We start from the raw sequence: 56,995 nt of genomic DNA on the forward strand, positions 1-56,995 counted from the left end.
AGAGTGGGAAGCCGCGGTGCCGCTGCGTATGCATTCGGCCTGCTTAACGGGAGATCTCTTCGCCAGCCTGCGCTGTGACTGTGGAGAACAGCTGCGCAATGCCGTGAAGGATATCCAGGCCATGGGGGGCGGTGTGCTGCTCTATTTGGCCCAAGAGGGGCGAGGTATTGGCTTGGCTAACAAGCTGCGTGCCTATACGTTGCAAGACGGCGGCCTGGATACGGTGGATGCCGACCAAGTGTTGGGTTTCGGTGATGATGAGCGCCAGTATAGCGTCGCGGTGGATATGCTTAGTGCCCTTAAAATCGATCAGGTGCAGCTGCTGACCAATAATCCGCTGAAAATGGACGCCCTGCGCCAAGGCGGCATCGACGTGGTTTCGCGCCAAGCGCTCTACGGCAGCGTTACCGATCATAATCAGCGCTACCTAAACGCCAAGGCAACCCGTGGCGGGCATCTGCTAGAAGACGTATTAAGTAGCCAGCGCTAACCGCAACCGTCGCTAGCCGGAGCGTTAGTCTTGCTCTGCTAGCGGCGGCAGCCGGGCGGTTTCTGCTACTACCATGGCAAGTTGGCTTGCGTAGTGACGCACTAACCGCTCGCCTAATTCAGCGCTAGCGTGAGTGGCATCGCCTGCCACGCCCTGGGCGCTTAAGTCTTCCGCTAGCCATGCAAACGCCGCGGCGCCTTCTGCACTGACGAGTGCGTTGCCCTGTGGCGCCGCGGTGGGGGCGGCTTGGTAGTCATCAAGCTGTACAAGCGACGGGGCTAAGTGTCGCATCATGGCGGTCTCCAGCAGCCCGCCGTGTAATCCATAGCGTAGTTCTTCAGCAGCAACGGCACCTTCAAGAGGAGGTAGCCGCGTATAGGTCGCTTTTACCACACGCATCGCATATCGCCGCCGCAGCGTTAGCCCGGCGATGTCCATCACCGCTTTGTTACCGCCATGGCTGTTTAGCAGCACCAGGCGGCGAATGCCTGTCTGGGCTAGGCTATCGCCGTAGGCTTCCAAGGTGGCAATGGCAAGCGGCGCGGGCAAGCTCAGCGTGCCGGGAAAGCTTGCGTGCTCGTCACTGGCGCCTACGGAAATAGGCGGTAGGCAAATGACATTAAGCGAGTCATCCAGCTGCTCCAACATGGCCGCCTGAAGGCCTAGACCAATAGTGAGATCAGTGGCTAACGGCAGGTGAGTGCCGTGCTGTTCTATGGCACCGAGCACCAGTACCGCCACCGGGTCACGCTGGGCGATATCGGCGAGTTGTGAAGAGGTGAGCGCTTGCCAGTGGTAAATCATAACGTGAACGACCTGTAGCGGATGTTGAGGCAGATAATTGATAGCGTTGTGTTGCTTGGGTCAGACATCTGGATACCACACGTAATTCCAGGTTTCGCTAACCGGTTCGCCGTTGACAGTCAGCCTGAGGCTAACATCGCTAGGCTGATCGCTGGCGGGCAGTCGGAAGCTGGCGCGCCAGCCCTTATTAGGTAGCGCGGTGACTTGAGGCAACAGCACCTCACCGTTTTGGATACTGATATCAAGCTCAACCGGTTGGTCGGCTGCTAGCTTATCTAGCGCACCCCCCTGGAAATCGACAATAAATTGGCGCTGCTCTGATGAGTCGGAATCTTCCTGCGTGATAATGCCGACACGGCCATGGCGGGTGCGAATGACTTGCCCAAGCATATTGTTTTCTGGCTGAGCATTGAGCGTATAGGTAAGGTAGTGCAGGCGGCGAGACTCACCGGCCTTCAGCGCGTCATCGGCAACCCAGTAGGCAACGATATTGTCGTTAGTTTCATCGTCAGTGGGGATCTCAACCAGCTCAACGTGACCAGGGCCCCAGTCGTCTAAGGGCTCCACCCACTGGCTGGGGCGCCGATGATATTGGGCTTCCGTATCTAAGTAGCGGTTAAAATCGCGCTCGCGCTGCATGAGACCAAACCCCTGTGGCGAGGCATCAACAAACACTGACGTGTGAAGATCATCAGGATTGTTCAGCGGTCGCCAGATCCACTCATCGCTACCGGTATGCATTAGTAGCCCATCTGAATCGTGTACCTGCGGGCGAAAATCGTCCGGGCGCTCGCGGCTCGCTTCGCCGTACGTGAACATGCTGGTGAGTGGGGCAACGCCTAGCTTGGCGATGTCGTCTCGCGCAAACAGCTCGGCTTCTACTTCAACCTGCGTATCGTCACCGGGCCGGATAATAAAGCGATAGGCGCCGCTGACAGAAGGGCTATCCAGCAGTGCCAATAGCTCAAGGTGATCGGCATCGGCGGCGGGCTTATAAAACCAAAATTCGCGAAACGCTGGAAACTCTTCGCCTTCAGGGGAAGTCGTATCGATCGCCAGCCCTCGCGTCGAGAGCCCGTACACTTGATCACGTCCTACGATGCGAAAATAGCTCGCGCCAAGGAAAACCGCTACTTCGTCTGCGTACTCTTCGTTATTGAGTGGGTAGTGCAGGCGGAATCCCGCATGACCGCTACCCGATAAATCCTGTTCCTTCAGCGCTTCGGCATTGCCGTCGTAGTTGTAATCCTCGGGCGCAAACGGCAGGGAGGCGACGCTGCCGTTCTCAATAACATTGAGCGCAATGGGGGTTTGGAAAAGGAAGCCGCTGTGGAAAAGCTGTAAGTTAAACGGGCTTTCGTCTTTCCAATAAGCATTTTCTGGATCAAAGCGAATTTGCCGATAGGTATCGTAACTAAGGTCACGCAGCGCATCGGGCAGCGTCTCTTCGGGGGCTTGGTACGTATTTTTAGCAAGCTGCTGCGCGCAATCTATCACAGCGTTGAAGTGCCGATCATCGTCGGCAAACGCAGCCGATGCGATCGTACAGCCGAGTAGTACTATCAAATTGCCAGCACCCCATCTAATCGTCTGTCCTCTACCAACCGGCTCTCTACCAACACTGTGAACACACATGGGCGAAATCCTTTCGACATAACATGATGATGTTGTTTTTCAGTGGCCTTATGCCTGTATATTACCTTTCAATAAGGTAGGACACCGATAATTCTTATCTTAGGCATCTTAAGCTAAAGCAGGCACACACGAGAATTCGATGATCCGATTATTATCAACGATACTGCTGCTCAATCTACTGTTTATTGCGCCGCTGTGGTGGCGTTTTAGTGATATCAGCTCACATCTGCTTGCTTGGGAAGCGTTGATCATCGCGTCTTTAATGCTGTTGCTGCCACGCGGCAAGGCGCGCCTCATCGCGGCAGTGGGATTGGTGAGCTGGGTGGTATTGGCCACCGCTACTAGCCTGGGAACCGCCGCGACGCATATGGCCTTTGCCCGGCCACTTAATCTCTATCTTGATTTACCTTTACTCAGCGCTGTTTATAACTTGCTGGAAGGTAATCTCGGGCAATTTTTGGCCGTGTGCGCAATGCTGGCCGGCGCCGCCTTATTGCTTGCTATTACCGCGGGCTTGGCATGGTTGCTACTGCCACCGGCATCTTTTGCTATTAAGCGCTTGCCCCGAGCGGTTGCATTAGCGCTGCTGGTTATTGCGACCAGCGGTGCCGCGCTTGAGCTTAAAGGTATGCGGTTAGTGGATAGCGCCCGCCTGCCGTTGGTCAACATCACGCGTTTTCAATGGCAGCAAATAACCGCTACCCATGCTGCTCGCAGTGAATTTACCGCACAGCTGAAAGATGCACCTATGCAGGCCCAGGCCTTACCAGGGCTTGAAGGACATAATGTGCTGCTGACTTTCATTGAGTCTTACGGCATCTCGGCGCTGAATGACCCGCGCTATGCTGACGTGCTGCTGCCCACTCTCGCCGAGATGCAGCAGCGTTTAGAAGCGCGAAATCTTCACGTTGTGTCAGGTATGTTAGAAGCCCCGATTCGCGGCGGGCAGTCGTGGCTGGCGCACGCGACCACGCTCAGCGGCCGGTGGATCGATAACCAGCTGTGGTATCGGCTTATGTTAGACAGCGACCACTCCACGTTGATTGATGATTTTCGTGCCACCGGGCAGCGTACGCTGGCCGTTATGCCCGCTATTACCATGGCGTGGCCGGAAGGCAAGATTTACGGTTTCGATGAAATAGTCGCTGCTAAAGATATCGACTACGCCGGTCCCGCCCTTAACTGGGTGACGATGCCCGATCAGTTCACCCTCGATTACACTCAAAAACACCTGTTAGGCGACTCGCCGGTGTTTGCACAGCAGGCGTTAATTTCGAGCCATGCGCCCTGGACACCGATACTGCCGGTCATTGAAGACTGGTCGTTAATCGAGGATGGCCGCATTTTTACACCGTGGGAAAACGCCGGCGATCCACCAGAAGTGCTGTGGAAAGACATCGAACGCATTCGCGATCACTATGCCTGGTCGGTGGACTACGCTGTAAAAGTCACCGGGCGCTGGGCGGAGCGGGTGGTTGACGATAAGACGCTGATGATCGTTCTTGGTGATCATCAGCCCGCGCCGTTAATTACCGGTGGTAATGCTAGTGCGGCGGTGCCGGTGCATATCATCAGTGCAGACCCAGCGCTTCTGGCACCGTTTATTGCCCGCGGGTTTGTACCCGGCACGCTGCCTGCGCTCGAACAGGCTGCCAATGCGCCCAGAATGAGCGAACTGCGTCACTGGCTACAGGCTGATTTCGGTGAGCCTGTTCGCTAAAAATGCGCGCTCTGATGCAAGGACGACTACAAGGACGACTACAAGGACGGAATCATGATTCAGCCGGTAATTTTAAGCGGTGGTAGCGGCACTCGGCTTTGGCCGCTATCAAGAGAGCAAATGCCTAAACAGTTTTTGCGCTTAACGTCGCCGCAGAGTTTGTTGCAGCAAACGCTCAGCCGCTTGATCGGGCTGACCGATAAAGCCCCGATGCTGATGGGGCATCAGAGTCACCGGTTCTTAATGGCCGAACAGCTGCGCGAAATGAATCAAGCGGCCACGCTGGTGCTGGAGCCCGAAGGGCGTAATACCGCACCCGCAATTGCCTGTGCGGCATTGCTGGCGCGGCAAGCCGGCGATGATCCGCTACTCTTGGTGCTGCCGGCGGATCATGAGATAGGCGATGTTAGCGCGTTTCAGCACAGCGTTGCGCTTGCTACGCCGCTCGCCGAAGCAGGCTACCTGGTGACGTTTGGCGTCGTGCCGACCCAGCCTGAAACCGGCTATGGCTACATTGGCTGCGGTGCGCCTTTAGAGGGCGGGCATCATCTTGCCGCCTTTATCGAAAAGCCCGACGCCGAGCGCGCCGCTGAGCTGGTAGCCAGCGGCAACTACCTGTGGAACAGCGGCATGTTTTTGCTGCGTGCCTCCAGCTATTTAGAGCAGTTAGAGCGCCTGCAGCCGACGATGCTCGCGGCCTGCGAGGAGGCGGTTAGCTCGGCCCATCGCGACTTAGATTTTCTGCGCCTGGGCGAAGAAGCTTTTTGCCGCTGTCCGGCGGACTCTATCGACTATGCGGTCATGGAACACTGCGAGCGCGCCGCGGTGGTGCCACTGAGAGCGCAGTGGAGCGACATCGGTAGCTTCGATGCGCTGTGGGCAACAGTGGCGTGCGATGAGGCTGGCAACGCTGTCAAAGGCGATACCTGGTTAACCGATACCCAGGACTCGCTGGTGATTGCCGAGCACCGTTTGGTGGCAACGCTGGGTGTGCAGAATCTGATTGTTGTTGAGACATCTGACAGCGTATTAATCGCTCACCGTGAGCAGGCGCAGCAGGTCAAACAGCTGGTGGCGGCACTCTCTCAGGCGGGGCGTCGCGAGCCTGAATGCGCGCCTCAGGTTCAGCGTCCTTGGGGAAGCTTTCAAGCGATGGATAGCGGCGAGCGTTATCAGGTAAAGCACATTACCGTGAAACCCGGTGGGCGGCTTTCGCTGCAGCGCCACCACCATCGCGCTGAACATTGGGTGGTGGTGAGCGGCACGGCACGGGTAACGCTTGAAGAGCGGAGTTTCTTAGTCAGTGAAAATCAGTCGACCTATATTCCCATCGGGGCGCTTCACCGGCTGGAAAACACCGGCAAGATTCCTCTTGAACTGATCGAGGTGCAGTCGGGAAGCTATCTGGGTGAGGACGATATTGAGCGCTTAGACGATGTGTATGCTCGCAACAATAACGAGTGACCAGCCGTAAGAGTAAGGTGCTGATCAATACGGCCGAAAGTCGCGGAAGTTGGGCAATTGCTGCTGTTCTTGCACCACCTTACGGTAGCGTTTGTACTCCCACTGATACTGCGCGGGGTCCAAGGCAATGGCATTCTCCACGCTAGCGTTGACTCCCGTGGCAGACTCCACGTCATCGGCGCTATAGACGCGCTCGTCGGCATCTAGAAAGTGGATCTCAAAGCCTTTGCCAGGAACGCGTAGCGCCACGCCGGTCACTACTCTTGCCTGGGTACGAGCCACTAGTTTCGGCAGCAGCGTAGCGGTGTAGGCATCGCGACCAAAAAAAGGTGCGAAAACACCGCTGCCCCAGTCGGGTTCCTGATCGGGCAATATGCCAATAGCTTCGCTACGCTTAAGCGCTTTGAGCAATGCCGCGACGCCGCGAGGATTCGTCGGCACCAGGCTTGCACCCATACGCTCTCGGCCATGGCGAATAATAGGATCCAGAGCGGTAATTTTGGGTGGTTCGTACATCGCGGTAAAGGGGAAGTGGCTCGACAACCAGAAGTTGAGCACCTCCCAGTTACCAAAGTGCGGGGCTAGCACGATCACTCCACGGCCTTGCTCCCGGGCACTGTCGAGTTTTTCGCGCCCAAAGACCGCCAGAATACCGGCTTCTACGCTATCTGGCTCCGCCATCCAGGCATGCCCTAGCTCTAACATGGTTGCCGTTGAGTGGCGCAGGCTATGCCGGGCAAGCGTCTTGCGCTCGGCAACCGAAAGGTCGGGGTAAACAACGCCTAAGTTGCGCTCCGTGATAAAACGTTCGCGCTTACTAAAGCGGTAAACCTGCGGCCCTAGGGCCGAGGAAACCCGCCACAGGCGTGAAAGCGACCAGCCTGACAAATGACGCCAAAGCCCGCTAATGGCACTGGCTTTTGAGAAACGCCGATCGGATTCAGACCTGTGTTGAGTCATTGTTAGAGCAGCCAAGTGTCTACGTTGGAGGGTGCACGCTTCTCTTGCAGCCCTTTAAAGCCTTTAACGCAGCGGACAATCAGCCACACGCCGAGTGCCAACAGTAATGGGAAGCCGATCAGAATGAAGGTCAGTAGCGAAAAGACGATGCCGTACACTAGCCCTATCCAGAAGGTGCGAATCTGGTAGCGATAGTGTTCTTCTAGCCAGGCAGGGCCTTTGCCTTTATACACGTAGGCGATGACCAGCCCGACAATCGACGTAAAGCCGAGAAAAAAACTGGCCAGATAAAGCGCATAGATAACCATCGCCATCGTAGTGTCGGGTTTATGGCGCTGCTCTTCGCTGACGATTTCGCCTTCAAGCGGCGCATTGTCATTATCACGCATAGCGTTTCCTTTCGATCAATTTATATAAGTGCATAGAGCTCGCTGCGCATTAACTCGCGCATCTCAGCCGGTGCTGTTCAAGAGCATTATGATACCTTGCGATCTTCGGCTTAGCATTAACGCGAGCCAAGACTTAACGTGAAGAAGGCCGGCAAATCTCCAGCAGGTTGCCGTCCGGATCGCGTAGGTAAATGGACTCAATCGGCCCGTTGGCGCCTTGGCGAGCCACAGGGCCAAGCTCAACCTCAATCGCCAAGGCGTCCAGGTGCTGCTTAAATTCGTCCAGCGGCAGCTGGCAGCGCAGGCATAAATCCAGGCTGCCGGGGGTGGGCGTTGCTGAGACGGGGGCGATATCGGTGTCTGTTTGATGCAGGCGTAGCGCGGTATCCCCCAGCATTAGATCGACCCGCTGGGCATCGCGATAGCGTACGTCTAAGCCCAGCACGCGAGAGTAAAAATCTACTGCGCGGCCCATGTCCGTGACGGTAACAACAAGATGATCCAGACCTGTTAGCATGCCTCTTTCCTTAAAACATAACGATAAGCCAGAGAATACGATGATGCGCCGTTGCCCGCTATGCGCGGAATCTAACACTGTGCTTTACCACAGGGAGCTGCATTGTGACTATTACCAGTGTGCCACGTGCACGCTGGTATTTGTCCCCCCGGGGCAGCATTAGAGCGCTGCTGCTGAAAAAGCCGAATACGATAAATATTAAAACTCGCCGCATGATACGGGATGCCGGCGCTTTTTAGGGCGATTATTTACCCCGCTGGTGGGTACAAAAGGATAGTTTAGCAGTGGAATTTCCTGGCCCCGACACGGTTATTGCTCATAAACCGCCAGCGTGGGTGAGCGAAGCATTCGAAAAGCATTGACTTTGTACCATTGAGGGCAATAATTGCGCGCCGATATCCCAGCCTGACTAGGTGTGCCAGGTGAGATGACGGTGGTTTCGAGCACATTTGGCAACATGTTTCATGTGTGTTTTTCACTCCTGTAGGCAAGGTGAGGTTTTCATGTCGCCGCAACTATTAGCCATGGCGCTGGCGCCCCTGTTAGGGCTATTCATTCTCGGGATTGGCAACGGTTTTCTTGCCACCTTAATTACCGTGCGCCTGGACGCCGCCGGTGAGTCGGCCACAGTGATCGGTATTGTGTCGTCGGCTTACTTTATCGGCTTAGCGCTGGGTGCGCTGGTGAACGACCGTCTGTTGCTGCGCATTGGTCACATTCGGGCCTACGGCAGTTTTGCCTCACTCGTCGCGGTTACGGTACTGCTGCAGGGCTTGTTTTTCGATCCCTGGGCATGGTTTGGACTACGCCTAATCGGCGGCTGGGCGACGGTGGGCGTTTATTTGGTCATTGAGAGCTGGCTGCTGACCGCCGGGGATCAAAAGGTCCGAGGGCGCCTGCTAGCGCTGTATATGATTTCGCTGTACGGGGCCGGGGTGTTGGGCCAGCTGCTGCTAGGGGTGACTAACGCCATGGGCGTCACCGCGCCCTTTATGGTGATTGGCCTGCTGGCCTCGCTGTCCGTCCTGCCAATGGCAATGATTCCCCGCGTCTCGCCGATCATGGAGCACGCCGAGCCGCTGCCTCCCCACCGTTTGATTATGCTGACCCCCACCGGAGTGATGGGTAGTTTGGGCTCGGGGATGGTGGTTGCGGCGGCGTATACGCTGCTACCGCTCTATTTGCAGCGTAACGGTATGAGCGTTAGCCAGGTGGGGCAGATGATGGCGGTGGTGATTCTGGGGGCTATGCTGCTGCAGTATCCGATTGGCCGCTGGTCGGACCGCCACGACCGTCAGATGGTGTTGATTGGGATTAGCGGCTTCTGTGTATTGATCTCGGCGGCGATGCTCTGGCTGCCGCTCTCGACACCGCTGCTAGCGGTGTTGCTGTTCTTGCTGGGCGGTGGGGTGTTTGCGCTTTACCCCGTCGCGGTTAGCCACGCCGCTGACCGTGCACCTGCGGGTGCGTTAGTGCGTATGAGCCAGGGGTTGCTGTTGATCAATTCGATTGGCGCCACGCTCAGCCCGCTAATGATTTCACCGGTCATGACGGCAATAGGCGACGCAGGGCTATTCTGGGCTTTTGGTTCGCTCAGCCTGTTCCTGGTGATGTTCTTTTCCTGGCGTCGTCATGTGCGTCCAGCGCCGGTGCCCGTGGCTCCGTTTACGCCGACAACGCCAATGACCGCAGCGGGCGCCGAGCTAGTGGTGACCGAAGAGTTGATGCAAGGCGCGCTGGAGCACGAGTACCTGGAAGATTTGTCCGACGTGGTTTGGGATGTTGACGCCGTTGAGCCCGTGGTGGGACCGCCTGCCGAAGATGAAAGTCATATCACCTATTATGATGATGTGGAGCAGGTGGGTGTGCGTAAGTAGCGCAATATAGAGGCATTATCGGCGGCGGCTGATACCTTGGGCTAATGGTATCTGGGAGAGAGTATTACTACTATCGTAGCGCTACTTTCAAACAATTGTTTAAGAACGTCCAGATCCACTCTCCGCCGAGGTTCGCCATGAATGTTTACGCCGCGCCCGTACGCGACTTGCGCTTTGTACTCGAAGAGCTGCTCGCGCATCGCTCGCTAAACCTGCCAGGCTTTGAAGAAGCCACGCCCGATTTAGTTGAGGCAGTGCTCGAAGAAGCGGCAAAGCTTGCGGGTGATGTCTGGGGGCCGCTCAATGCTAGCGGTGATCGGCAGGGTGCCAAGCGTCATACCGATGGCAGCGTGACGTCACCGGATGGCTTTGCAGCGGCCTATCAGGCGTATGTAGAGGGTGGCTGGAACGGTATTGGCGTGTCTGCGGCGTTAGGTGGGCAGAACTTGCCTGAAGTGGTGGCCAGTGCCGTTCAGGAAATGCTTCACGGTGCCAATATGGCGCTGGGTCTTTGCCCCATGCTAACCGCTGGCGCTATTGAGGCTCTTGCGCACCACGGCAGCGATGCCCTCAAATCCATTTACTTGCCCAAATTAGTGGAAGGTAGCTGGACGGGCACGATGAACCTTACCGAATCCCAAGCGGGGTCGGATCTTTCCCAAGTGCGCACGCGCGCCGTGCCCGAAAACGACCACTACCGCATCAGCGGTCAGAAAATCTATATCACCTGGGGCGAGCACGAGGCCGCTGACAACATTATTCATCTGGTCCTGGCCCGAAAACCCGATGCGCCGCAAGGCAATAAAGGCATCTCACTGTTTTTAGTACCCAAGCTTTTGGTCAATGACGACGGCTCGCTGGGTGAGCGCAACGACGTTACCTGCGCATCCATTGAGCACAAGCTGGGTATTCACGGTTCCCCTACCTGCACGCTAAGCTTTGGCGAAAACGGCGGCGCGATTGGCTACTTGGTCGGCCAAGAAGGGCGTGGCCTGAATCATATGTTTACTATGATGAACGAGGCGCGCCACAAAGTAGGTATTCAAGGCATTGGGGTGGCTGAGCGTGCCTGCCAGCATGCCTTCGCTTACGCGCTTGAGCGACGTCAGGGACGGGCGCCGGCATCCCGTGGCGGCGCTGAATGCAGTATTAGCGATCATCTCGACGTGCGCCGTATGCTGCTTTCAATGCGCTCGCGTACCGATGCATTGCGGGCACTGGCGCTGTATTGCGCCGCCGAGCTGGACACAGCCCGTCATGCAGACGATCACGATACGCGCAGCGCTGCTCAGGCCCGCGCCGATATTCTTATTCCGGTGATTAAAAGTTTTTCCACTGACCAAGCGGTCGATATCGCGTCCATGGGCATTCAAGTGCACGGTGGGATGGGCTACGTGGAAGAGACCGGCGCTGCCCAGCTGCTGCGCGATGCGCGCATTGCCCCGATTTACGAAGGCACTAACGGTATTCAGGCGCTTGATTTGGCGGGGCGTAAGCTTCAACGCGACGGCGGCGAAGCGCTGACTGCACTGCTAGACGACGTTGCCATTACCGTCGAACAACTCAACGCTAACCCCGCACTTGCTGCGTTAGGCAGTGGCTTAGCCGCCGGCTTAGACGATCTAAAAACTGCCCAAGCGATAGTGCTCAAGCAGGGCGCCGACCCTGAAATAGGGGCGGACGCGGTACAGGCCTACGCCACGCCGTTTCTCAGCTTAACCGGGCACGTGCTGTGCGCCTGGCAGATGGGGCAAGCGGCGCTTAGCGCTCAGGCCGCGCTTGATAACGGCAGCGACGATCCTTTCTACACTGCCAAACTGCGCAGCGCAGAGTTTGCTATCACTCAGTGGCTGCCGGTTGGCCGCGCCCAGCGTGCGGTCATTGAGGCGGGCATGCAGTGTCTGAGTGACTTTGAGGTTCATTGACGCAATAACACCGCCACTCGCCGCCGCCTTTAAGGGCGGCGGCGCTGTTTGTACGCTATCAAAACAAGCATTTAAAACGATCGCTTTGAATAACAATACGTAGGAGCCGACCATGAGCGCTATCTTCGAACAAGGCTTGCCCAAAACCGTTGCCAATCACGTACCGCTTTCGCCGCTGACCTTTATTGAGCGCTCGGCGTCGATTTATCCCGATTATCCCGCCATCGTGCATGGCAACACTCGCCGCACCTGGGGCGAAACCTGGATGCGCTGTCGCAAGCTAGCCTCTGCGCTCAAACAGCGGGGTATTCAGCCGGGTCAAACGGTAGCCGCCATGCTGCCTAATATTCCAGCTATGTTTGAAGCGCATTTTGGCGTGCCGCTAGCGGGCTGTGTGCTCAATACCTTAAATATTCGCCTGGATGCTGAGGCGATCAGCTACATGCTTGCGCATGGCGAAGCCAAGGCGATTCTGGTGGACCCGGAGTTTGCTGACGTTATCCAGCAGGCCGTTGCCAAGCTTGAACATAAGCCGCTGATCATTGATGTGGCCGACGTGACGTTTCTCGGTGAAACAAACGCTATTGGGGAGATTGAGTACGAAGCGCTGCTCAATGAGGGTGACGCCGATTTCGCTTATCAACTGCCTGACGATGAATGGAATGCGATCTCGCTCAACTACACCTCGGGCACAACGGGAAAACCTAAGGGTGTGATTTATCACCACCGCGGCGCTTACCTGAACGCGGTGAGCAATATTATGGAGTGGGCGATGCCCCATCATCCGATCTATCTGTGGACGCTGCCTATGTTCCACTGTAACGGCTGGTGCTTTCCATGGACAATTGCCGCTAATGCAGGCGTCAACGTGTGTCTGCGCCGTTTCGAGCCTAAAAAGGTTATGCAGCTAATTGCCGATGAAAAGGTTAGCCACTTCAGCGGCGCACCGATTATTCTCAATGGCTTAGTTAATTTGCCCGCTGAAGATAAGCGCCAGTTCGATCATTCGGTAAAAGTCACCACCGCCGGTGCTGCGCCCCCCGCCGCGGTGATAGCTGGCGTTGAAACGCTGGGCATAGAGGTTACCCACGTTTACGGCTTAACCGAAGTGTACGGGCCGGTGACCGTTTGTGCCTGGCGTGAGGCGTGGGATGAGCTGCCGCTTGAGGCGCGGGCGAAAATAAAAGCGCGCCAGGGCGTGCGCTATCACATGCTTGAAGCGTTATGTGTGGCCGACCCGCTCACGCTGGAACCTGTCCCCAAAGACGGTCAAACCATGGGTGAGATACTGATGCGCGGTAATAACGTGATGAAGGGCTACTTAAAAAACCCTGAGGCAACCGAGCAGGCGTTAGCGGGTGGTTGGTATCACACCGGCGATTTGGCTGTGTGGCATCCAGATGGCTATATCGAGATCAAAGACCGCTCTAAAGACATCATTATTTCCGGTGGTGAAAACATCTCGACCATCGAAGTAGAAGACGCTATTTACGGCCATCCCGCCGTTGAAGAGGCGGCGGTAGTGGCTAAGCCTGACGAGAAGTGGGGCGAAACGCCCTGTGCATTTGTGAAGCTGAAAGTCGGCTATGGGGAAATCACTGAGGCCGATATTATCGCCCACTGTCGCGAGCGTTTGGCGAGCTACAAAGTGCCTAAGACGGTAATTTTCAGCGAACTGCCGAAAACCTCAACGGGTAAGATACAAAAATTCGTACTGCGTGAAGAAGCTAAAAATCATTGATAGTGGATTTAGGAGAGAGTGAATGAGTGACCAGCTAATTGGCATCGTCGGTGCGGGTACGATGGGGCAGGGGATTGCCCAGGTAGTGGCCGCCAGCGGATTTACGGTGCGTCTTTTTGATGTGGCCGAAGAGCAGCTGGGTCGCGCTGAGGCGAACGTCGACAAAGGCTTAGCCAAGCTGGTTGCTAAAGAAAAAATCACAGAGGCAGATAAAAAGGCCGCTTTGGCGCGCCTCTCGACCACGACCTCGCTACAGGCGCTTAGCGACTGTGCGGTGATTATTGAGGCAGCGCCTGAGCAGCCAGCCCTCAAAGAGGAGCTGTTTCGCGATCTAAGCCAATTGAACAGCACGGCTATTTTGGCCTCCAATACCTCATCACTGTCGCTCACCCGTTTGGCGGCGGTGTGCGAACATCCCGAACGCGTGGTAGGCATGCACTTCTTTAACCCCGTGCCGGTGCTCAAATTGGTAGAAGTGATTCGCGCCGAGCAGACCTCTGACGCTACCGTTGAGCGTATCGAGCAGCTTGCCAAGGCATTAGGCAAAACCGCCGTGCCGGTGGGCGATGCGCCGGGCTTTGCAGTGAATCGCTTATTAGTACCGATGATCAATGAGGCGGCGTTTATCGTTCAAGAGGGTACCGCCACTCCAGAAGCGATTGATGACGCCATGAAGCTAGGTGCCGCTCATCCGATGGGGCCGCTAGCGCTGGCAGACCTGATTGGCTTAGATGTCTGTTTAGCGATCATGAACGTGCTTCAGGAGGGCTTTGGCGACCCCAAATACCGCCCGTGCCCGCTGCTTAAACGCATGGTAGCCGCAGGCTATCTCGGCCGTAAAACTGGCCGTGGCTTTTATCACTACGATTAATTGAGAGCTGGGTGGTCTCGATGCTGGGGCATTAAAGTTTGCCCATCGTAAGAACCCAATAAATAAGTCATTGCCACTCAACCAAGCGTTCGCTAGGGTTGAGTGGTATTCCTCCAGCTACGATATAACCGCGTATGCCCATAACAATTAAGGAGCCCGCCATGAGTGAGTCAGTGATTGAGAAAGTTGATAACGATGGAGTGGTGCGTTTAACCATTAATCGCCCTAAGGCGCTCAATGCATTAAACAGCGAAGTGCTCGCCGCGTTAGAAGCCCATTTAGTGGCGCTGGAAGCTCACCCGAGTTTACGCGCGGTACTCATTACGGGGGCGGGCGAGAAATCCTTCGTGGCGGGAGCCGATATTACCGAAATGCGCGAAAAAACGCCTGAAGAGGCGCGGGCATTTGCCAGCCAAGCGCTGCGCACGATTAAACGCTTAGAGACATTGCCAGTGCCGGTGGTCGCGCTGGTGAACGGGTTTTGCCTTGGCGGCGGCTGCGAATTGGCACTGGCCTGCGACTGGGCCGTAGCCAGCGATAACGCCGTGTTTGGGCAGCCAGAAGTACTGCTGGGTGTTATCCCGGGCTTTGGTGGCACCCAGCGTCTGCCGCGTCGCGTTGGCCCCGCCATGGCGATTGACCTTGTTACCACGGGTCGTAAGATCGATGCCCAAGAGGCGCTGCGTATCGGGCTCGTTAACCGAGTAATGCCGCAGGCTGAGCTGGAGAGCTACGTCGAAGAACTCACCAAGCAGCTTAAAGGCAATGGCCCGCAGTCTGTACGCGGTGCCAAACAGGCGGTTCACGATGGATTAGACCAAGACCTTGATAGCGCGCTGGCGCTGGAAACGAGCCTATTTGCCCTATGCTTCGCCGGTGAAGAACAGAAAGAAGGCATGGCCGCTTTTGTAGATAAGCGCAAGGCTAACTTTTAGCATCTCGCTTTAAGGTCTGTTTTGTAAGACCAATTTATAAGCGTTCGTTTAATAAATTTTGACTGGTAATGGGGGTGGCGTCTGCGTCACCCCCGTTTTATTTCTACGATTTATTCCTGCGTTTGTTACTTCCAAAGCTCAATCAACACCTTGCCGGATACTTGCGCATCTTTAGCAATCGAAAAAGCGTGCTGGGCATCTTCGGCAGGCAGTACGTGAGTGATGACGCTATCGAAGCGGGCATCGGCAGCGAGCAGCCTGATGGCTTCATCAATTTCATCATTGAAACGGAAGCAGCCTCTCAGCTGGACCTCTTTTGCAATCAATGACGCTAGCGCAATCGGCTGTGGAGCTGCAGGCATCATGCCTATTTGAACGATAATGCCTGCACGACGTACGGCGAGAATAGCGCTGTTGATCGATGCTGGAACGCCGGTGCACTCAAGTACGACATCGAAAGCTTCTTGAGGCAGCTCATCCGTGCCTACCTGAATAGTGCTATGTACTCCCAGTGCGCGGGCGCGGGATAGTGGGCCATCTAGAACGTCGGTAATGCAGACTTCGCGGGCGCCTTTGGCAAGTGCTGCCGCAGCGGCGAGCAAGCCAATGGGGCCTGCGCCGCATACCAGCACGCGCTTCTGATCGACGCCGCCGGCTACCTGGATACCATGCAAACCCACGGATAAGGGCTCTGCTAGAGAGGCACGTGCCAGAGGCAAGGTATCCGGCAGGGCCCTCAGCATGCTGGTATCGACATCTAAAAACTGGCTCATGCCACCCTGCGTATGCGGCCAGGTAGAAGCAGAGCCTAGATAAGCACCGTTGGGCCACAGGTGCGGTTTGTCTTCGATGCCGGGCTGGCTGTTGCCAAATGTCGCAGGGTGCAGCGTGACCGCTGTTCCCTGCGGCCATTGCCCGCTGGGGTCTTCCTCGACGATGCCCGACATTTCGTGGCCGGGAATCAATGGCTCACGAATCACAAAGGCGCCATTGGCGCCCTCATGATAGTAGTGAAGGTCTGAGCCGCATATGCCGCCGAAAGACATACGTAAACGTACTTTTCCAGCGGCTAAAGCGGGCAGCGTAACGCTTTCTTCCCGCAGGTCTTGCTTACCGTGAATGACTAATGCTTGCATGGCGCTGCTCCTAAAGGGGAAATCTGGGCAGTTAAACGACCGAGGTCATCCCGCCATCGACGAAAATATTTTGCCCGGAAACGAAACTTGAGGCGCCCGAGCAGAGATAGACCAGCGTGCCCACCAGCTCGTCGAAATGCCCCCAGCGCTGGGCTGGCGTGCGCTTTTCGACCCATTGGTTAAAGGCAGGGTCTTGCCATAAGGCGGTGTTCATTTCGGTCTTGAAATAGCCGGGAGAAATACAGTTGACCTGGATATTAAAACGCGCCAAATCCGCGGCCATACCCTGTGTCAGTAGCGCAACACCGCCTTTTGTGGCGGAGTAAGGCGCGATTGTTTCTCGGGCAAGCTTAGACTGTACGGAGCCTATGTTAATGATTTTTCCGGAGCCGCGTTCGCTCATAGCCGGCGTTAAGGCGCGGGAAACATAAAATAAGCTCGACAGATTGGTGGCGATAAGAGCATCCCAATCAGCCGTGTCAAATTCATTGAACGATGCGCGGCGCTGAAGCCCGGCATTATTGATCAGAATATCCGGCGTTCCGTAGTCATCAATCAGTGTTTCAAGCGCCTGCTTGGTTGCGCTAGCATCGGTGACATCGAAACTGATTGCTTCAACGGTGGCCCCTGTGTCTTGCGCCACCTTGTCTGCTTCTGCCTTCACTTTGTCTAAATCACGCCCGTGTAGGATGACGCGCGCGCCCTGGTGTGCCAATCCTCTTGCGAGAGCATTGCCAAGGCCTCTAGAAGAGCCGGTGACCAGCGCTAGGCGGTCGCTAATATCGAAAAGTGGCTGTTTCATAGTGATCACCTAAAACATCATGAAAATGATATACGCGAAGATAAAGCCGACCACTGACTCAAGAGCCTGCTGGACGGTCCACGTTTTCAGCGTTGTTTTGACATCCATACCTAGCAGCCGGCCCACAAGCCAAAAGCCTGAGTCATTCACGTGGCCAGCAAACACGGAGCCTGCGGCCGTGGCTAACGTAATCGCCACTACCTGCATTGAGGTGAAATCACCGCCAATCACGGCGGGCGCCATTAGCCCCGCGGCCGTTACCAGCGCGACTGTCGCCGACCCCTGGGCGAGACGCATAATCACCGCAATCACATAGGCCGCAATGATGATAGGCAGGCCAAGATCGCTTAGCGAGCTGGATAGTGCATCGCCAATGCCCGATGCGCGCAGCACGCCGCCGAACATACCGCCAGCGCCGGTAATCAACACCACTGAGCAAATCGGCCCGAGGGAGGAGTCGAGCACTTTCTCTAATGCATTGCCTTCCATCCCTTGGCGGCGGCCCAGCACTAACATGGCCACTAGCGTTGAAATGAGTAGCGCGATAGGCGTATTACCGAGCGCCGAAAGCAGTTGAAACCATAGCTGGTCGCTGTCAACCGCGCCGATGGAACGCAGCGAGTTTAGGCCGGTGTTCATAAAGATCAGTACAAGCGGCAGCATTAACAGGCTGATCACCACACCAACGGAAGGCGGGTTGGTAACTTCGTCGTCGCTGATGTCGCCAAATAGGCCATTGCTAAGCGGGAACGGATGGCGCTTGGCGACCACTTTCCCCCACATGTAGCCTGAGATCCACCAGAGTGGGAAGGCAATCACCACGCCGGTTAGCAGCAGTAGACCTAGGTTGGCATTGTACAGTTCCGACGCCGTTACCGGGCCTGGGTGAGGGGGTAAGAAAACGTGCATGACCGAAAACGCCGCGGCCGCAGGCATGGCATAGAGCAGTATCGGGCCGCCTAAACGGCGCGATACCGCAAAGATAATGGGCAGCATGACGATCAAGCCGGCGTCAAAAAAGATGGGAAAACCCATCAGCAGCGAGGCGACACCCAGTGCAAGCGGTGCGCGCTTTTCGCCAAAGACTTCAATCATTTTGTCAGAAAGCGCCTTCGCGCCCCCTGAATGCTCGACAAGCTTGCCGAGCATCGCACCCAGACCGACAAGTAGCGCAACGGCCCCAAGCGTGCCACCAAAACTATTCACCAGCGTGGGCACAATAGCATCAACAGGTATTTGGGCGGCTAGCGCGGTTAGCAGGCTCACTAGCATCAACGCCAAGAAGGCGTGCATTTTAAACCTGATGATTAACACCAAGAGGGATAAGACAGCCACTGCGGCAATGCTTAACAGTGGTCCTGCGGACATCGTCTGAGTCCATCCGTTCATGCGAGCGCTCCGAGAAAGTAAGGCTAATGACTGGCGATGTTATCGGTAACATTTTACAGCTTGAACGCTGGCTGGATACTCGACCTTGGTTTAAACAAACGGGTAATGGCGTTGAGATAATCACTAGTCCGGCGGCAGCAATTCTGATAAATATATAAGCGTAATGTATTTGCCGATAAGGCTGTTTTTACTGCGTTTGTGCGTGCTTTTGGCATCCATTGTCGTCCAGTCTCGCTAAGCTGAGGTGTGCATGTTGGATCTTTATATCGCCAATAAGAATTACTCGTCCTGGTCGCTGCGTCCGTGGGTATTGATGAAGGTTCTAGACATTCCGTTTAATGAACACCTCATGCCGTTTGAAGGTGGTTTTGGTGAAAGTCATGACACCTTCCTGCGTTTTTCACCCTCAGGCTTAGTGCCTTGCTTAGTTGATGTGACGGCCGATGGCGAGCTGGCGGTATGGGATTCTCTCGCCATTATTGAGTACTTGGCGGAGCAGTACGCACCGGTTTGGCCAACTGATAAGCTCGCACGTGCCTGGGCGCGCTCTGCCGCGGCTGAAATGCACAGCGGTTTTGGTGCCCTGCGTGACGATTGTTCAATGAATTGCGGCGTGCGCGTTGAGCTAAAGGGATTGTCGGATAGCCTTAAAGCCGATATTGCTCGCTTGGATGCATTGTGGCAGCAGGGGCTGGAGCGCTTTGGCGGGCCTTATTTAGCGGGCGCACACTTTACCGCGGTGGATGCCTTTTATGCCCCGGTGGCGTTTCGCGTGCAGACGTTTAATCTGCCGGTTAGTGAAGACGCTAAGGCTTATGTAGATCGTTTACTTGCGCTGCCAGCCATGCGGGCATGGTATCAGTCTGCGCTTGAAGAGCAGTGGCGTGAGCCTATGCACGAAACTGAAACGCTGAAAAATGGCACGCTAACAGCAGATTATCGACAGCCTTAACTCGCTCAGTTCACTCGATGCACCATGCATCAGGTACACTGGCGAAAATTTTCGTTTGGAAACATCCATGGCCCTTAGTGCAACGCCCTATAAAGTTGATATTAACTTGACCGATCTGGATCGCAGCGTATACGAGACGCTGCGCTTTACCGTGGCGCGCCACCCTTCGGAAACAGAAGAGCGCATGACCGCGCGCCTGCTTGCCTATGTGTTGTGGTACAGCGAGACGCTGGCCTTTGGTCGCGGGCTTTCCGATGTGGACGAACCCGCGCTGTGGGAGAAAAGCTTAGATGGCCGCTTGCTGCACTGGATTGAAGTCGGGCTACCCGATGCTGAGCGCCTTACCTGGTGCTCGCGCCGGGCAGAGCGGGTTACGCTGCTTGCATACGGCCGGGTCGACTTATGGGAAAGCAAAGTGCTGCCTGGCGTATCCTCGTTGAAAAATCTGCATGTGGCGAGGCTGCCGCAAGAGGCGCTAGCGGTCATTGCTAAAGATCTGCCAAGGGCTATCAACTGGGCCATTATGATCAGCGAAGAGTCGCTGTTTATTACCGATGAGAACGGCCAGCATGAAATCACTCCTCAATGGCTGCTGCGCGAGCGTTAATCTGTATAGTTGGATTTATTCGGCTAAGCTATAAATATGAAAAGGGATGACTCATTGCTCATCCCTGCTGTTTCAGCTGCTTAGGCTTTTCCGCGCGAGGAAAAGAAAACTATAGCTTGCTATCTTTTTGCACAATTACATACAATCAACAATGTTTGTTGGCGATCTCAAAAAGCTGCCTCAAGAACTGTTTCAAGAACATCTCAAGGAACGAGCAATGCGCGGATATTCCTCTTTACGTTGGCAACTGCTCCCGCTAGTAGCAGCCATTAGCCTGCTGCCAACGCTAGCACACGCAGACAACAGTGTGTTCACGGTCAAGCATGAAAATGATGGCATCGCCAGCAGTGACGACGGTCACTTCACTAGCGGCTTTGAGCTTAATTGGATGTTTGAGCCTGAGGCACAAAGCTGGACCCAGCGTCTAGCCACCGCATTACCCGATAGCATTATCGGCAGTGCAGACATGGCTGCTTATCGTTTGGTGCATCAGATTTATACGCCCAACGATATTATGCAGCCGGGACTGATCGAAGATGATCGGCCGTATGCCGGGCTTGTTTATGGTGGCGTGTCGCTTTACGAAGATGTGCCCATGGGTAGCTGGGTTCAGTCGACTGACCTGCATCTAGATATTGGGTTGGCAGGGCCGTCGTCACTTGCCGATAGTATTCAGCGTGAAGTACACCGTGTCACCGACAGCGACCGTCCTAACGGCTGGAATAATCAAATTGGCGATGAGCCAATCGTCAATGCTGCCATGCGTCGCCAGTGGTGGAACAGCACGCCGTTTATCGGTAAACAGTTTGCCCATGGGCCGAGTGTCAGTACCGCACTAGGTAACTTATATACCTACGCAGGCGCGGGCTATAGCGTGCGCTGGGGCGATGAGGCTGCCGGCATTCCTACGCTGACGCCTAGCCCCGGTAGCCGCCACTATATGACGGGCAGGCAAGGCTTGCAGTGGTACCTGTTTGCGAGCGTAGACGGCTATTACATGGCGCAAAACCTAACGCTTGATGGTAATACTTTCAAAGACAGCCACTCAGTTGATCGTAAAGAATGGGTGGGAGACGTCTCAGCAGGGCTGGCGCTTGCCTGGGAAGATTGGCAGGTGACCTACGCTATGGTGCAGCGTTCGCGTGAATTCGACGGCCAGGAAGAGCAGGACAAGTTTGGTTCTATCGCGCTATCCAAGCGTTTCTGAGCGGTTTAACGCGACGAATAATGTTAAGCGTCTTTCAATAGGGGAGGATATTCATGGCCAATAAATATCCTCACACTCCTGATGGGCGCTACTTTATCGCCAAGAATCGATTATGGCGCTGTACGGACCCGAGTTTAAGCGAAGACGAAAAGCGCGTGCACATTAAAGCCTTGATGAAAGCTCGACGTGCGGTGAGGACCACCCAGAAACAGGACGATAAAGCGGGGTTAGGCGGTGCCCGCGAGGCGGTGCAAGCCGCTAAAGAAGCATTGGGAGAGCGCGGCCCGGTGTGGTGGGATGATGACGCGCCCGATGAAACGGGTTTCGCCCCGCATAATAGCTCTTATGCTAAATGGTGGGAGAATTTGCCTTAGGCTGTCGTTTTGCTAATTTACCTGCGTGTATGCGTTTTGTGATGCTATCCTGCGCCGCTCTTATTCTTTAAGGACGCAGCGTGAATATTAAAGCGGATCTCTCCATTATCGACATCATTGGTCATCTGGTTCTTTGGCTAATACTGAGTGTGATTACCTTCGGTATAGCGTTCTTTTTCTTTCCGTACTCGTTTGCAAGGTTTGTGATCAACCGTACTTCCGTTATCGACACAGCGACAGGCGTCGAGCGCAAAATGGTCTGTGATATCAATCTCTTCAGTAATATTGGCCACATTATTCTGTGGATAATTATTTCACTCTTAACGTTTGGAATTGGGTATATTTTTTACTTTTATCGGGTGTGGAACTATGCACTTAATAATTCGCGCATTCAGTAGCACGTAGCGTAAAAAAGCCAAACGATATGTATCAAAATGGGCGCCTTTAGCAATGCTAAAGGCGCCCATTTTGTGTGCCGTCGGCTTACTTACTGTCCGTCAGCTTATCTTGTGTTTTAAGCGTAAAGTCGCTGGCGTCGTGGCGCTCATGTAGCTGCTCGCTAGGCTCGCCCCAGGTGCGGTTCACCATGCGACCGCGCTTGACGGCGGGGCGCTCATCAATTTCCTCTGTCCAGCGCAAAACATTCTTGTAAGTGTGCGCTTCCAAGAACTCAGCCGCTTCGTAAACACGGTTTTTAACCAGTGCGCCGTACCAAGGGTGAATCGCCATATCGGCAATGGTGTACTCGTCCCCAGCCATGAAACGGTTTTCTGCCAAGTGGCGGTCAAGTACATCAAGCTGGCGCTTTACTTCCATCGTGTAACGATCAATCGGGTACTGATATTTTTCTGGCGCGTAGGCGTAAAAATGGCCGAAACCGCCGCCTAACATCGGCGCACTGCCCATTTGCCAGAACAGCCAAGAGAGACACTCTGTGCGCTGCGCCGGGCTGCTGGGTAAGAATGCGTTAAATTTCTCGGCCAGATAGAGCAGGATAGCGCCGGATTCAAACACTCGCTGAGGTGGAGTAGTGGAGTGATCCATCAAAGCAGGGATTTTGGAGTTGGGATTTACCTCAACAAAACCGCTGCCGAACTGATCTCCTTCGCCAATTTGAATCAGGTGGGCGTCGTACTCTGCGTCTTTAATTCCCTGTTCCAGTAGCTCTTCGAGCATCACGGTAACTTTTACACCGTTAGGCGTGGCAAGGGAGTAAAGCTGAAGAGAATGCTTGCCCACGGGCAGCGCTTTATCCTGGGTAGGGCCTGCTATCGGGCGATTGATGTTGGCAAATTTACCGCCGTTGCCAGGCTCCCATTTCCAAACGCTAGGAGGTGTATAGGTGTTGTCGCTCATCGTTTCCTCGCTATTAACCGATATCGGTAACTGCTGGGCACAGAGGTGAACCGATCCTTTGCGCGGCGATGCTAACGCTTTTAGGGATTCTCTTACGACACCACCGCTTTGCATGCGCAGAAAGCGGTGGTGTGGGCGCTAGCGGATTAAGCTAATGGTTCGCTTATACCAGCGTCAACGTGACGTTAATATTGCCACGGGTTGCATTGGAGTAGGGGCACACGATGTGGGCTTTATCAACTAGCTGCTGCGCGACGTCTTGCTCAAGGCCGGGCAGGCTGATTTTTAGCTCAACTTCGATGCCAAATCCGGAAGGAATTGCGCCGATGCCTACGTTGCCTTCAATTTGAGTGTCTTTGGGAAGTGATACTTTTTCCTGGCTTGCCACGTGCTTAAGCGCACCTAGGAAGCAAGCTGAATAGCCAGCCGCGAATAGCTGCTCGGGATTGGTGCCATCACCGCCAGCGCCGCCCATCTCTTTAGGCGTACTGAGTTTAACCTCTAGCGCGCCATCCGATGATTTAGCTTGGCCTTCACGGCCACCAGTAACGGTAGCCTGGGCGCGGTAAAAAACTTTTTCGATAGTAGTGGTCGTCATTTTTAATCTCCTGTCAGGGTTATTCGTTATGTTGACGGTTTTAATCTAGCGCAGCTTTATTTTGCGCGCAAGATAAATGATAAATAAAAACCAACTTTTGCCGTGGCCAAAGAGTTACTGGCTTTTTTGCAGGCTGTCGCGTAGCCGCACCAAATCCTCTTTCAGCTCAGTCAGCGTTTCTATTGACTGCTCGCTCGCGTGCACGACGCAGCTAGGAATGTGGTAGGCCTGCTCGCGCAGCGCTTTGCCTTTTTCGGTAAGGTACAGCTCTACCACGCGCTCGTCTTGATGGCTGCGTTTACGAATTAGCAGCTGATCGGCTTCAAGTCGCTTGAGTAGCGGCGTCAGCGAACCGGGATCGGTTAGTAGGCGCTTACTCATGGTGCCAACGGTGATGCCATCGTTTTGCCACAGTACCAGCATGGCAAGGTATTGTGGGTAGGTAAGCCCCAGCTCTTTAAGCAGCGGTTTATAAACCTTCGTCATCATCAACGAGGTTGAATAGAGCGCAAAGCAAAGCTGGTGATCCAGTTCTAACGCGCTGCAAGATGGTTGCACAGACATGGGTGCTCCGAAACGAAAGACGTAGGCTAATGTAGCTTGATGAGGCGCCAGTGGCTAGATCTAGACGTTGGTCGTAAGTTGACGGTTTTGTTTTGACAAGCAATGAAGGCACCGTTAGCCTTTCATTCAATTGTTACCGGTAACAATTGAATGTGCCTGTATTTATATTCAATTTCTTCATTCATTGCCTTTTGAACGTCATGTACATTGTCGTTTCATATCTTTACACCATAGGCTTCACATCTGGAGAGCTAGCCCAATGATTTCCTCGTCTTACCGTATCTTAGTGATGGGCGCATCAGGATGTGGAAAATCGTTGATTGGCGAAAACCTAGCGCAGGCTTTAGGCGCCACCTTTATTGATGGCGATGATTACCACTCGCCAGAAAACGTGGCCAAAATGGCGAGCGGAACGCCGCTTAATGACAATGACCGCCATGGTTGGTTAGACACGCTTGCAGCGCTATTTGCTAATTATCAAGCGCAAAACGAGACGGTCGTGATCGCCTGTTCGGGCCTTAAGCGGCGCTACAGAGATCGCTTAAGAGGTGGCGATTCAGCTCTGCGTATTTTATACCTGGAAGGTACTCGCGAGCTGTTGCGAGAGCGGTTGGAAACTCGGGCGGGGCATTTCTTTAAGGGCGACAGCATGCTGGCAAGCCAGCTAGCCGACCTAGAACCGCCGGGCAGCGATGAGGCAATGACGGCTTCCATTGCACTTTCTCCCTCAACTATTGTTGGTCAATTTACCGCAACGCTAGAGCCGCCGCTTAGCCAAACCTTGGGCTAAAGAGGGGATAGGCATGGGGGCTCATTCTTCGTTAGGGTAGACCCATCGCACCCTCGCTGCACAAGGCCGCAATACTTTGAAGAAAAAACGCCCCACCCTACAGGATATTGCCAATCACGTAGGGGCTACCAAAATGACGGTCAGCCGCTGCCTGCGCGATCCTGAAACGGTTTCTGAAGCACTACGCGCGCGCATCTTCTCAGTGGCTGAGCAGGTCGGCTACATACCTAACCGAGCCCCGGATTTACTCTCCCGAGCGACCAGTCACTCTATCGGTGTGCTGGTGCCGTCATTGACCAATCAGGTGTTCGCCGATGTGATTGTCGGCATCGAATCGCTGACGGAACCCGCGGGCTATCATTTGATGCTTGCTCATTATGGCTATAGCCCTGAGCTTGAAGAACGTAGCTTGGCCTCGCTGCTCTCTTATAACGTCGACGGCGTGATCCTTTCTGACCGCGATCACACCCCGCGCAGCCTGCGTATGCTGGAAACCGCTGGTATTCCGGTGGTTGAAATTATGGATACTTACCGGCCCGCGCTGCAGCAGGCGGTAGGATACGATAACGTTCAAGCCGCTTATGACATGGTCAGTGCCATGATTCAGCGGGGCCGACGTCAGGTGATTTACCTGGGCGTACGGTTGGATGAGCGTACTCGACAGCGCGAGCAGGGTTACCGCCGCGCTATGCAAGAGCACGGGCTAACGCCGATCACGCTGAAAAGCACCCAGCGCTCTTCTTATAGCGTGGGCGCGGCCTTGCTAAAGCAGGTGCTAGCCGACTATCCAGACGCCGATGGCGTTTTCTGCACCAACGATGACGTTGCCGTAGGCGCTTACTTCGAGTGCCAGCGATGTGAGATTGACGTGCCGGGGCGCATGGCCTTGGCGGGATTCCACGGCCACGACGTGGGGCAAGTAATGGCACCTAGATTGGCTAGCGTGATTACGCCGCGTCAGGCCATTGGCGAGGCGGCGGCGCGCGAGCTTTTAGCGCGTATACGTGGCGAGCCGTTAACGCAGAACGTAATCGACTTAGGTTACCGAATTGAAGCGGGCATGACGCTATAGCGTGACGGCGGCTGCGGGACTGGCTAAAGTAACGTTTTCCCTTGCAATGAGGCCGTCTGTGGAGATTGCTCAGCTCAACATCTATCCCGTTAAGTCATTACAAGGCATCAGCTTGAGCCAAAGTGTGTTGCAGGAGCATGGGCTAGCCTGGGATCGCCGCTGGATGCTGGTGGATGCCCATCAACGTTTCGTGACTCAGCGTCAGCTGCCGGCGCTGGCCACGATCGGCGTTGAATTGACCGACGAGCACCTTGTGCTTTCACACCCCATCGTTGACTCGCTGCGCCTGCCATTAACTGAGCCCGAGGGAAACCTACGCCTCGTTAACGTGTGGAATGATCACTGCAAAGCGCGGCCTGAAAGCGAGGAAGTAACGCGGTGGCTAGAAGCTGCCCTGGGCGAACAGGCCCAAGGGCTCAGCTTGGTACGCTTTGCCACTGAGTTTAACCGTGCGGTCGAAGAAGATTTTCTGGACGGCGGGGCGGCACATACTTATTTCGCCGATGGCTACCCCTTTTTGCTTACCACTACCGGCTCCTTAGATGCCCTGAACCAAGCCTTGGTCGATGGTGGGCAATCGTCGGTGCCGATGAATCGTTTTCGACCGAATATCGTGATTAAGTGCGACCAAGCGTGGGCTGAAGACCGCTGGGTAACGCTGTCAGCGCAGAGCGGCGGTTTTCAACTAGCGCTGCGTAAGCCCTCAAAGCGTTGCAAAATTACCACTATCGATCAGTATACGGCGGCGGTACCTGCGCCTGCTGAACCGCTGAAAACGCTGGTGGTACTCAATACCCAGCCTACCCTGAAAGGCGCGCACTTTGGCCAAAATGCCACCTTGCTGGTCGGCGCGGGCGGCGTTATTCGCGTGGGGGATGCGCTGGAGGCAGTGGCCCGCCAGATCTAAGGCGCAGCAGCTTGGTAGCGATGGCCGTACCTATCAGCGTAACCACCATGCCGACGATAATCTGCAGGCTTAGCGTTTCGCCCAGCAATAAATAACCCCACACCAGCGCGCTAACTGGCACTAAAAAAGTGACTGTTGAGGTCGCGGTAGCCCCTGCGCTGGCGAGTAAACCAAAATAAAGCAAAAACGCCAGCGTGGTGCTAAGCGCTGCGAGCGAAATAGCGTTGCCCCAGGCCAGCGGGCTGATGGGGTCGCTGGGCCACAGCCATATGCCGGGAATCAAGAGCACCAGCGCCGACATCGCGCAGCTGCCCGCGGCTAGAACGCGTGTAGGCAGGTGGCCTAAGCGCGTCTTAGAGTAGTTGCCCGCAATGCCGTAGCAAAACGTAGCCCCGAGTACCGCCAAAATAAACCAGCCGTCGCCACCGAGTGCAAAGTCGAGCCGATTGGCGGAAAGAACGTAAACCCCCAGCAGCGCCAGGGCGAGTCCCCAGTACTGCTGGCGCTGTATAGCGGTGGCGAAGAAAAACACGCCTATCAATGCTGTGAAAATAGGCGTAGTAGCGTTAATGAGTGACGTGAAGCCTGCCTCAAGGCGCGTGGTGGCGAGTGCCAACAGCGAAAAAGGCAGTACGTGATTGACGATCCCTAGCAGTAATAGCGGGCCTTTATGCTGCCAGATTAGGCGTAGATAGTGCAGGCTGATAAGCAGTGGCATTAATAGCAGCGCGCCCACTCCCATACGTATTAGTACCAGAGGGACTGGCCCGAATTCGGGAGCGGCTACGCGCATAAAGATGAAGGACAGTCCCCAGAGTGATGAAAGCAGTAGCATACGCAGCGCATCAGCGGGTGACATGGGAAGCCCTTAATAGTCAGAGTGAAGTGGTTAGATAGCTAGCTTAAGGCTGAACACAGGCCGATGGAAGTTATTGAATGCGCTTGCTAGGCAGAGCAGCCAAAAATCAGCTACGCTGTTTAGGTAGCCGAGGTGGCATCTGCCGCTTAAGCTCAGAACGACATATTTTTCTGCCTATTAGCACGTACAAGGAGTTGTTCATGGATCGCAAAGCTAGCGCACGTTGGGAAGGTGGATTGAAAGATGGTAAAGGCACCGTTTCAACCGAAAGTGGCGTATTAGATGCCAAGTACTCCTTTAAGCAGCGCTTTGAAGATGAAAAAGGGACCAATCCTGAAGAGCTGATTGGCGCAGCCCATGCCAGCTGTTTTTCGATGGCGCTTTCAATGATTCTGGGCGAGAAAGGCTATACCGCTGATTCTATCGAAACCAGTGCTAAAGTGACTCTTTCCCAAAGCGATGCCGGATTCGATATTTCTAAAATTCACTTGGACGTTGTCGCCGCCATCAGTGGCGCAGACGATGCGGCTTTCCAGGAAGCAGCCGAAACCGCTAAAGCTAATTGCCCGGTTTCTAAAGTTCTTAATGCTGATGTCAGTATGACGGCTAAGCTGAAAGGCTAATGTTAATCTAAGTTATGGCGTTTTTTAAATAGCACTTATATTATTTTAAATAAAACGCCGCACAACAAAAAGCCTTGGCAATTGCCAAGGCTTTTATATTGGCTATTGTCGCCAATTCATTAGTCGCGCTTATACTCTTCGGCGTCTTTAAGAGCATCTTCAGACGCGTTAACGCTAATCATATAGCCTTCGCCATCTTCTTCTTTGGTGAGTTCGAGTGAATCCCACTCGATAGCAATGCTTTTTTCACCCACACCTAAAAAGCCACCGACGCCAACAACCACCGCGGTGATTTGGCCATCTTCGTTGATCACAAGATCGGTAATGGTGCCAATGTCTTGATCATCTTCAACAGTGCTCTGCACTTGATTGCCGGTCAAAGCATCCGAATGAAAGGTGTTTTCTGGTGTGGCAGTAAGGTAGGTCGCTTCCATTGTTTCGGTCGTTTCTTCAGCGCTGGCCATGCCTGCGGCAAGAATGAAAGCCGGAACGACGAGAGTGCCTAAAATAGCGGGTTTAATCATTTTCATGTTTGCTTGCTCCTTGCAGTTTTATCGGGACTGAACGACTCCGCGTTGCAATCCTAACGGACTAATAACGGTTGATAGCATTCCGGCTTTTACTGCGCTAGAAATTTTCTCATCGCTACTATTGCTGATGTTGTCAATCATCAAGCTAAGTTAACAATTAAGTTATATTAGCTGGGTAAGATGATCAACGCCGCCTTGTGCATAACGCCACTAAGACAACTTCTAGCTTAGTCGCTGTGTTGAGAAATACAATCGATTCATTGGAACTTTTAGCGGGCCATGTGGATATTTAGGGCCGTAGCGCCGTCGCCATGCGACAATCTACCGAGTTGACCTACTGTTCAGCAATGGTCATATTGCCGGATCAAATGGCCGCTTTCAGCCCGCTTGCCATTACTGTAAGGCGAGGCCGTATACAAAGGAGAACCCATGATATCGACTGCTAGGCGCTACCCCTTAACGCGTATTAAGCAGCTGTGGCTCGGCAGTATCACGCTGGGTGCATGGCTGTTGGCGTCGTCTGCTGCTGCCAGCGGCGGGGACTCTCCTCGTGGGCATTATCCGCTGCCTGAAAACGGCAATATGGTGGGCGAGGTCTATACCGTTGCAGCCACGGAAGAAGATACGTTGATGGATATTGCCCGGGCACACAACGTGGGCTACGAAGAAATTCGTATGGCTAACCCTGACGTCAGCCTATGGGTGCCGGGGGAGGGAACCGAGGTAACGATCCCAGGGCAGTTTATTCTTCCCGATGAGGAGCGTACTGGCATTGTGATTAACGTGGCCGAGCTGCGCCTTTATTACTATCCCGACGTGAAGGCTGGCGAAACGCCGCGAGTAGAAACATATCCTATCGGCATCGGGCGTGACGCCTTTAATACGCCGCTGGGAATTACGGAAACGACCATGCGGCTTGAAAATCCGGCCTGGTATCCGCCTGAATCCATTCGTCGTGAGGCGGCCGAACGTGGCGACCCAGCCCCTGCCGTGGTGCCCCCCGGTGCTGAGAATCCTTTAGGCCGCTTCACTATGCTGCTGGATATCCCGGGCTATATGATTCACAGCACTAACCAGCCAGATGGCGTTGGAATGCGCGCCAGCAGAGGGTGCATCCGCATGTATCCTGAAGATATTGAATCTGTGTTCTGGCGCGTGCCGGTGGGTACCCAGGTCAATATTATCGATGCGCCGATCAAGCTAGGCTGGGGTGCCAGTGATGAAAGTTTTGTGCAGGCCTTTACCTCGACGGACGAGCAGGCCTATGGCATGCAAACGCTGTTAAATGTCGTCGGATTAATTGAGCAATACGAAGGCGGCAATCCGCGTAGCGTCGACTACGAGCAGGTGCGCGAGGTGCTAGATCAATCCAACGGCCAGATCGTTCCTCTCAGCAGCTAAGCGCCTTACTCGCTAGCGGGCGGGGTCAAGTACGCCGCCCAGCGAGGCATTGCGCCGAAACCAGCCCGCAATGCTGGTGCGCGACTGGCGGGTGGGCAGCACTTCGTGGGCGATAGTTTCAGACAAGAAGCAGGCGAAGGTGCCTGCTTCGGGTATCACCCGGGCGATCTCCAGGGCGGGGTCGTCTGGGTGGTAGATCACCATTTCGCCACCGGCATCGCTTGGCCAGTCGGGTGTTAAGTAGCTGACGGTGGAGATCACGCGATTGGCGCGACCACGAAAACTATCCACGTGGCGTTGATAAAAAGCGCCGGGCGGATAGTGGGAAAAATGTGCTTCATACTCAAACAGACCTAAAAACAATGCATGGTTAAGCGCCTGCTGTAGCTCGCTCATGGCATCTAAGTAACGCCGCTGAGCCGCGCTTTCACGATCTAGCCAGTGAATAGCATCCCCGCGAATATCTTTACGCAGCAGATGCTGCTGGCCTCGGCCAATTCCCGCTTCATCTAAGTTGTTGTAAGCCGCGCGGTGCAGAAGCTCGTGATTCAGCGCGTCACAAAGTTCAAGGTCAATAACCTCTCGGCCGACATACCAGCCCTGTTCGACCAGCGCGTCCACCAGGGCGTTTTGAGTTGCTGTTTGCAGCACGGGTGACGACGTAGTGATGGTCGGGGTCATTTATTAGATCTCGATGGCGCCGGGCGAGAAGGCGTGGCAGATGAGCTAGGCAGCCGGCTTGTGCGCTCCGGATAATACTGTAGAGGGCCCTGCGGGCGTTGATATAAATCAATGGACATGCCAAAACCCTCTGCCAGTAATTCCACCAGCATCATTGCCGACAGCCCCCAAATAATATGGCCATCGACGTGATAGCTGGGCACATAGTGAGCAACGCCATCGACCGTAATCACATCGGTATGGGTGCGGTAGTCGTCTAAAAAGTGGCTAAGCGGAACCTCAAAAATAGCATCAAGCTCACCCGGGTCAGCCACCAGCGGTAAATCAGGCGGAATAATGCCGACCCAGGGTGTAACGCGAATCCCATGCAGTGAAATAACATCCGACAGCCTTCCCAGCGGTTCAACCAGGCGAGGGTCGAGGGCAATTTCTTCTTCAGCTTCGCGCAGCGCCGTAGCGTAGAGGTCGCTGTCAAAAGGCTCACGCTTGCCTCCTGGAAAGGCGACCTGGCCGCTGTGAGTGCTTAAGTGGCTTGCACGGCGGGTAAATAGTAAGGTTGGCTCTGGACGTTCGACAATGGGTAAAAGCACGGCGGCTTCGCGCATCACGATGTGATCCAAGCGCTGAGGAGTCAGTTGTTGCAGCTGTTTACGCAGTTTCTCTAACATAGGGTATCCAATGACTTTGTTCTCTTTTACCCAGCAGCGGCCATTGACGTCAAGCGCGTCGAGGCTTCTATTCACTAGCCGTTGAGAATACGCGATGAATTTTTGTAGCCAGTGTGGTGATAAAGTACGTTTTGCCGTCCCTGAAGGTGATGATCGCCCACGCTACCTGTGTGATGCCTGCGATACGATCCATTATCAAAACCCGCGCATTGTGGCCGGCACGCTGCCGGTCAGCGGTAGCAAAGTATTGCTCTGTAAACGCGCGATTGCCCCGCGCAAGGGCTATTGGACGCTACCTGCGGGCTATATGGAAAATGCTGAATCTACTCAGCAGGCCGCGGCCAGAGAAACCCGCGAAGAGGCCTGTGCCGAGGTTGAGCTTGCGAACCTGTACACGTTAATTGATTTACCGCATATCAATCAGGTGTATATGATTTTTCGCGCGCAGCTTGTCGGTGGCTTCAGTGCCGGCCCAGAAAGCCTTGAGGTCGCGTTGTTTGAAGAACACGAAATTCCTTGGGATGAGCTGGCGTTCATGACCATTGAGCGCACGCTGCGCCACTTCTACGCGGACCGCCCTAAGAATGAGTTTCCACTGCATATCAGCATGGTGACACCGGAAGATCGCGAGCGTTATTTTGGCAGCGCCTAATCGACTAAAAATAAGTGGGCGCGCGCGTTACAAATCAGCGAGTAGCCAAACATCATAAGCGACTTCTTCGTAGGGATGGGCAAGTTTCAAGGCCGCAATAGTGCCGTGAATATGGGCCTCGTCGCATATCATCTCGATTTTGAATTCTTCAACGCTTGCCAAGCTGCCGACCGCGCCGATATGCGGGTTGGCGCCTTCCGTTGGGCGAAACTGACCCGTGCCGCGCGTTTGAAAACAAACATTTTCATACAAGCCGATATGCCCAGCGCCAGCCTCAAATACGGCCTTTTTAACACTTTCGGCATCGTCGATGGGAACGTAAAAAGCCAGTTTATACATGTGTTACCTCCAAATAGTATGAGCGTGGCGAGACGATCGACCACTTGCCTATTAGCGACGCTTGTCTATCAACGAATAGGTGGCTTCTGGTCGCGGCATTACCTTTGTATGATGACACCTTGAATAACATTGAGAGAGCCACGTATGGATAAATTCGAGGTTAAGCTGGATCAGGCCGCCAGAGCTGCCTGGATGTCCTACGTGGGCGGAATGACCCAGGATGAGATCGCCTGCCAGTTAGGCGTCTCTAGGCCGGGAGTACAGCGGCTATTGGCGCTGGCGCGGCAGGAAGGGCTGGTCAAAGTCCACATTGATCATCCTATTTCCACCTGCATGGCGCTAGGCAGTACGCTACGTGATCACTTTAGCTTAGCCTACTGTGAAGTGGTACCTGCGGATAATCACGCCCCTGACAGCGCACTTTCCTACTTAGCGGTAGCCGCCGCCGAACGGATTGCCCAGTTAGTTGAACGTAGTGAGCCATTAACGCTTTCGTTAGGCTCTGGGCGTTCGGTACGCGCGGCAGTCGAAGCGCTTAGGCGCGTTGAGCGGCCGCAGCATCGATTTGTATCGCTGGTAGGTAATGTCGCCAGGGACGGCTCGGCGAACCGCTACGATGCCGTCATGCTGATGGCCGATAAAACCGGCGGAGAACGTTTTTTGCTGCCGGTCCCCGTGGTGGCGGAGTCGCTAGATGAAAAAGAAGCGATGCTAACGCAGCGCCTGTTCAAGGCGATTGCTGACGTGGCCCAAGAATCAGAAGCCGCCTTTATTGGCGTGGGACGCATCGACCGGCAGGCCACGCTTTTTCAGGATCACTTTATTAGCGAAAGCGAGCTGGATGAGTTGTTGGGCTTAAAAGCGGTGGGGGAATTATTGGGCTGGCCGCTGAACAGTGATGGCGAAGTCATTGACTGTTCGATTACACGCCGTATTACCAGCCTCCCCTTAGAGCGCTTTGGTAAACATCTCATGGTCGCCATTGCCGGCGGCCGCGAAAAAGCGCCGGCGATTCACGCAGCGCTGCGGGGTGGCTGGCTGAAAGGATTGGTGACCGATGAGGTCGCCGCACGGCAGATTGTAGAGGCGCTATAGCCCGTCGTTGTGCGCAGCAAGAAATAGGTTAGCGTAAAGTCTAAGCCCATGGGCTTTGCTTTTTTTTGACTTACGTACGATCATTTGTTCGATAGATGATCAATAAGATCAAGGCGACAACAATGCCAACACATGCCCATAGGAGTGCTTTATGCGACTCGCACGTCACTTGCCCGTCACCACGCTAGCCGCCGCCATTGCTTTTGCAGGAAACGCCCAGGCGCAAACAGAAATTACCGTGGCGACGGTCAACAACAACGATATGGTGATCATGCAGAGCCTCACAGAGGCTTTCGAGGAAACACATCCTGATATTACGTTGGATTGGGTGGTGCTTGAGGAAAATGTGCTGCGTCAGCGAATGACCACTGATATTGCCACCGGCGGCGGTCAGTTTGACGTGATGACCATTGGCACTTATGAAGTGCCGATCTGGGCAGAGCGCGGCTGGCTATCACCCCTGAATAATCTACCCGACGACTACAACGAAGACGATCTGCTGGCCTCCGTTCGCGAAGGTTTGAGCCTGGATGGCGAGCTTCACGCGCTGCCGTTTTACGCTGAAAGCTCAATGATGTACTACCGCCAGGATCTGTTTGATAAAGCGGGCATTGAAATGAGCGAGCAGCCCACCTGGGAAGAAGTCCGCGAGTGGGCGGGCGAGCTGCACGGCAGCGAAGAGGACGTGGCCGGCATCTGCCTGCGTGGCAAGCCGGGCTGGGGTGAAAATATGGCGTTCCTTACTACCCTCGTGAATACCTACGGTGGCCGCTGGTTTGATGAGGAATGGAACCCGGAACTCAACTCTGAGGAGTGGGTTAGCGCCATTCAGTTTTATGTCGATTTGCTCAACGATTACGGCCCGCCAGGCGCAAGCTCTAACGGTTTTAACGAAAATCTGGCGCTGTTTGCGCGGGGCAACTGCGCTATGTGGGTTGACGCTACGTCGGCGGCGGGCAAGCTCTACGACGGCGATGAATCTGATGTGGCTGACAGCTTAGGTTTTGCCCCGGCACCCATAGCAGAAACACCTAAAGGCTCACACTGGTTATGGTCTTGGGCGCTCGCTATTCCGGCCTCTTCCGAGAAACAGGACGCGGCGTTAGAGTTTATTACCTGGGCGACGTCAGAAGAGTACATTGAGCTTGTCGGTGAAACCCAAGGCTGGACCAGCGTGCCCCCAGGCACACGTGAGTCTACCTATGCCAATGAGCAGTACACCGAAGCGGCTCCCTTTGCTGACTTCGTGCTCAGAGCCATTAAAGAAACCGACCCGAACGACTCAACGTTAAAACCAAACCCTTATGTTGGCGTGCAGACGGTCAATATTCCCGAGTTCCAGTCGATTGGTACTCAGGTTGGTCAAACCATCGCCGCTGCCTTGACCGGTGACACTACGGTAGAGCAGGCGCTAGACAATGCCCAGCGCGCCACCGAGCGCACGATGCAGCGAGCGGGCTACATCGAGCGATAAAAGTGATTAACGCCTGCCTGTTCACGTGGCTATTCACAGTGACGGCAGGCTTTTTATCGCTATGTTCTAACCGTTTTCGTAAAGAGCCTCGTATTTCGCAGGTAACCCCATGACTAAAACCCGTGCTTCCGGCCGAACCGTCGGCGGGCTGAGAACGCTTTTTCTTCAAGCACCAGCCGTCACGCTACTGCTGCTATGGATGATTGTGCCGTTAGGCATGACGCTGTGGTTCTCCTTCCAGTATTACAACCTGCTAATGCCCGACATGACCGGCTTTGCCGGGGTGGAAAACTATCAATACCTGTTAACCGACCCCGCGCTGTGGAGAGCCATGGGCAATACGCTGCTACTGGTCGGGTCAGTGCTAGCGATTACGGTGATTGGCGGCACGCTGCTGGCGGTGCTGTTTCAGCAGGATTTCGCGGGGCGTGGGATAGCCCGTGTACTGGCGATTTCGCCCTTTTTTGTCATGCCCACCGTCAGTGCACTGGTGTGGAAAAACATGATGATGCACCCCTCTAACGGTGTGTTGTCGTGGCTATTTGAATCCGTAGGCCTGCCCGCGCTGGATTGGTTTTCTGCGCTCCCCCTGACCTCCATTGTGATTATCGTCGCTTGGCAGTGGCTACCGTTTGCCTTGCTGATTCTGCTCACCGCCATGCAGTCACTTGATGAGGACCAAGTGGAAGCGGCAAGAATGGATGGCGCGGGGCCGGTGGCTATTTTCTTCTTTATTACGCTGCCGCACTTAAGACGCGCCATTAGCGTGGTGATCATGATTGAAATGATCTTCCTGCTGACGATTTTTGCGGAAATTTTTGTGACGACCTCGGGCGGGCCAGGCCTGGCGACCACCAACTTGGCTTACCTGATTTATATCCGTGCGCTACTGGATTTTGACGTGGGCACTGCGTCCGCCGGTGGGGTGATCGCGATCATTCTCGCCAATATCGTGGCGATCTTCCTGGTCCGCATGGTGGCCAAAAACTTGGAAGACTAGACCGGCACTTGTGTCTTGGGAGTACTTCGATGACAACATTACGTTCCACAACGGCTGCGCCTCGCTCGGTGTCGGGTTGGCGTTCAGCACAAGCCAAACGAGCGATTATAACGGTGCTGGGCTGGTCGGTTGCCTTGGTCATCTTCTTCCCGATTTTCTGGATGATATTGACCGGGTTTAAAACAGAAACGGCGGCCATTGCTGACCCTACGCTGATTTTTTCACCTACCTTAGAGAGTTACCAAGAAGTGCAGGCGCGATCTGGCTATGCACGCTTTGCGCTTAACAGCGTCGCGGTGGCGTTTGGCTCTACCTTCTTCGCGCTGTTAATTGCCATCCCCTGTGCCTATGCCATGGCGTTTTTGCCGACCAAGCGCACTAAAGGCACGTTGCTGTGGATGCTTTCCACCAAAATGCTGCCTTCGGTAGGCGTGCTGGTGCCGATCTATCTGATCTTTCGCGATGTTGGCCTGCTCGATACCCGGACCGGATTAATCATTATTTATACGTTGATGAACCTGCCGATTGTCGTGTGGATGCTCTACACATTCTTTAAAGATATGCCCAAAGACATTCTGGAAGCCGGGCGTATGGACGGTGCCTCGACGCTTCAGGAAGTGTGCTATCTACTGCTGCCGCTAACGCTGCCAGGCATCGCTTCCACTGGCCTGCTGTCGGTGATTTTGAGTTGGAACGAGGCGTTCTGGAGTCTCAATCTGACGACCTCGAATGCCGCGCCGTTAACGGCTTATATTGCCTCATTCTCAAGTCCTGAGGGGCTGTTCTGGGCCAAGTTGTCTGCCGCTTCCACGATGGCGATTGCGCCCATTTTGATACTGGGCTGGATGACTCAAAAACAAATGGTACGTGGCCTGACCTTTGGTGCCGTCAAGTAAAGGAGCTTCCTCATGGCAACACTACAACTACGCAATATTACCAAGCACTTCGGCGACACCCAGGTAATCAAGGGTATCGACCTTGAGGTGAATGATCGTGAATTCGTGGTCTTCGTAGGCCCCTCCGGCTGCGGTAAGTCGACCCTGATGCGCATGATCGCCGGGCTGGAAAGTGCCAGCGACGGCGACATCTTAATCGATGGTCAGCGTATCAATGACGTTGGTCCAGCCGATCGCGGCCTGGCGATGGTTTTCCAAAGCTATGCGCTTTATCCGCATATGACGGTGGAAGGCAATATGGGCTTCAGCATGAAGCTTGCGGGCGTGTCGAAAGAGGAGCGGCGTGCCAAGGTGCTGGAAGCGGCCAAAATTCTGCAGCTCGAACCGCTGTTAGACCGCAAGCCGAAGGCGCTTTCCGGCGGTCAGCGCCAGCGCGTGGCGATTGGTCGCGCCATTGTGCGCAATCCCAGCATCTTCCTGTTTGATGAGCCGCTTTCCAATCTAGACGCCGCGCTGCGTGTGCAGATGCGTATTGAACTGGCACGCCTGCACGATGAGTTAGACGCGACCATGATCTACGTCACCCACGATCAGATCGAAGCCATGACCATGGCGGATAAAATCGTTGTGCTCCACGACGGTGTGGTCGAGCAAGTGGGCTCGCCTATGGCGCTCTATCACCACCCGCGCAACCGCTTTGTAGCAGGGTTTATCGGCTCTCCCAAAATGAATTTTCTACCGGTAACGCTGACCGGCGTGACGCCTGAAGGCGTGGGTATTCGATTACCCGGCGGCGGTGAGCGCAGCGTACCGGCTGACGGCCAGCACCTGGCCGCTAACGCTACGCTTGAGCTAGGCGTTCGCCCGGAACATCTGTTACTTGATGAGCAAGGACCCTTGAGTGGCGAGATTAAAGTGCTTGAGCGCCTGGGTGGCCAGACCTCGCTCTACGTTCAAATGGATGATGAGCTGGTCACGATTATGGCCGATGGTGATGTGGCCTACCGGGTGCACGACACGGTGCACTTTGGTTTTGCCCCTGAGCGTGCGCACTTGTTCGATGCCGGTGGGCTAGCGTTAGCCAGCCTGCAGCAGCACCCATTAGCGGGGCTGACCCGCCATGACAATCGTGCCCCCGGCTCGCCTGCAGAGGAGCCTGCATGAAGACGCTGATCTTTGACTGCGATGGCGTGCTGGTGGATAGCGAGGCGCTGGCGGAAGACACCCTCGTTGAGTATCTGGCGCGCTGGCTGCCCGACCTTAACGTCAACCAGGTGCTCAGCCAGGCACTCGGCATGACCACCGCGAATATTTTACGTCACCTTGAGCAGCTAAGTGCCCACACCTTGCCGCTCGATGCCACCGAACAAATGGATACGGCCATTGAGACGCGCTTGGCGAGCGAGCTTAAAGCGATTGAGGGTGCGGATGACGCCATTCGACGTATACCGCTTGGCAAAGCGATTGTTTCCAACAGCCGGCGCAGCCGCGTGATGGCCTCGCTGGCAAGCACCCAGTTAGCGGATGCGTTTGGCGACGTGCCGATTTTTACCGCGGAGCAGGTCGCTAAGCCCAAGCCGGACCCCGCGCTGTATTCGCTGGCAGCACGTCAGTTGGGTCAATTGCCTAAAGACTGTCTAGTGGTAGAAGACAGCGTTGCCGGCGTGACCGCTGCGCACGCGGCCGGCATGTGTGTGATTGGCTTCATTGGCGCCAGTCACGTAGATGCTGAACAGTCAGCGCGACTAGCTAGCGCCGGTGCGTGGCGCATTTTAGACCACATGCGCGGCTTGGAAGCCTTGGTAAACGAGTGGCAGGCCAGCGCCTAGCGCGTCTCAACGAGAAATCGCTATGAAACTAACCAATAAAATTGCCGTAATCACGGGCGGTGCTCGGGGCATTGGTCTGGCCATTGTTCAGCGCTATTTAGCCGAAGGGGCTAGCGTTGTGGTGGCCGATATTGACCAGACCGCCGTGGAGGCCGCTGTATCGATACTGCAGCAGCATTCACCTGCTGAAAATATCATGGGGGTTGCGCTAAATGTCTGCGATCAACGCTCGATCGATGCCATGGTCGAGGCGGTCACCCATCGCTTTGGACGGATTGATATTTTAGTCAATAACGCTGCTGTGTTTGATATGGCGCCGGTGCTTGAAGTGTCTGAGGCAAGCTTTGATAAGCAGTTTGCGGTGAATACTAAAGGCATGTTTTTTACGCTTCAGGCGGTGGCACGCTCAATGGTGGCTAGCGGCCAGGGTGGGAAAATCATCAATATGGCCTCCCAGGCGGGGCGCCGCGGCGAAGCATTAGTCAGCGTTTACTGCGCGAGTAAAGCTGCGGTGATAAGCCTTACGCAATCCTGTGGTTTGGATCTTATCAAGCACGGCATCAATGTTAACGGCATCGCACCTGGCGTAGTGGATACGCCAATGTGGGAAGAGGTCGATGCGCTGTTTGCACGTTTTGAGAATCGCCCGCTGGGTGAGAAAAAACGCCTGGTCGGCGAGGCGGTACCGTTCGGGCGTATGGGCTTGCCTGATGATCACACCGGCGCTGCGGTGTTTTTAGCCAGCCATGACAGTGACTTCGTGGTCGCGCAAACGCTCAATGTCGATGGCGGCAATTGGATGAGCTGAGGCAGCCCATTGCGGCTAGTGAGCCTTGACTGGAGAAATATCGATGACCCAACTTAATACTCTCAATCTAGCCAAATTAAGTGCCGATGTGGCCACGCCTGGCTATGATCGCCGTGCGCTGACGCCCGGTATTGTACATATCGGGGTAGGCGGCTTTCACCGTGCCCATCAGGCGATGTATCTGGATGCCTTAATGAACCGGGGCGAAGCGTTGGATTGGGGGATTGTCGGCGTTGGCGTGATGCCTGGCGACAAACGCATGCAGCAGGCGCTGGCGGCGCAGGATTATCTGTATACGCTGGTGGTTAAACACCCTGACGGCCAATACGAGCCCCGCGTGATCGGCAGCATGGTGAACTACCTGTATGCCCCCGAAGACGGTGACGCCGTGGTTGAGCAGATGGCCGACCCGGCGATTCGTATCGTGTCGCTGACAGTGACCGAAGGTGGCTACAACTTTCACCCGGTAAGCGGTGAATTCGATCTTTCGAACCCTCAGGTTCGCGCCGATCTTGCCAACCCCACCCAGCCCTCGACTAGCTTTGGACTCGTGGTGGAAGCGCTTGCCCGCCGCCGTGCGCGGGGTGTGGCGCCGTTTACCGTGATGTCCTGCGATAATATTCAGGGCAATGGTGATGTGGCCAAACGCATGTTCGCTGCCTATGCCCATGCGCGGGATCCTGAATTAGGCGCTTGGCTAACGGCTGAGGTGGTGTTTCCCAATGCCATGGTAGATCGCATTACTCCGGTCACATCGCCGATCGATATTGACGAGCTGGCTCAGCGCTTCGCAGTTGAGGATGCTTGGCCAGTGGTTTGCGAACCCTTTACCCAATGGGTATTGGAGGACGATTTCCCGCTGGGACGCCCCGCGTTTGAAAAAGTGGGCGTTCAGCTAGTGGACGATGTTGAACCCTATGAGCTGATGAAACTGCGCCTGCTTAACGCAAGCCATCAGGCGCTGACCTACTTTGGCTATTTGGCGGGCTATCGCTATGCCCACGAAGTGTGTCAGGACCCGCTGTTCGTTAATTTTTTAATGGGCTATATGTGCGAAGAAGGCACCCCGACGCTATCGCCAGTGCCGGGTGTTGATCTTGAAACCTATCGATTAACGCTGATTGAGCGTTTTGCCAATCCGCAAATTAAAGATACGCTGGCGAGGCTGTGCGCCGAGAGCTCTGATCGTATTCCCAGATGGCTTGTGCCGGTTATTCACCAGCAGCTGGCCCAGGGGGGCGACATAGTACGCAGTGCCGCTGTCGTGGCCAGCTGGGCGCGCTATGCTGAGGGCGTTGATGAGCAGGGCCAAGCTATTGAAATTGTTGATCGCTTAAAGGCGCCCCTGATGGCGATTGCCGCACAGAACCGCACGCGACCCACGGTCTTTATTGAGAACCGTGAGCTGTTTGGCGATCTAAGCGACAGCCCTCGATTTGTTGACGCTTATCTAGCGGCGCTAACAGCGCTGCACGAGCGCGGCGCACGCGCTACTCTAGAGGGGCTGACGGTTTCCAAAGGAACGTTATGATCTATATCGGGGTAGATTGCGGTACCCAGAGTACCAAGGTGGTCGTGGTAGACGTTGAGCGGGGAGGGATTCTGGCTGAGGCGAGCTGCCCCCATCGCCTTGATGAAGGCGAAAATGGCCGGCGCGAGCAGGCACCCGCTGAATGGTTAGCTGCGCTTAAAGGCGCCTTCTTTGCCGCACTCGAGCGCGCCGGCGTTTCTGCCAGTGATGTGCGTGGGATCGGGGTCTCCGGCCAGCAGCATGGAATGGTGGCACTGGATGCTGACGGCGCGCCGGTTTACCCGGCCAAACTGTGGTGCGATACCGAGACCAATGCGCAGAACGTTGACCTAGTGGCGCGCCTGGGGGGCGAGGCAGGTTGTTTGGATAAGCTGGGGCTGGTGCTACAAACGGGCTACACAGCATCTAAACTTGCTTGGCTGCGAGAGCAGCACCCCAATGCTTATCGGCGAATTGACAGCCTGCTACTGCCTCATGACTACCTGAATTTTTGGTTAACCGGTGAGCGCGTCACTGAAGCAGGCGATGCGTCAGGCACTGGCTATTTTGATACCCGCAACCGCTGCTGGCAGCTGGATGTGTTTGCTGAAATAGCCCCCGAACTGGACCCGGCGCGGGTATTGCCCCGCGTGCTAGAAGCCCATGAGCCAGCCGGGCTTGTGCGCCCAGCGGTTGCCCGAGAGCTTGGGTTAAACGATCAGGTCGTCGTATCTTCTGGCGGTGGCGACAACATGCTGGGCGCTATTGGTACCGGCAATATTACGCCAGGACTGATTACGCTCAGCCTGGGTACGTCCGGTACGGTCTGCGCCTATTCAGACACGCCAGTGGAGTGTGACAGCGCCATGGTCGCCAATTTCTGTTCGAGTACCGGCGGCTGGCTGCCTCTTATTTGCACCATGAACGTCACTTCAGCCACTACGCGAGTGCGCGAGCTGTTTGGCTTAGATCTGGCGGCGTTTAGTGAGCGCGTGGCAAGTGCTCCTGTGGGCGCTGAAGGCGTTACCGTATTACCGTTTTTTAATGGCGAGCGGGTGCCGATGCTGCCCGATGCGTCTGCGGACTTTCTCGGCCTTACCAGTTTAAATACCACCCAGGCTAATTTATGCCGGAGCGTGGTAGAGGGGGCCACGTTCGGGCTACGCTATGGGCTAGAATTGCTGGGTGATATCACCGCTGGGGCCAGCCAGATCCGGCTGATCGGTGGCGGTGCCAATAGCCCCGTATGGCGGCAGATGGTGGCCGATATCACCGGCACCCAGGTGATTTGCCCCGAGATTACCGATGCGGCAGCGCTAGGCGCTGCGCTACAGGCGGCTTGGTGCGACCAGCGTGCAAACGGCGTAACGCTAGAGGCGTTGTGTGAACGCTTAGTGCATTTGGATGCGCAGTCGCTGGCTGACCCACATCCAGAAAGAGTGGCCACTTACCAACCCATTTATGCCCGCTATTGCGCGGCACTTGAACAACGCCATGGCGGCGCCTAACAGCCTATTAAGGAGATTGTATGACGACTCAGCTGCAACAGTTGAAGCAACATTCGCTGGTAGTCGCCGATACCGGTGATCTTGACGCTATCCGCCGCTATCAGCCCCAGGATGCCACCACCAATCCGTCACTACTGCTTAAAGCCTTTAGTCTGGCAGGGTATCAAGGATTGATTGATGAAGAGCTGAGCAGCGTAAAAGCCTCAGGTGGCAGCCGTGAAGAGCAGGTTAGCCATGCCGTTGATCGGCTTGCCGTGGCCATGGGCAGTGAAATTTCAGCCGTGGTGCCGGGGCGTGTTTCTACCGAAGTCGCTGCGCGACTGTCGTTTGATACCCAGGCCAGCATTGCCAAAGCCCATGAGTTAATCAAACTTTACGATGCCCGTGGCGTCTCACGCGACCGTGTGCTGATTAAACTGGCATCTACCTGGGAGGGCATTCGTGCCGCCGAGGTGCTTGAGCGCGAAGGCATTCAGTGTAACCTAACGCTGCTGTTTAGCGAGGCTCAGGCCCAGGCGTGCTTCGATGCGGGCGTGTTTCTGATTTCTCCTTTTGTGGGCCGTGTCACCGACTGGTACAAAAAAGAAACGGGCAATGATTATGCCCCTGCAAACGATCCTGGCGTTCAGTTTGTGCAGGGCGTGTGTGAGCGAGCCAGTCAAGGTGGCTACGACACCGTGGTCATGGGCGCGAGCTTTCGCACCACCGGCCAAGTGCTCGCGCTGGCAGGCTGCCCGCGATTAACCATCTCGCCCGCCTTACTTGAAGAGCTGGAGGCCACCGAGGGTAACGTCAGTGCGCAGATCAATGCTGGCGAAAGCAGCAGTAAACCCGCGACAGCGTTAAGCGAATCAGCTTTCCGCTGGGGGCATAACCAGGATGCCATGGCGAATGACAAGCTGGCTGAGGGGATTCGTCGCTTCCACGAAGACCAGCTTGAGTTAGAGGCGTTAATCGATAAGCGGCTTGGTTAATCTGATAGCCAAAAGCCGGGTTTAGAAAAGCAGTATTAACACAACGCCGCCCCAGCCAATTGGCTGGGGCGGCGTTGTGTTGTATGTGGCGTATCGATTCACGTCAGTTTCGTCAGAAACGTCTTTATCGATACCCTATAATGCTTTGGACTAAGGTAAGCTTGAGATGACTTGACAATAGTCTGTACACACAAATTTCGATTGTTCAAGGCTAGCATACATACATGAATGTAACTATAATGCTCATCTTTCTGAATGGCCCAGTACGTTGAGTGATTTAGTACGCTCGCCATCCCGACGCTAATACTTAGAGGCAACCCCCATGCGACTGGCACACTGGGCAGTCAATGCCCCTTTACGACCCTTGCTGCTAGCGGTCTTTACCGCTTCTTTTGTGCTGCCTGCTCAGGCGGCTGATCTCATCACGATTACCCGTGATGCGTTAGATAATAACGCAGCACTTGCCTCTGCGCGCTCGGAGTATCTGGGCGTTGAAGCAGGCCGAGACGTTGCACGTGGTGCGCTGTTACCTCAAGTCAATGCGACGGGTAATGTCGCGCATAATCAGCAGTATGAAAGCCAGGGTAGGTCTGGAGCGGGTGGTAGTACTGGTGGTGGCGGAGCGGGAGGTTCTGAGCTGGGCAACTTTGAGTCGCGCGATGACCGCTACAACACCGTGTCGCTTCAGCTTGAAGCCACTCAGGCGTTATTTGATGAGGTGACTCGCCAACAGTTTACTCAGGCCGAACGGCAAATTGATCAGCAGGTTTATCTGTTGGCGGCCACTGAACAACAGCTGTTAATTGATGTGGCCAGCGCCTATTTCGAAATTCTACGCGCTTACGAAGTATTAGAGGCGCGTTTTGCTCAAGAGCGGGCGATCGGGCGTCAGCTTGAGCAAGCCGGCGAGCAGTTTGAAGTCGGTTTAATTGCGATTACCGAAGTAGAAGAGGCGCGCGCCACATTCGATCAGTCGCGTGCTGACCGCATTGCTGCAGAAAGCAGTCTGCAGGTGGCTTTTGAAGCGTTAGAGCAACTTACCGGCCAGCGCTATGCCAGTATCGACGCGCTGGGGGATAGTATGCCGATTGCGCTTCCTGAGCCCAGCAGCCGCGACTATTGGGTAGAGCAGGCCATTGAGCGCAACCCGCAAGTATTGGCGCAGCAGGCAGGTATTGAGATTTCACGCAGCGGTGTGGATATTGCCCGCGCCGGACGTTTGCCTACTCTTCAGGCGTTTGGTAACTATCAATTCGCTGATAACGATACTGACGGCATTACCGGCCATGATTCGTCTAGCCAGGTAGGCGTGAGTGCCAACTTACCTCTCTATACCGGCGGCAGTACTAGCGCTAGCATTCGCCAGGGAACCTATCAACTGGAGAGCAGCCAGTATGATTTCGAGTCCCAGCGTCGGATGTCTATCCAGCAAGTGCGCTCGCTATATACCCAGGTCAGCAATGATGTAGAAACGGTTGAAGCGCGCCAGCAGGCCATTGTGTCAAATCAAAGCGCGCTAGAAGCAACGCGCGCCGGATATGAAGTGGGCACCCGTAATATTGTAGATGTGCTGAACGCTGAGCAGAACTTGTATAACGCTATTGCTAATTATGCTGAGGCTCGCTACAGCTATGTGGTGAATTTGCTTTCGCTGCGTCAGCAGTCGGGGCTCTTGGATGTGGATGCCATTGAAGACGTCAATAACTGGCTAACAGGCGATGAAGTGAACTTCACCTTGCCCGAAAGCGGTGGTGACGACCGCTACCAGCGCGCACTCGATATTGGTGCTCCGCCCCAGCCAGGCCAGTAGTGACGCCAGGTCGGACGTAAATTAGGCGCGAATCTGCTATCAGTCGATCTTAAAAAGATACATGGGAATTTAAACGTATGAAGAAAATGATTCACTCACACAGAGCGAGTCTGGTGACGCTGGTAGCCGCGCTGGCACTTGCTGCCTGTGGTCAAGAGCAGGCTGAGGCCCCGCAGCAGAGCCAGCAAGAGGCGCCGCCTCATAAAGTGGCAGTGGGGGAGATGGCTCGCCAAGATATCGAGCTGAATAAATCGTATCCCTCGTTGTTACGCAGTGATAACGAAGTCACTCTCGTTGCGCGAGTGAGTGGTGCTCTGGAAGAGCGTCATTTTGAGCCTGGGCAAATGGTAGAAAAAGGCGACCGTCTTTATACCATTGAGCCGGATCTGTATCAGGCCACGGTCAATCAGCGTGAAGCCGATCTACAAAGTGCGCAGGCTCAGCTGTCTCGCGCTCAGCGTGATGCCCAGCGCTTTGAACAACTGCTGAGCCAAAACTCGGTGAGCCGTCAGCAATATGACCAGGCGTTAGCCGATCAGCGCGTTGCCCAGGCAAGCGTGGCACAGGCAGAAGCGGTATTAACCACCGCCAATCTAGACCTAGGCTATTCGCAGGTGACTGCGCCTGTCTCGGGCATGATCGGTTTGAGTCAAATCAACGTGGGCAATGTGGTGACGTCTGGCACGGAGCTTGCCACGATCACACCGCTGGACCCGTTAGAGGTGCGTTTTCAATTACCCCAGCGCGATGCCTTTGAGCTTCGCAAGCAGTTGAGCCAGGGCGGCGACCCTTCTGATATTCGCGCCCGGTTAAGCATTCCCGGCGTGAGCGGTGGCAGTGACTCTGAGCTTGAAGGTCGCTTAGACTTTCTTGGCTCGCGAGTGGATAACGGTACGAGCACCGTACAGGCATCCGCCACGTTCGAAAACCCTGAAGCTATCGTGCTGCCTGGCCAATTTGTGCGCGTTAGCATTGATGGTTTAAAACGCTTCGATGTCATGGCCGTGCCTGAAATTGCCGTTACTCAGGGGTTAATGGGGCCGCTAGTATTTGTGTTGGATGACGACAATAAGGCTCGCGAGCAAACGATTTCATTAGGTGAAGTAGCGGGCCCGTGGCAGCTGATTCGTGATGGCATTGAGCCAGGTGACCGCGTGATTGTCGGTGATCCTGCCGGTTTATCACCGGGTATGACGATTGACCCGCAGCCGTTCGACGGCAATGCGGCAGCCGTTGTTGAAGACGTTGAGCAGCAAGAAGCACAAGAGCAAGCTGAAGCAGCACAAGCGATGGAAGCGGGGGCTGCCGATGGACAGCCCGCTGAAGGAGAAGAGGGTGCGCAATAATGAACTTCTCTAACTTCTTCATCAGCCGCCCGATATTTGCCACGGTACTGGCAATTATCGTGACGCTGGTAGGCGTTATGTCCATGCGAGTGCTGTCTATTGAGCAGTACCCTAGCGTGGTGCCGCCTACCGTGTCGGTGCAGGCGCAGTTTCCCGGTGCTGACGCAGAAACCGTTGCCCAAACGGTCGCGGCACCGCTAGCAGAAGCTATTAATGGCGTTGAGGACATGTTGTACATGACCTCAAACAGCGCTGATAACGGCATTATGAGCCTGAGCATTGCGTTCAATATTGGCACCGATGGCGATATTAATACCATTAACGTCAATAACCGCGTGCAAGGCGCGCTTTCGCAATTGCCTGAGGCCGTTCAGCAGCAAGGCGTTACTGTCGAACTGCGCTCAGACTCTATTTTGATGCTTCTTGCGTTGACCTCACCAGGTGGGGACTACGACAACATCTATATGCAGAACTACGCCACGCTCAATATTCTGGATGAACTGCGCCAAGTACCGGGTGTAGGCAATGCGGAAGTGCTGGGTGGCGGTGAGTTTGCCATGCGTATTTGGATGGATCCAGACAAGCTGGCTCAGTACGACCTGACGCCTAGTGAAGTGGCCAGCGCGATTAGATCGCAAAATACTGAAATCCCAGCGGGCAGTTTGGCATCCACGCCCCAAAGTGAGCCGCGGGCTTATACCTATACGATTACCGCAGGCGGCCGTTTAAATAATGTGGATGACTTCCGCAATATTTATCTGCGCACCAATAATGATGGTTCGTCACTGCGCTTGGAAGACGTGGCACGTATCGAACTCGGGGCGTCTTTCTACGGTATTGATGCTCGTTTGAACGGCTCTACCATGACGCCGATTATCATTAATCAGCAGCCAGGAGCAAACGCATTAGCCACCGCCGATGCCCTGCGCGCAACGATGGATGATCTGCAAGAGCGTTTCCCGCCAGGCCTTGAGTATGTGGCGCCTTATGACACTACGTTGTTTATTGATGCCTCGGTTGAGACGGTTTTCCATACCTTTATTGAAGCCTTTCTGATCGTTATCGTCATTCTGTTTATATTCTTACAGAACTGGCGCTTTACCGTGATTGCAATGTCGGTGGTGCCGGTAGCAGTAGTGGGTACCTTTGCAGGCTTTTACCTACTTGGCTTTTCGATCAATCTACTGACGCTTTTCGCGCTGGTACTATCGATAGGCATCGTAGTTGATGACGCCATCTTGGTAGTTGAAAACGTCGAACGTGTACTCAGTGAAGAAGAGGATATAAGCGTTCACGACGCTACCATCCGGGCCATGAAAGAGGTCGGAGGGCCGGTTATTGCAACCTCGCTGATTATGGCTGCCGTGTTTATCCCTGTTGCTTTCCTAGGCGGGTTTACCGGGCAGATTTATCAGCAGTTTGCGATTACCGTGGCCATTTCCGTTGCGCTATCGGCGGTTATGGCGCTGACCTTTACGCCGGCGCTCTCAGCGATCTTTATCAAGCATAAAATCGCAGGGGCGGGTGAGTCTAAATTCAAACGTGCCCTGAATACGCCTTTGCGCCTGTTTGATCGCATGTTCGCCGGTATCACTGCCGCTTACATGTGGTTAGTGAAAGGGTTGGTGCGTTTATGGGTGCTTGCATTAGCGCTGACGGTGCTGGTCGGCGCTGGCTCTTTCTGGCTCTATGCCAATACGCCATCAACGCTGGTGCCAGAAACCGACCAGGGTATCGTGCTGGTAAGCGTATCGCTGCCCGATGCCGCATCGCTTGATCGTACCCAGAGCTACATGGAAAAGCTCAGTGCTGAAATTGAAGCGATTCCGGGCGTTGAGTACTCCTCAGCCATTGCGGGTTACGACATTCTGTCGAGCGCCGTGAATACGGCTCGAGGGATCATTTTCGTCAACATGAGCAATTGGTCTGAGCGTGATCTTACTGCCGGCGGTCTTGTCGGCCAGATTATGCAGCTGGGGGCGAGTATCGACGGTGGCTCTGCGATGGCGTTTAACGTGCCGCCGATTATGGGCCTCTCGACGACCGGTGGTTTTACCGGCTATCTGCAGTCCTTTGATGGTGCATCAACGCGGGAACTGTATGAAGCATCGCTGCAAATTATGCAGAAGGCCAATGAGCATCCTGCTTTAAATCAAGTGTTTTCAACGTTCAACGTTAACGTGCCTTCTTACCGCGCGAACATTGATCAACAGAAGGCGCTGAGCTATGGCGTGGCACTGGAGGAGATTAACTCAGCACTAGGCAATACGTTTGGTAACGGCTTTGTGAACTACTTTAGCTATCAAAACCGTAATTTCCAGGTGTACCTGCAAAACGAAGATGATTTCCGTAAGACGCCAGATGACGTTAGCAGCGTGTATGTGCGTGGCGGCAACGGTGAGCGTATACCGCTTTCTGAATTCGTCGAGCTTGAGCGCCAAACGGGGGCTTCCGTGGTATCCCGCTTCGGGGTTTACGCGGGCGCTCAGTTCCAGGGAAATCCAGCACCCGGCTACAGTTCTACTCAAGCGATCGAAACGATGGATGCAATCGTGCAAGAGACGCTAGGCGCTAACTGGGGCATGGGCTGGACCGGTACCGCTTATCAGGAGTCTAACCAGGGTAATGCGGCCACCATCGCTATCGTCTTCGGTATGCTAATGGTGTTCTTGATACTCGCGGCCCAGTATGAAAGCTGGTCACTGCCGCTGGCGGTACTAACGGCGACGCCTTTTGCTTTCCTTGGCAGCATAGGGGGCATTGTACTTCGCGGCCTAGACACCAGCGTGTATGTGCAAATAGGCATGCTGGTCGTCATAGGGTTAGCAGCGAAGAACGCTATATTGATCGTCGAATTTGCCGAACTTCAGCGTAAAGAGCACGGCAAATCAATCCGCGAAGCGGCGATTATTGCGGCAGAGCTGCGATTCCGCCCGATTGTTATGACCTCGCTAGCGTTCATCTTTGGTACTTTGCCGCTGGCGCTAGCCACCGGCGCCAGCGATGTGAGCAGTCATCACATCGGTACCACGGTTGCGATGGGGATGCTGTCGGTCGCTACGTTGGGCAGTCTGTTTATTCCTACCTTTTACGCCATGATTGCAACAGCGTCGGATTGGCTAGGTCGCAAGACGCGAGGGCATAAGCATGAACCCTCCAAGCCAGCGCTTGAGAATAATCAAGACTAATTTGCCGCCCTGAGCGACGGGTAAGCAATAAACGGGTGTCACCTTCGGGTGATGCCCGTTTTTTTATGTGACGAAAATTGCGTGAAAAGTGGTACTAAAAAGCTAATGTAGACTAAGCTTTAAATAATAATACATCGCCGGCTAAGTATCGGAGGAGTAACACTATGGAACATGTACTGCACGCTGCCATGCAATTTCCGAGTATTGTGCTCGTTGTCTTACTAGGATTACTGGCGTTCTACTGGCTATTAGTGCTGATTCGAGTAGCCCCGCTAGACTTATTTGAACGTGACAGTTTAAAAGAAGATCATCTCGCCAGTACGCTGGTCTCGCTAGGCTTTGCTGGCGTGCCTGCCATACTGGCATTGACCATTATTGTGGCTATTTCAGCGGTATTCACATTGACGGTAGAACTGTTGATCTTGCGATGGCTGCCGCTTGGCTTAATACGTATTCCCGTGGGCGTGCTGGTGCTCTGGCTGTCGATGGTCGCTGCTTCGCCTATCGCAGCGTCGCTTTGCCACGGGTTACATCGTGGGTTACACCGCTATCGTCCGTTTACTCGCCGGTGCTTGTTGGGTGAAACCGTGGTGGTGACAGAGCGCCAAGGCAGCGGTGAGTTGGCGTTTGCAGTGATTGATAATGAGCCTAACAGCGCAGTAACGCTGCATAGCAAAGAGGGGGCTTTGCCACTTCAAGGCGAGCGCCGTGTGTTGGTGAAATACCTGCCCTCAGAGAGTGCTTATCGAAGCGTGTCAGAGCAAGACTACTTAGAAACGCGCGTTCATTTGAACAAGCTGCGGCTCAACCGAAAAAAACGTCACTCGGCGCCGTACTCTACTTCACATTGATAGGGATTCGCATTGATAGGAAACAGCTGGGCGCATCGCCTGCAAGCGTCGCTCAGCTATTGCCACCATTTCCGCCACTGCTGGGTTAGCCACTGAATGATAGTTGAATTAACCTCGGTCGCTTGAGTTTGCTCGTTGGGCACTACATCAGTCTTTTCAGTCCGAATTAAAAAGCGCTCAATGGGCGTGACCTGTTCAGGTCGGTCTAGCATGGGGGCGTGCCCGCAGTTAGGCACGCTGAGTGTTACTAGCGACGGCTGAAGCTCAGCCATGCGTGGCACCGTTGTTGCGTCAAGCAGCGTCGATTGCTCGCCACGAATAACCATCACCGGGCAGCGAATGCTCGCCCAGTCAGCCCAGGTTTCGCGTGGCGTGTCATGTATAAACTGCTCGCTAATGCGCGGATCAAAGTGATACGTCCAGCGGCCATCAGGCAGCCTGCGGGCGCTGTTGAGCGCTAATTCGCGCCACGCGGCTTCACTGGTAATGCCAAAGCTTTTATAGTGCTGGCTGAGTGCCTGCTGAAGTTCACTAAAGCTTGAAAAACGATGGGTAACGCTAAAATAACTGGCCAGCTCAATAAGGCCCTGCTTGTTCAGCTCCGGACCAATATCATTGAGAATTAGCTTGGAAATACGCCCGCTATGCTGAGGGTCAGCGGCAATTAACATGCCTAGCAGACCACCCATCGACGTGCCCAGCCAATCAACGCGCTCAAGTTTGAAGTGATCGAGTAGCGCGATAGCGACCGTCATATAATGACTGTAAAGATAGTCGTGAGCAGGAAAGAGCGACCAGCTGGACAGCCCGCGCCCAGGCGTGTCAGGGGCAAGAATGCGCCACTCGCTGCCGAGCTCGCGCGCCAGCGCGCTAAAATCACCGCCGTGACGAGCAAGGCCATGCCAGGCGATCAGAGTGCGGGAGGCATTAGGGTTCCAAATGCGAACAGCAACATCTAATTCACGTACGCGGACAAACGCTAGGGCATCCATAGTGTGCTCACATGGCTGGGTAATAACGCCAGTATTAGCATACTTGCTGCATTGAGAGTGGGGTTAAATTAGCGCTGCATCATGTGGATGGAGATGTCGATCATTTCGCCGCCGCGTTCACGAATCGAATACGCATCTGGATTACGCAACCACTCATGGAAGAGACCACCTAACATCGACTGCATCATCCGCGCAGCAACGGCTGGCGAGAGGTCTTCGCGCAACAGCTGCTGCTGCTGGGCGATCTCAAACACTGACAGCATTTCATCGAAACACTCGTTACCAATTTTATCCTGCATTTCTAGCGGGTTGATGTCACTGAAGAATTCGCAGCGATGCAGCAGGATCGACAGTACCCGCTGGTACGAGGGCTGTTCAATGCGTGCCAAGCCGGCATGGCAGGCTAAGCGGATAGACTCAAGAGGCGATTTTCCAGCCTCGGTTTTCTCCACTTCTTCCATCAGCGATTGGAAGGGCATGCGGACCTGTTCCACAAGCGCCATGAACAGGTCGCCTTTATTTTTAAAATGCCAATAGACAGCGCCTCGGGTAAGGCCTGCATGGCGAGCAATTTGTTCTAGCGATGTGCGTGCCACGCCTTTAGCAAAAAACACCTCTTCGGCAGCATGTAACAGTGCTTCCCGAGTGGCAGCAGCTTCAGCTTTAGTTTTTCTTGCCATGGAACGCAACCTTATGATCGAAACGTAATGGTCATATTTTAACCTAAGCTGATGGAGATTTACATTCAAAACTGTATGGATAATTCAGCTAGCGCATAGCATCAAGGGTTAGGCTCGTTATTTTGCAGCGTCAGGCGTATAAAAAGGCAATGGAATGGATCCGTATTCACTGCGACAGCGTGAAGCATCATCGTTAAAACAGGACTTTAAGCATGCCGCGAACCCCTTTTCAGCTGGGCGAACACACCATTATGCCCGGCCAGCGTTTACAAATAGATGTGCCGGTAGCGCGTTTATATACCCATACGCCGCTGCATATACCTGTGGAGGTCGTGCATGGGCGCAAGGATGGCCCTGTTTTATTAGTTTGTGGCGGTATTCATGGCGACGAAATCAACGGTGTGGAAATTGTGCGCCGGGTACTGCGCGCCAAGGCGATTAATAGCATTCGCGGCACGCTCATCGCAGTGCCGGTGGTCAATGTGTTTGGTTTCTTACAGCAAACGCGCTATTTGCCTGATCGGCGTGATCTTAACCGCTGCTTTCCGGGCAGCGAGTCAGGCTCGTTAGGTGGGCGGATTGCCGCTCTTTTTCGCGAACAAATTGTGGATCACGCCACGCATATTATTGACCTGCATACCGGGGCCATTCACCGTACGAACCTGCCGCAAATTCGTGCACAGCTGCGCCCAGGCAGTGAAACCGAACGCATGGCAGATGCTTTTGGCGCCCCCGTGGTGCTTAACGCTGAGCTGCGCGAAGGTAGCCTGCGCCACTACGCGCAGAGCCGTGGTATCCCCGTATTAACTTATGAAGCCGGTGAAGCACTGCGCTTTGATGAATGGGCGATTGCGCCGGGTGCTCGCGGCGTGCTGCGCGTTATGCGGCGTTTAGGTATGTTGGCCGGTGAGCAGCGCCGCCGCACGCCAGCGCCTGCTGAACTGGCCAACGGTTCAAGCTGGGCAAGGGCGCCTATCGACGGCATTTTGCGCCCCAAGGTGCGCCTAGGCGCGCGCGTAGCCAAAGGTGAGGTGCTGGGCAAAGTGGCCGATCCCTTTGGCAATGAAGAGGGCGAAGTGCGCGCAGTGGCCGATGGGATCGTGATTGGAATGAGCCGTCTGCCGCTGGCTAACGAAGGTGAAGCGCTCTTTCATATTGCCCGTTTCGATGAAATTGAGGAGGCTGAAACGGCTATCGAGAGCTTCAACTCAAGCCTAGTGCCGCCCACAGATTCGTTTTCTTAGCCGCTATTGATACATAGAGGCTATTGGTTTAATCGATAAGTGATAGCCGCCGCGCATGGCAAGTTGGCGGCGGGTTGACTATACCTATAAGGTGGGCTTTGTTAGCGGCTACACTGATAACAACGAAAATAAATAGCCAAGCTTTCATCGTACTCGAATGCGTGGCGCTAAAAAGCCACGTCTACCGTGACATGGAGGAAAAACGATGACGAGTGATACACCTAAGCACACCACAACGGATGCGGGTATACCGGTTAGCAGTGACGAACACTCGCTCTCAGTCGGGCCAGATGGCCCTATTGTGATGCACGACCACGTACTGATGGAGCAAATGGCGGCGTTTAACCGGGAAATGATTCCTGACCGTCAACCACATGCCAAGGGCAGCGGCGCCTTTGGGCATTTTGAAGTCACCCACGATGTAAGCAAATACACCAAAGCCAAGTTTCTGCACAAAGGTACTAAAACCGATGTGCTGATCCGCTTTTCGACGGTAGCCGGTGAAAGCGGCAGCCCCGATACGTGGCGTGACCCGCGCGGTTTTTCGGTGAAATTTTATACCGAGGAAGGCAATTTCGACATGGTGGGTAATAATACCCCCGTGTTTTTTGTGCGTGACCCAATGAAGTTTCAGCACTTCATTCACTCACAAAAACGTCGCGCCGATAACGGTCTGCGTGACCATGATATGCAATGGGATTTTTGGACGCTGTCACCTGAGTCGGCTCACCAGGTAGCATGGTTAATGGGAGACCGCGGTGTGCCGGCGACATGGCGGCATATGAACGGCTACTCTAGCCATACCTATATGTGGGTTAATAATGAAGGTGAGCGGTTCTGGGTGAAGTATCACTTCAAAACCGACCAGGGCATCAAGTGCATGACCCAGGAGCAAGCGGATAAAATGGCCGGTACCGATGCCGACTATCATCGCCGTGATCTATTTGAAGCCATTCAGCGTGGCGAGCATCCCACCTGGACACTGCACATGCAGATCATGCCCTTTGAGGATGCCAAAACCTATCGCTATAACCCCTTTGATCTCACCAAGGTGTGGCCCCACGATGACTATCCGCTGATGGAAGTGGGTAAGCTAACCCTTAACCAAAATCCCACCGACTTCCATAGTCAAATCAATCAGGCCGCGTTCGAGCCTAACAACATGGTGCCAGGCACCGGCCTTTCACCCGACAAGATGTTGCTGGCACGTTCAATCTCGTATGCCGATGCACACAGGGCGCGTTTAGGCGTTAACTATAAGCATATCCCCGTCAATATGCCTATAAGCCCAGTCAATAGCTATACCCAGGGCGGTGCCATGCGTATGCATCACGCGACAGATCCTGTCTATGCGCCGAACAGTAAAGGTGGCCCTACAGCCGATGTTGAGCGTTTTCCAGAAGATGCCGTATGGTCCACCAGCGGTGAATTGGTGCGTGCAGCTTATACGCTGCGCAAAGACGATGATGACTGGGGTCAGCCCGGTACGTTGGTTCGCGACGTAATGGATGATGCCGCGCGTGAGCGTTTGGTTTCCAACGTTGTTGGGCATCTTTCAGGTGGTGTCAGCGAGCCAGTGCTTGAGCGTGCGTTTGAGTATTGGCGCAATATCGACCAAGACGTAGGTGATCGCATCGCCAAAGGCGTGAAAGGCGACCAGCCGTGATGCTGTAAACACTAGGCCCGCCGCCTTTACGTTGGTAGTTAAACAGGTAAGGGGGCGGGCTGGGTGTCTTGAGTCTCTGGCTCACGCACTAAGCTTAATGCCTCATCAAATAGGCGCAATCCTGCGCCTTCTTTATGCGCATGTTCTGACAAATGGCGCCGAAACCGTCTTCCGCCTGGGCAACCTTGAAACAGACCCAGCAGGTGGCGAGTAATATGATTCAGCTTAGCGCCTTCATCCAAGCGCTGTTGGATATAAGGCCGAAACGCGTTTGCCGCATCCAAGCGGCTCGCTGCCGGGCCTTTCTCACCAAACAGCTGCTCATCAACACCGGCCAGTAGCCACGGGTTTTGATACGCCTCGCGGCCCACCATTACGCTATCCACAAGCGTTAGCTGCTCTTGGCACTCCGCCAGAGTTTTAATCCCGCCGTTAATGCCGATATGCAATTCAGGACGGCTCTGCTTTAAACGATGGACGCGCGGATAGTTAAGTGGCGGGACATCGCGGTTCTGTTTAGGCGACAAACCCTGCAGCCATGCCTTTCGCGCGTGAACGCTAAACACCTCGCAGCCTGCATCAGCGACAATCGCAATAAATCGCTCAAGGTCGGCGTCTTCATCCTGGTCATCAATGCCAATACGGCATTTCACCGTGACCGGAATAGACACCGCTGCCTGCATTGCCCGCACGGCATCGGCCACCTTTTCGGGGTAGCCCATCAAGCACGCGCCAATCATATTGTTCTGCACGCGATCGCTCGGGCAACCCACGTTCAGGTTCACCTCATCATAGCCCCACGCCTCGGCAATCGCCGCGCACTCCGCCAGCTCACCGGCATCGCTGCCGCCTAACTGCAGCGCCAGCGGATGCTCCACTTCGCTGTAGCCCAAAAAGCGCTCACGGGGCGTTCCGTGCAAAATCGCACCGGTCGTGACCATCTCGGTATACAGCAGCGCACGCTTGGTTAAGGTGCGTGCAAACGCTCTGTAATCGCGGGTAGTCCAATCCATCATCGGTGCAACCGAAAAAAGCCTACCCCGGTCTGCACTATTTTCTTTAATTAAATTAGTCATTTAGTGATTTCTGTGGCTGATGCCTTAAAATTCTGGTACGGCTAGGAAAGCTTTCTAACGAGTAGCGTTATTTATGCAGACATTGTACGTAAGAAAGTACACTCGGCACAGTGTAGGTGTCATCGTGCAGAACCTCAGAGGAATTGTGATCAGGCAAGTACCGTGTTATTTAGGCGATTTCTTAGACCCACCGTAGATAATGATTTGCATCAA

54 protein-coding genes (1 of these 54 only partly in view) are annotated in these 56,995 nt (G+C 54.7%); 35 read left to right on the top strand and 19 right to left on the bottom strand.

Annotation, left to right across the window (positions count from 1 at the left end):
* Positions 1 to 490, top strand: the 3' portion of a protein-coding gene (ribA, locus tag KUO20_RS04255) for a GTP cyclohydrolase II RibA (protein WP_235041665.1). The gene continues 614 nt to the left of window position 1, outside the view; 490 of the gene's 1,104 nt are visible here — the last part of the coding sequence; its start codon lies off the left edge, out of view; its stop codon occupies positions 488 to 490.
* 24 nt (positions 491 to 514) lie between these two features.
* On the opposite strand, the gene KUO20_RS04260 is transcribed toward ribA, so the two are convergent.
* Both KUO20_RS04260 and KUO20_RS04265 read right to left on the bottom strand, forming a co-directional pair.
* On the bottom strand, positions 515 to 1,294 hold the full coding sequence (locus KUO20_RS04260; protein ID WP_235041666.1) for a creatininase family protein: 780 nt from the start codon (positions 1,292 to 1,294) through the stop codon (positions 515 to 517).
* A 60-nt stretch (positions 1,295 to 1,354) separates the two neighbouring features.
* Positions 1,355 to 2,857 carry an OpgD/OpgG family glucan biosynthesis protein gene (locus KUO20_RS04265; RefSeq protein ID WP_235042416.1) on the bottom strand — a complete coding sequence of 501 codons (1,503 nt, stop codon included), beginning with the start codon at positions 2,855 to 2,857 and terminating at the stop codon, positions 1,355 to 1,357.
* 211 nt (positions 2,858 to 3,068) lie between these two features.
* Here KUO20_RS04265 and KUO20_RS04270 point away from each other — a divergent pair, with 211 nt between their 5' ends.
* Both KUO20_RS04270 and KUO20_RS04275 read left to right on the top strand, forming a co-directional pair.
* Positions 3,069 to 4,649 carry an alkaline phosphatase family protein gene (locus KUO20_RS04270; RefSeq protein ID WP_337926482.1) on the top strand — a complete coding sequence of 527 codons (1,581 nt, stop codon included), beginning with the start codon at positions 3,069 to 3,071 and terminating at the stop codon, positions 4,647 to 4,649.
* Between the two features lie 54 nt (positions 4,650 to 4,703).
* The gene (locus KUO20_RS04275; RefSeq protein WP_235041667.1) at positions 4,704 to 6,113 is read left to right on the top strand and encodes a mannose-1-phosphate guanylyltransferase/mannose-6-phosphate isomerase; all 1,410 of its coding nucleotides are present in this window, start codon (positions 4,704 to 4,706) and stop codon (positions 6,111 to 6,113) included.
* 24 nt (positions 6,114 to 6,137) lie between these two features.
* Here the strand turns inward: KUO20_RS04275 and KUO20_RS04280 are convergent, their stop codons facing one another.
* The 3 genes from KUO20_RS04280 to KUO20_RS04290 all read right to left on the bottom strand — a co-directional run bounded on the left by KUO20_RS04280 (position 6,138) and on the right by KUO20_RS04290 (position 7,979).
* Entirely contained in the window at positions 6,138 to 7,073 is a 936-nt protein-coding gene (locus tag KUO20_RS04280) for a lysophospholipid acyltransferase family protein (protein WP_235041668.1), read from the bottom strand.
* A gap of 2 nt (positions 7,074 to 7,075) precedes the next feature.
* On the bottom strand, positions 7,076 to 7,462 hold the full coding sequence (locus tag KUO20_RS04285) for a DUF4870 family protein (protein WP_235041669.1): 387 nt from the start codon (positions 7,460 to 7,462) through the stop codon (positions 7,076 to 7,078).
* 133 nt (positions 7,463 to 7,595) lie between these two features.
* Positions 7,596 to 7,979: a VOC family protein gene (locus KUO20_RS04290; protein WP_235041670.1), complete on the bottom strand. Its 384-nt coding sequence runs from the start codon at positions 7,977 to 7,979 to the stop codon at positions 7,596 to 7,598.
* 503 nt (positions 7,980 to 8,482) lie between these two features.
* On the opposite strand from KUO20_RS04290, the gene KUO20_RS04295 reads away from it, so the two are divergent.
* The 5 genes from KUO20_RS04295 to KUO20_RS04315 all read left to right on the top strand — a co-directional run bounded on the left by KUO20_RS04295 (position 8,483) and on the right by KUO20_RS04315 (position 15,328).
* The gene (locus tag KUO20_RS04295; protein WP_235041671.1) at positions 8,483 to 9,856 is read left to right on the top strand and encodes an MFS transporter; all 1,374 of its coding nucleotides are present in this window, start codon (positions 8,483 to 8,485) and stop codon (positions 9,854 to 9,856) included.
* A gap of 137 nt (positions 9,857 to 9,993) precedes the next feature.
* On the top strand, positions 9,994 to 11,781 hold the full coding sequence (locus KUO20_RS04300) for an acyl-CoA dehydrogenase (RefSeq protein ID WP_235041672.1): 1,788 nt from the start codon (positions 9,994 to 9,996) through the stop codon (positions 11,779 to 11,781).
* 112 nt (positions 11,782 to 11,893) lie between these two features.
* The gene (locus tag KUO20_RS04305) at positions 11,894 to 13,522 is read left to right on the top strand and encodes an acyl-CoA synthetase (protein WP_235041673.1); all 1,629 of its coding nucleotides are present in this window, start codon (positions 11,894 to 11,896) and stop codon (positions 13,520 to 13,522) included.
* A gap of 22 nt (positions 13,523 to 13,544) precedes the next feature.
* Positions 13,545 to 14,393: a 3-hydroxybutyryl-CoA dehydrogenase gene (locus KUO20_RS04310; RefSeq protein WP_235041674.1), complete on the top strand. Its 849-nt coding sequence runs from the start codon at positions 13,545 to 13,547 to the stop codon at positions 14,391 to 14,393.
* A 161-nt stretch (positions 14,394 to 14,554) separates the two neighbouring features.
* The gene (locus tag KUO20_RS04315; RefSeq protein WP_235041675.1) at positions 14,555 to 15,328 is read left to right on the top strand and encodes an enoyl-CoA hydratase/isomerase family protein; all 774 of its coding nucleotides are present in this window, start codon (positions 14,555 to 14,557) and stop codon (positions 15,326 to 15,328) included.
* A 125-nt stretch (positions 15,329 to 15,453) separates the two neighbouring features.
* On the opposite strand, the gene KUO20_RS04320 is transcribed toward KUO20_RS04315, so the two are convergent.
* From KUO20_RS04320 to KUO20_RS04330, 3 genes are read right to left on the bottom strand one after another with little or no spacing between them, the layout of a single operon-like run.
* A complete protein-coding gene (locus KUO20_RS04320; protein WP_235041676.1) occupies positions 15,454 to 16,464 on the bottom strand; it encodes an L-idonate 5-dehydrogenase in 1,011 nt (336 codons plus the stop codon).
* 31 nt (positions 16,465 to 16,495) lie between these two features.
* Positions 16,496 to 17,266 (bottom strand): SDR family oxidoreductase, encoded by a 771-nt coding sequence (locus KUO20_RS04325; protein WP_235041677.1) that lies wholly within the window; start codon positions 17,264 to 17,266, stop codon positions 16,496 to 16,498.
* A 9-nt stretch (positions 17,267 to 17,275) separates the two neighbouring features.
* Positions 17,276 to 18,655 carry a GntP family permease gene (locus KUO20_RS04330; RefSeq protein ID WP_235041678.1) on the bottom strand — a complete coding sequence of 460 codons (1,380 nt, stop codon included), beginning with the start codon at positions 18,653 to 18,655 and terminating at the stop codon, positions 17,276 to 17,278.
* 250 nt (positions 18,656 to 18,905) lie between these two features.
* Between KUO20_RS04330 and KUO20_RS04335 the strand changes: the two genes are divergently transcribed.
* From KUO20_RS04335 to KUO20_RS16795, 5 genes are all read left to right on the top strand, one after another.
* Complete coding sequence (locus KUO20_RS04335; protein WP_235041679.1) at positions 18,906 to 19,607, top strand: glutathione S-transferase family protein; 702 nt, start codon at positions 18,906 to 18,908, stop codon at positions 19,605 to 19,607.
* Positions 19,608 to 19,674: 67 nt separating this feature from the next.
* Positions 19,675 to 20,214: a YaeQ family protein gene (locus tag KUO20_RS04340; protein ID WP_235041680.1), complete on the top strand. Its 540-nt coding sequence runs from the start codon at positions 19,675 to 19,677 to the stop codon at positions 20,212 to 20,214.
* 217 nt (positions 20,215 to 20,431) lie between these two features.
* Positions 20,432 to 21,421, top strand: a complete 990-nt coding sequence (locus KUO20_RS04345; protein ID WP_235041681.1) for a lipid A deacylase LpxR family protein — start codon at positions 20,432 to 20,434, stop codon at positions 21,419 to 21,421.
* A 53-nt stretch (positions 21,422 to 21,474) separates the two neighbouring features.
* The gene (locus tag KUO20_RS04350) at positions 21,475 to 21,795 is read left to right on the top strand and encodes a hypothetical protein (protein WP_235041682.1); all 321 of its coding nucleotides are present in this window, start codon (positions 21,475 to 21,477) and stop codon (positions 21,793 to 21,795) included.
* A gap of 80 nt (positions 21,796 to 21,875) precedes the next feature.
* The gene (locus KUO20_RS16795; RefSeq protein ID WP_337926483.1) at positions 21,876 to 22,193 is read left to right on the top strand and encodes a DUF6693 family protein; all 318 of its coding nucleotides are present in this window, start codon (positions 21,876 to 21,878) and stop codon (positions 22,191 to 22,193) included.
* 85 nt (positions 22,194 to 22,278) lie between these two features.
* Here KUO20_RS16795 and yghU read toward each other — a convergent pair whose 3' ends face one another.
* The 3 genes from yghU to KUO20_RS04365 form a co-directional block, all read right to left on the bottom strand.
* Entirely contained in the window at positions 22,279 to 23,151 is an 873-nt protein-coding gene (gene yghU / locus KUO20_RS04355; RefSeq protein ID WP_235041683.1) for a glutathione-dependent disulfide-bond oxidoreductase, read from the bottom strand.
* Between the two features lie 163 nt (positions 23,152 to 23,314).
* On the bottom strand, positions 23,315 to 23,749 hold the full coding sequence (locus tag KUO20_RS04360) for an organic hydroperoxide resistance protein (RefSeq protein WP_235041684.1): 435 nt from the start codon (positions 23,747 to 23,749) through the stop codon (positions 23,315 to 23,317).
* 114 nt (positions 23,750 to 23,863) lie between these two features.
* Positions 23,864 to 24,313 (bottom strand): MarR family winged helix-turn-helix transcriptional regulator, encoded by a 450-nt coding sequence (locus KUO20_RS04365; protein WP_235041685.1) that lies wholly within the window; start codon positions 24,311 to 24,313, stop codon positions 23,864 to 23,866.
* Between the two features lie 259 nt (positions 24,314 to 24,572).
* Between KUO20_RS04365 and KUO20_RS04370 the strand changes: the two genes are divergently transcribed.
* The 3 genes from KUO20_RS04370 to KUO20_RS04380 all read left to right on the top strand — a co-directional run bounded on the left by KUO20_RS04370 (position 24,573) and on the right by KUO20_RS04380 (position 27,082).
* Complete coding sequence (locus KUO20_RS04370) at positions 24,573 to 25,103, top strand: gluconokinase (protein WP_235041686.1); 531 nt, start codon at positions 24,573 to 24,575, stop codon at positions 25,101 to 25,103.
* Positions 25,104 to 25,179: 76 nt separating this feature from the next.
* Positions 25,180 to 26,175, top strand: coding sequence for a gluconate operon transcriptional repressor GntR (gntR, locus tag KUO20_RS04375; protein ID WP_235041687.1), 996 nt, complete (start codon positions 25,180 to 25,182; stop codon positions 26,173 to 26,175).
* 58 nt (positions 26,176 to 26,233) lie between these two features.
* Positions 26,234 to 27,082 (top strand): MOSC domain-containing protein, encoded by an 849-nt coding sequence (locus KUO20_RS04380; RefSeq protein WP_235041688.1) that lies wholly within the window; start codon positions 26,234 to 26,236, stop codon positions 27,080 to 27,082.
* Here KUO20_RS04380 and KUO20_RS04385 read toward each other — a convergent pair.
* Complete coding sequence (locus KUO20_RS04385) at positions 27,036 to 27,941, bottom strand: DMT family transporter (protein ID WP_235041689.1); 906 nt, start codon at positions 27,939 to 27,941, stop codon at positions 27,036 to 27,038. The genes KUO20_RS04380 and KUO20_RS04385 overlap by 47 nt on opposite strands.
* A 200-nt stretch (positions 27,942 to 28,141) precedes the next feature.
* Between KUO20_RS04385 and KUO20_RS04390 the strand changes: the two genes are divergently transcribed.
* Positions 28,142 to 28,564, top strand: coding sequence for an OsmC family protein (locus KUO20_RS04390; protein WP_273543300.1), 423 nt, complete (start codon positions 28,142 to 28,144; stop codon positions 28,562 to 28,564).
* A gap of 119 nt (positions 28,565 to 28,683) precedes the next feature.
* On the opposite strand, the gene KUO20_RS04395 is transcribed toward KUO20_RS04390, so the two are convergent.
* A complete protein-coding gene (locus KUO20_RS04395) occupies positions 28,684 to 29,094 on the bottom strand; it encodes a PRC-barrel domain-containing protein (RefSeq protein WP_235041691.1) in 411 nt (136 codons plus the stop codon).
* A gap of 429 nt (positions 29,095 to 29,523) precedes the next feature.
* On the opposite strand from KUO20_RS04395, the gene KUO20_RS04400 reads away from it, so the two are divergent.
* Positions 29,524 to 30,495: a L,D-transpeptidase family protein gene (locus KUO20_RS04400; RefSeq protein WP_235041692.1), complete on the top strand. Its 972-nt coding sequence runs from the start codon at positions 29,524 to 29,526 to the stop codon at positions 30,493 to 30,495.
* A gap of 12 nt (positions 30,496 to 30,507) precedes the next feature.
* Here the strand turns inward: KUO20_RS04400 and KUO20_RS04405 are convergent, their stop codons facing one another.
* Positions 30,508 to 31,176, bottom strand: a complete 669-nt coding sequence (locus tag KUO20_RS04405) for a 2OG-Fe(II) oxygenase (RefSeq protein WP_235041693.1) — start codon at positions 31,174 to 31,176, stop codon at positions 30,508 to 30,510.
* Positions 31,173 to 31,844, bottom strand: coding sequence for a CoA pyrophosphatase (locus KUO20_RS04410; RefSeq protein ID WP_235041694.1), 672 nt, complete (start codon positions 31,842 to 31,844; stop codon positions 31,173 to 31,175). The genes KUO20_RS04405 and KUO20_RS04410 overlap by 4 nt, the downstream gene beginning before the upstream one ends.
* 94 nt (positions 31,845 to 31,938) lie before the next feature.
* Here KUO20_RS04410 and KUO20_RS04415 point away from each other — a divergent pair, with 94 nt between their 5' ends.
* Positions 31,939 to 32,496 carry an NUDIX hydrolase gene (locus tag KUO20_RS04415; protein ID WP_235041695.1) on the top strand — a complete coding sequence of 186 codons (558 nt, stop codon included), beginning with the start codon at positions 31,939 to 31,941 and terminating at the stop codon, positions 32,494 to 32,496.
* A 27-nt stretch (positions 32,497 to 32,523) separates the two neighbouring features.
* Here the strand turns inward: KUO20_RS04415 and KUO20_RS04420 are convergent, their stop codons facing one another.
* Positions 32,524 to 32,835 (bottom strand): YqfO family protein, encoded by a 312-nt coding sequence (locus tag KUO20_RS04420; RefSeq protein WP_235041696.1) that lies wholly within the window; start codon positions 32,833 to 32,835, stop codon positions 32,524 to 32,526.
* 144 nt (positions 32,836 to 32,979) lie between these two features.
* Between KUO20_RS04420 and KUO20_RS04425 the strand changes: the two genes are divergently transcribed.
* From KUO20_RS04425 to KUO20_RS04490, 14 genes are all read left to right on the top strand, one after another.
* Complete coding sequence (locus KUO20_RS04425) at positions 32,980 to 33,930, top strand: sugar-binding transcriptional regulator (RefSeq protein ID WP_235041697.1); 951 nt, start codon at positions 32,980 to 32,982, stop codon at positions 33,928 to 33,930.
* A 151-nt stretch (positions 33,931 to 34,081) separates the two neighbouring features.
* Positions 34,082 to 35,404 carry an ABC transporter substrate-binding protein gene (locus tag KUO20_RS04430; RefSeq protein ID WP_235041698.1) on the top strand — a complete coding sequence of 441 codons (1,323 nt, stop codon included), beginning with the start codon at positions 34,082 to 34,084 and terminating at the stop codon, positions 35,402 to 35,404.
* 109 nt (positions 35,405 to 35,513) lie between these two features.
* The gene (locus KUO20_RS04435) at positions 35,514 to 36,404 is read left to right on the top strand and encodes a carbohydrate ABC transporter permease (protein WP_235041699.1); all 891 of its coding nucleotides are present in this window, start codon (positions 35,514 to 35,516) and stop codon (positions 36,402 to 36,404) included.
* A gap of 29 nt (positions 36,405 to 36,433) precedes the next feature.
* Complete coding sequence (locus tag KUO20_RS04440) at positions 36,434 to 37,300, top strand: carbohydrate ABC transporter permease (protein WP_235041700.1); 867 nt, start codon at positions 36,434 to 36,436, stop codon at positions 37,298 to 37,300.
* Between the two features lie 12 nt (positions 37,301 to 37,312).
* Positions 37,313 to 38,464: an ABC transporter ATP-binding protein gene (locus KUO20_RS04445; RefSeq protein WP_235041701.1), complete on the top strand. Its 1,152-nt coding sequence runs from the start codon at positions 37,313 to 37,315 to the stop codon at positions 38,462 to 38,464.
* Positions 38,461 to 39,129, top strand: coding sequence for an HAD family hydrolase (locus tag KUO20_RS04450; protein WP_235041702.1), 669 nt, complete (start codon positions 38,461 to 38,463; stop codon positions 39,127 to 39,129). Before KUO20_RS04445 ends, KUO20_RS04450 begins: the two co-directional genes overlap by 4 nt.
* A 22-nt stretch (positions 39,130 to 39,151) precedes the next feature.
* Positions 39,152 to 39,937: an L-iditol 2-dehydrogenase gene (locus KUO20_RS04455; protein ID WP_235041703.1), complete on the top strand. Its 786-nt coding sequence runs from the start codon at positions 39,152 to 39,154 to the stop codon at positions 39,935 to 39,937.
* 43 nt (positions 39,938 to 39,980) lie between these two features.
* Positions 39,981 to 41,468, top strand: coding sequence for a mannitol dehydrogenase family protein (locus KUO20_RS04460; RefSeq protein WP_235041704.1), 1,488 nt, complete (start codon positions 39,981 to 39,983; stop codon positions 41,466 to 41,468).
* Positions 41,468 to 42,955 carry a xylulokinase gene (gene xylB / locus KUO20_RS04465; RefSeq protein ID WP_235042417.1) on the top strand — a complete coding sequence of 496 codons (1,488 nt, stop codon included), beginning with the start codon at positions 41,468 to 41,470 and terminating at the stop codon, positions 42,953 to 42,955. Before KUO20_RS04460 ends, xylB begins: the two co-directional genes overlap by 1 nt.
* Before the next feature lie 20 nt (positions 42,956 to 42,975).
* On the top strand, positions 42,976 to 43,929 hold the full coding sequence (tal, locus tag KUO20_RS04470) for a transaldolase (RefSeq protein ID WP_235041705.1): 954 nt from the start codon (positions 42,976 to 42,978) through the stop codon (positions 43,927 to 43,929).
* A gap of 322 nt (positions 43,930 to 44,251) precedes the next feature.
* On the top strand, positions 44,252 to 45,739 hold the full coding sequence (locus KUO20_RS04475) for a TolC family outer membrane protein (RefSeq protein WP_235041706.1): 1,488 nt from the start codon (positions 44,252 to 44,254) through the stop codon (positions 45,737 to 45,739).
* A 77-nt stretch (positions 45,740 to 45,816) separates the two neighbouring features.
* Positions 45,817 to 47,085, top strand: a complete 1,269-nt coding sequence (locus KUO20_RS04480; protein ID WP_235041707.1) for an efflux RND transporter periplasmic adaptor subunit — start codon at positions 45,817 to 45,819, stop codon at positions 47,083 to 47,085.
* The gene (locus tag KUO20_RS04485) at positions 47,085 to 50,273 is read left to right on the top strand and encodes an efflux RND transporter permease subunit (protein WP_235041708.1); all 3,189 of its coding nucleotides are present in this window, start codon (positions 47,085 to 47,087) and stop codon (positions 50,271 to 50,273) included. The genes KUO20_RS04480 and KUO20_RS04485 overlap by 1 nt, the downstream gene beginning before the upstream one ends.
* 164 nt (positions 50,274 to 50,437) lie before the next feature.
* Positions 50,438 to 51,124: a hypothetical protein gene (locus KUO20_RS04490; protein WP_235041709.1), complete on the top strand. Its 687-nt coding sequence runs from the start codon at positions 50,438 to 50,440 to the stop codon at positions 51,122 to 51,124.
* A gap of 56 nt (positions 51,125 to 51,180) precedes the next feature.
* Here the strand turns inward: KUO20_RS04490 and KUO20_RS04495 are convergent, their stop codons facing one another.
* Together KUO20_RS04495 and KUO20_RS04500 are read right to left on the bottom strand one after the other, a co-directional pair.
* Complete coding sequence (locus KUO20_RS04495; RefSeq protein ID WP_235041710.1) at positions 51,181 to 52,116, bottom strand: alpha/beta fold hydrolase; 936 nt, start codon at positions 52,114 to 52,116, stop codon at positions 51,181 to 51,183.
* 68 nt (positions 52,117 to 52,184) lie between these two features.
* The gene (locus KUO20_RS04500; protein WP_235041711.1) at positions 52,185 to 52,796 is read right to left on the bottom strand and encodes a TetR family transcriptional regulator; all 612 of its coding nucleotides are present in this window, start codon (positions 52,794 to 52,796) and stop codon (positions 52,185 to 52,187) included.
* 212 nt (positions 52,797 to 53,008) lie between these two features.
* Between KUO20_RS04500 and KUO20_RS04505 the strand changes: the two genes are divergently transcribed.
* Entirely contained in the window at positions 53,009 to 54,040 is a 1,032-nt protein-coding gene (locus tag KUO20_RS04505; RefSeq protein WP_235041712.1) for a succinylglutamate desuccinylase/aspartoacylase family protein, read from the top strand.
* 205 nt (positions 54,041 to 54,245) lie between these two features.
* On the top strand, positions 54,246 to 55,706 hold the full coding sequence (locus KUO20_RS04510) for a catalase (protein WP_235041713.1): 1,461 nt from the start codon (positions 54,246 to 54,248) through the stop codon (positions 55,704 to 55,706).
* A 38-nt stretch (positions 55,707 to 55,744) separates the two neighbouring features.
* Here KUO20_RS04510 and dusA read toward each other — a convergent pair whose 3' ends face one another.
* Entirely contained in the window at positions 55,745 to 56,782 is a 1,038-nt protein-coding gene (gene dusA, locus KUO20_RS04515) for a tRNA dihydrouridine(20/20a) synthase DusA (protein ID WP_235041714.1), read from the bottom strand.
* Between the last annotated feature and the right edge of the window lie 213 nt (positions 56,783 to 56,995).

The sequence above is a fragment of the Vreelandella profundi genome (genome assembly GCF_019722725.1).
In the GTDB taxonomy this organism is placed as follows: Bacteria; Pseudomonadota; Gammaproteobacteria; order Pseudomonadales; family Halomonadaceae; genus Vreelandella; species Vreelandella profundi.

Coding starts and splice junctions, on each gene's coding strand:
- KUO20_RS04400 (WP_235041692.1), top strand. CDS start 29,524: ATGATATCGACTGCTAGGCGCTACCCCTTAACGCGTATTAAGCAGCTG.
- KUO20_RS04445 (WP_235041701.1), top strand. CDS start 37,313: ATGGCAACACTACAACTACGCAATATTACCAAGCACTTCGGCGACACC.
- KUO20_RS04495 (WP_235041710.1), bottom strand. CDS start 52,116: ATGGATGCCCTAGCGTTTGTCCGCGTACGTGAATTAGATGTTGCTGTT.
- KUO20_RS04315 (WP_235041675.1), top strand. CDS start 14,555: ATGAGTGAGTCAGTGATTGAGAAAGTTGATAACGATGGAGTGGTGCGT.
- KUO20_RS04500 (WP_235041711.1), bottom strand. CDS start 52,796: ATGGCAAGAAAAACTAAAGCTGAAGCTGCTGCCACTCGGGAAGCACTG.
- KUO20_RS04280 (WP_235041668.1), bottom strand. CDS start 7,073: ATGACTCAACACAGGTCTGAATCCGATCGGCGTTTCTCAAAAGCCAGT.
- KUO20_RS04505 (WP_235041712.1), top strand. CDS start 53,009: ATGCCGCGAACCCCTTTTCAGCTGGGCGAACACACCATTATGCCCGGC.
- tal (WP_235041705.1), top strand. CDS start 42,976: ATGACGACTCAGCTGCAACAGTTGAAGCAACATTCGCTGGTAGTCGCC.
- dusA (WP_235041714.1), bottom strand. CDS start 56,782: ATGACTAATTTAATTAAAGAAAATAGTGCAGACCGGGGTAGGCTTTTT.
- KUO20_RS04450 (WP_235041702.1), top strand. CDS start 38,461: ATGAAGACGCTGATCTTTGACTGCGATGGCGTGCTGGTGGATAGCGAG.
- KUO20_RS04410 (WP_235041694.1), bottom strand. CDS start 31,844: ATGTTAGAGAAACTGCGTAAACAGCTGCAACAACTGACTCCTCAGCGC.
- KUO20_RS04270 (WP_337926482.1), top strand. CDS start 3,069: ATGATCCGATTATTATCAACGATACTGCTGCTCAATCTACTGTTTATT.
- KUO20_RS04260 (WP_235041666.1), bottom strand. CDS start 1,294: ATGATTTACCACTGGCAAGCGCTCACCTCTTCACAACTCGCCGATATC.
- KUO20_RS04405 (WP_235041693.1), bottom strand. CDS start 31,176: ATGACCCCGACCATCACTACGTCGTCACCCGTGCTGCAAACAGCAACT.
- KUO20_RS04340 (WP_235041680.1), top strand. CDS start 19,675: ATGGCCCTTAGTGCAACGCCCTATAAAGTTGATATTAACTTGACCGAT.
- KUO20_RS04480 (WP_235041707.1), top strand. CDS start 45,817: ATGAAGAAAATGATTCACTCACACAGAGCGAGTCTGGTGACGCTGGTA.
- KUO20_RS04475 (WP_235041706.1), top strand. CDS start 44,252: ATGCGACTGGCACACTGGGCAGTCAATGCCCCTTTACGACCCTTGCTG.
- KUO20_RS04430 (WP_235041698.1), top strand. CDS start 34,082: ATGCGACTCGCACGTCACTTGCCCGTCACCACGCTAGCCGCCGCCATT.
- KUO20_RS04290 (WP_235041670.1), bottom strand. CDS start 7,979: ATGCTAACAGGTCTGGATCATCTTGTTGTTACCGTCACGGACATGGGC.
- KUO20_RS04305 (WP_235041673.1), top strand. CDS start 11,894: ATGAGCGCTATCTTCGAACAAGGCTTGCCCAAAACCGTTGCCAATCAC.
- KUO20_RS04425 (WP_235041697.1), top strand. CDS start 32,980: ATGGATAAATTCGAGGTTAAGCTGGATCAGGCCGCCAGAGCTGCCTGG.
- KUO20_RS04435 (WP_235041699.1), top strand. CDS start 35,514: ATGACTAAAACCCGTGCTTCCGGCCGAACCGTCGGCGGGCTGAGAACG.
- KUO20_RS04365 (WP_235041685.1), bottom strand. CDS start 24,313: ATGTCTGTGCAACCATCTTGCAGCGCGTTAGAACTGGATCACCAGCTT.
- KUO20_RS04300 (WP_235041672.1), top strand. CDS start 9,994: ATGAATGTTTACGCCGCGCCCGTACGCGACTTGCGCTTTGTACTCGAA.
- KUO20_RS04420 (WP_235041696.1), bottom strand. CDS start 32,835: ATGTATAAACTGGCTTTTTACGTTCCCATCGACGATGCCGAAAGTGTT.
- KUO20_RS04395 (WP_235041691.1), bottom strand. CDS start 29,094: ATGAAAATGATTAAACCCGCTATTTTAGGCACTCTCGTCGTTCCGGCT.
- KUO20_RS04510 (WP_235041713.1), top strand. CDS start 54,246: ATGACGAGTGATACACCTAAGCACACCACAACGGATGCGGGTATACCG.
- yghU (WP_235041683.1), bottom strand. CDS start 23,151: ATGAGCGACAACACCTATACACCTCCTAGCGTTTGGAAATGGGAGCCT.
- KUO20_RS04330 (WP_235041678.1), bottom strand. CDS start 18,655: ATGAACGGATGGACTCAGACGATGTCCGCAGGACCACTGTTAAGCATT.
- KUO20_RS04385 (WP_235041689.1), bottom strand. CDS start 27,941: ATGTCACCCGCTGATGCGCTGCGTATGCTACTGCTTTCATCACTCTGG.
- KUO20_RS04390 (WP_273543300.1), top strand. CDS start 28,142: ATGGATCGCAAAGCTAGCGCACGTTGGGAAGGTGGATTGAAAGATGGT.
- KUO20_RS04440 (WP_235041700.1), top strand. CDS start 36,434: ATGACAACATTACGTTCCACAACGGCTGCGCCTCGCTCGGTGTCGGGT.
- KUO20_RS04485 (WP_235041708.1), top strand. CDS start 47,085: ATGAACTTCTCTAACTTCTTCATCAGCCGCCCGATATTTGCCACGGTA.
- KUO20_RS04370 (WP_235041686.1), top strand. CDS start 24,573: ATGATTTCCTCGTCTTACCGTATCTTAGTGATGGGCGCATCAGGATGT.
- KUO20_RS04335 (WP_235041679.1), top strand. CDS start 18,906: ATGTTGGATCTTTATATCGCCAATAAGAATTACTCGTCCTGGTCGCTG.
- KUO20_RS04345 (WP_235041681.1), top strand. CDS start 20,432: ATGCGCGGATATTCCTCTTTACGTTGGCAACTGCTCCCGCTAGTAGCA.
- KUO20_RS04455 (WP_235041703.1), top strand. CDS start 39,152: ATGAAACTAACCAATAAAATTGCCGTAATCACGGGCGGTGCTCGGGGC.
- KUO20_RS04460 (WP_235041704.1), top strand. CDS start 39,981: ATGACCCAACTTAATACTCTCAATCTAGCCAAATTAAGTGCCGATGTG.
- KUO20_RS04285 (WP_235041669.1), bottom strand. CDS start 7,462: ATGCGTGATAATGACAATGCGCCGCTTGAAGGCGAAATCGTCAGCGAA.
- KUO20_RS04325 (WP_235041677.1), bottom strand. CDS start 17,266: ATGAAACAGCCACTTTTCGATATTAGCGACCGCCTAGCGCTGGTCACC.
- KUO20_RS04310 (WP_235041674.1), top strand. CDS start 13,545: ATGAGTGACCAGCTAATTGGCATCGTCGGTGCGGGTACGATGGGGCAG.
- KUO20_RS04350 (WP_235041682.1), top strand. CDS start 21,475: ATGGCCAATAAATATCCTCACACTCCTGATGGGCGCTACTTTATCGCC.
- KUO20_RS04490 (WP_235041709.1), top strand. CDS start 50,438: ATGGAACATGTACTGCACGCTGCCATGCAATTTCCGAGTATTGTGCTC.
- KUO20_RS04295 (WP_235041671.1), top strand. CDS start 8,483: ATGTCGCCGCAACTATTAGCCATGGCGCTGGCGCCCCTGTTAGGGCTA.
- KUO20_RS04360 (WP_235041684.1), bottom strand. CDS start 23,749: ATGACGACCACTACTATCGAAAAAGTTTTTTACCGCGCCCAGGCTACC.
- KUO20_RS04275 (WP_235041667.1), top strand. CDS start 4,704: ATGATTCAGCCGGTAATTTTAAGCGGTGGTAGCGGCACTCGGCTTTGG.
- KUO20_RS04415 (WP_235041695.1), top strand. CDS start 31,939: ATGAATTTTTGTAGCCAGTGTGGTGATAAAGTACGTTTTGCCGTCCCT.
- KUO20_RS04320 (WP_235041676.1), bottom strand. CDS start 16,464: ATGCAAGCATTAGTCATTCACGGTAAGCAAGACCTGCGGGAAGAAAGC.